Source organism: Mesorhizobium sp. M1B.F.Ca.ET.045.04.1.1 (genome assembly GCF_003952465.1).
Lineage (GTDB): Bacteria > Pseudomonadota > Alphaproteobacteria > Rhizobiales > Rhizobiaceae > Mesorhizobium > Mesorhizobium shonense.
This window is the reverse complement of sequence record NZ_CP034448.1, coordinates 170,807-227,048: the sequence shown is the minus strand read 5'-3', so window position 1 is coordinate 227,048 and position 56,242 is coordinate 170,807. Positions and strand designations below refer to the sequence as shown.

Here is a 56,242-nt window from a genome sequence, read left to right as displayed (position 1 = left end):
CTTTTGATCGCGCTCATAGTCATGGCCGTGAACCTCATCGTCGACGTGCTCTATGCCGTCATCAACCCGCGCATCAGGGCGGCATGATGAGCCAGTCGACCGAAATCGCTCCCATGGCCGCCGGCAGCCCGGATCGGCTGACCGGCTTCAAGACCTTCTGGCACTATTTCTCGGTCAATCACGGCGCCGTCATCGGCCTCGTCGTCTTCATCCTTTTGGTGCTGGCGGCACTCTTTGCCCCGCTGCTCGCGCCCTATGCGCCCGACATCCAGGACAAGACCGCGTTCCTCAGGCCGCCGGCCTGGCAGACGGGTGGCAGCACCCAATATCTGCTTGGCACCGATGCGGTCGGCCGCGATATCCTTTCGCGCCTGCTCTACGGCGCGCGCTTCTCGCTGCTGATCGGCGCGGTCGTGGTCACGCTGGCTCTCACCGGCGGCATCACGCTCGGCCTGCTTGCCGGCTATTTCCGCGGCTGGGTCGACGTCGCGATCATGCGCATCATGGATCTGATCCTCGCTTTCCCGTCGCTGCTTTTGGCGCTGGTTCTGGTCACCATCCTTGGCCCCGGCCTGTTCAATGCGATGCTGGCGATTTCGCTGGTGCTGCAGCCGCATTTCGCCCGCCTCGTGCGCGCCGCGGTCATGGCCGAGAAGAGCCGCGAATATGTCGTGGCGGCGAAAGTTGCGGGTGCCGGGCATCTGCGTCTGATGCTTCGCACCATCCTGCCGAACTGCCTGGCGCCGCTGATCGTCCAGGGCACGCTGTCCTTCTCGAACGCCATCCTCGAGGCGGCAGCACTTGGCTTCCTCGGCCTTGGCGCGCAGCCGCCGACGCCGGAATGGGGCACCATGCTCGCCTCGGCGCGCGAGTTCATCCTGCGCGCCTGGTGGGTGGTGACCTTCCCCGGCCTCGCCATCCTGATCACCGTGCTCGCCATCAACCTTATCGGCGACGGCCTGCGCGACGCGCTCGATCCGAAGCTCAGGAGGTCGTGATGGCATTGCTCGACATCCACAATCTCGTCGTCGAGTTCCAGACCGCGTCCGGTCCGTTCCGCGCCGTCGACGGCGTATCGCTCCATGTCGACGAGCGCGAGGTGCTGGCCATCGTCGGCGAGTCCGGTTCCGGCAAGTCGGTGTCGATGCTGGCGGTGATGGGCCTCTTGCCCTGGACAGCGACCGTCAGCGCCGACCGCATGACCTTCAACGGCCGCGATCTCCTCAAGATGAGTCCTGCCGAGCGCCGCAAGATCATCGGCAAGGACATGTCGATGATCTTCCAGGAGCCGATGGCCAGCCTCAATCCCTGCTTCACCATCGGCTTCCAGATCGAGGAGGTGCTGCGCTTTCATATGGGCATGGACAAAGCCCAGCGCCGGGCGCGCGCCATCGAGCTTTTGAAGCAGGTCGGCATTCCCGAGCCCGAAGAGCGGCTCAACTCCTTCCCGCACCAGATGTCGGGCGGCCAGTGCCAGCGCGTCATGATCGCGATCGCCATTGCCTGCAATCCAAAGCTTCTGATCGCCGACGAGCCGACCACCGCGCTGGACGTCACCATCCAGAAGCAGATCCTCGACCTCCTGGTCTCGCTGCAGGCCAAATACGGCATGGGCCTGATCATGATCACCCACAATATGGGCGTGGTGGCGGAGACCGCCGACCGCGTCATCGTCCAGTACAAGGGCCGCAAGATGGAAGAGGCCGACGTGCTGTCGCTCTTTGAATCACCGAAGAGCAACTACACGCGCGCGCTGCTGTCGGCGCTGCCGGAGAACGCCGTCGGCGACCGGCTGCCGACCGTCTCCGACATGCTGTTCGAGCCGGCGCCGTCAGGAGCCGCTGCATGACCAAGGTCGTCGAAGGCAAGAACATCAAACGCGACTACCATGTCGGCGGCGGCTTGTTCCGCCCTGCGCGCACCGTGCATGCGGTGAAGGGCGTCTCCTTCAGCGTCGACAAGGGCAAGACGCTGGCGATCGTCGGCGAATCCGGCTGCGGCAAGTCCACGCTCGCCCGCATCATCACGCTGATCGATCCGGCGACGGCCGGCGAGCTGTTCATCGACGGCAACAAGGTCGACATCGCCAAGGACGGGCTGACCAAGGAGATGCGCCGCAAGGTGCAGATCGTTTTCCAGAACCCGTACGGCTCGCTCAACCCGCGCCAGAAGATCGGCGACGTGCTCGGCGAGCCGCTCTTGATCAACACCGACAAGCCGGCCGAGGAACGCCGCGACCTGGCGATGAAGATGCTGAAGAAGGTCGGCCTCGGCCCGGAGCACTACAATCGCTATCCGCACATGTTCTCGGGCGGCCAGCGGCAGCGCATCGCCATTGCCCGCGCGCTGATGCTGAACCCGAGCCTGCTGGTGCTGGACGAGCCGGTCTCCGCGCTCGACCTTTCGGTGCAGGCGCAGGTGCTCAACCTGCTTGCCGACCTTCAGGACGAGTTCAAGCTGACCTACGTCTTCATCAGCCACGACCTTTCGGTGGTGCGCTACATCGCCGACGACGTGATGGTGATGTATTTCGGCGAGGCGGTGGAATACGGTCCGCGCGACGAGGTCTTTTCCGACCCCAAGCACAGCTACACCAAGACGCTGTTCGCCGCGACGCCGCGCGCCGACATTGCCTCGATCAAGGCGAGGCTGGCGAAGAGGGCGGCCTGACGCCTGCTTCGCAAGGAGCGAAGCGACATCGGGGAGACCGCCACGCCGTGATCTCAGCCGTCACCGGCCAGACCGGGAAGCCTTGGCGTTCCTTCACACCCCCCTCTGGCCTGCCGGCCATCTCCCCCGCAAGGGGGGAGATTGGCAGCTTCGTCGTCGTCGCTTTTCCTCCGACGTAGGCGATTGGCGAAAAGCGTGGTGACATCCGATCTCCCCCCTTGCGGGGGAGATGTCCGGCAGGACAGAGGGGGTGCTGTCCCGCCAGCATCTCGAAGGCTATCCAGAGCCGCGGCACTCGGAAGTTATGGCAGTATGCCCGGGCTCTGTCTCACCGACACCTCGCGAAGAACTCACGCCAGCTTGGCGATAATCACGCGCAGCGCTTCGCCGAAGCGGCGCACCTCTTCCACCGTGTTGTAGTGCACCAGCGAGGCGCGGATGGCGCCACTGTCCATCGACAGGTTGAGCCGCTTCATCAGCCGCGGCGCGTACATGTGGCCGTCGCGGATACCGATCTGCATGGCGGACATCTCCTCGACGATTCTTTGCGGCGAGAGCTTGCCGATGTTGAAGCAGAAGGTCGGCACGCGCTCATGGATGCGTGCCTCGTCGGCAACGCCATAGATCGTCGCGCCACAATCTTTCAGCACCTTGAGCATCTCTCGCGCGAGCATCAGTTCGTAGTCGCGGATCGCGTTCATGCCGGCAACGATGTTGTCGCGGCGCGAGCGGTTGTTCTCGGGGAGCAGATTGCGGCCGACCGATTCCAGGTAGCGCACCGCGGCGTCCATGCCGGAGACGTTCTCGTAGATGAAGGTGCCGGCCTCGACCTTGTAAGGCGGTTCGTCGGGAATGAAATCCTCGCGGAAGGTCGGCAGCCGCTTCAGCGTTTCGAAGCGGCCCCACAGGAACCCCATATGCGGCGAGAAATTCTTGTAGCCGGAACAGACGAGGTAGTCGCTGTCCCAGGCCTGTACGTCGATCAGCCCGTGCGGCCCGTAGTGCACGCAGTCGAGGAACACTTCCGCGCCGGCCGCATGCGCGATCTTTGCAACCGAAGCGACATCGACGATCGAGCCGATCGAATGCGCCGTCACGGTGCAGGCGACGAGCCGGGTGCGGTCCGAGAGAAGCGGCTCGAGGTCGTCGACATGGAGGTTGCCGTCCTCGCGCATGCGCCACCATTTGAACCTGGCGCCGGCTTGCTCCAGCGCCAGCCAGGTAGCGATGTTGGCGTCATGGTCCATGTCGGTGACGACGATCTCGTCGCGTCCCCCATCTATGCCTTTGGCAAGCATCTGGCCGATGCCGAGGCTGACCAGGCGGATGAACGAGGTGGCGTTCATGCCGAAGCAGATTTCGGACGGGCTGTAGGCGTTGATCAAAAGCGCCACGCTTGTCCGCGCCTCGGCGACCGATTGGTCGACGGTGACGCTGCGGCCATAGCGGCCGCCGCGCTGGACGTTGTGTCCCACCAGATGATTGGTCACGGCGTCGAGCACGCTTTGCGGGATCTGCGCCCCTGCGGCATTGTCCATGAAGATGAAGTCGCCCGCCTGTTGCAGCGCCGGGAACATGGCGCGGATTTTTTCGACCGGGAACGAAGCGGCGCTCTCCGGCGCTTTCGAAACATGGTGCTGGTTCACGGGAGTCTCCTTCAGGTCATCACTGTCGTTCGAGGGGGGATCAGTGCGCGCCGGACTTGGCCTTGCCGCGCTCTTCGAGGTAGCCGACCAGCCGCACCAGCGGCCACAGGAAGGCGAGATAGATGATTGCGGCGCCGATCAGCGGCGTGGGATTGGCCATCAGCGCCTGCGCGTCGGTCGCCTGCTTCAGAAGGTCGGGCATCGCCACGACCGAGGCGAGCGCGGTGTCCTTGAATACCGAGACGCAGTTGCTGGTGAGCGGCGGGATGACGACGCGGATCGCCTGCGGCAGGACCACCTTGCGCATGGCGACCCAGAAGGGCAGGCCGAGCGCGGCAGCAGCCTCGAACTGGCCCTTCGGGATATTCTCGATGCCGGCGCGGCAGACTTCCGCCGTGAAGGCGGCGAGCACCAGCGACAGTGCCAGTGCGGCCGACACGAAGGACGACAGGCGGATGCCGATGAAGGGCAGGGCGTAATAGATCAGGATCAGGACCACCAGGATCGGCAGCGCGCGGAACATGTCGATGTAGAGCGTCGCCAGCCGCCTCAGCGGCTTCGGCGCGTAGAGCCGCACCAGGCAGATCGCCAGTCCGGCGAAGGTGCCGAAGACGATCGCGGCGCAGCCGAGCAGGATGGTGTTGCCGAGCCCGCGGATCAGGATCGGAAACGATCGGACCAGGATGCCCCAGTTGAAGAAGGTGTCGATCAGTTCCATCGCCGCTCACCGTGAGACAAGGCCCGCCTGTTTGGCGAAAACCGGAATGGTCGAAGGGAGAGCGCCGGCTTTTGCCGCCGCCCTCGTCAAATTTTTGATTAGCCGGCTTATTGCGGGATCGGTCCCGGCGTCACCGTGCTGGTGCCCGATTCCGGATCGACGCCGAACCACTTCTTGTGGATCGCGGCCATCGTGCCGTCCTTCTTCATCTCGCTGATGGCGTCGTTGACCTTCTCCAGCAGCGGATGACCCTTCTTGGTCATCATCGCGAAGCGCTCGCCGGTCGGAATGCGCACCAGGATCTTCAGCGCCGGCATCTGCTTGATGGCGAACAGGAAGCCGGCAAGCTCGCCTGCGCCGCCGTCGATGCGGCCGTTCTGCACGTCGAGCAAAAGGTCCTGCTGGGCGTTGTAGCTCTTGGTCTCGGCGACGCCGAGCTTGGCGGCGTTTTCCTTCATGTAGGCTTCGCCGGTGGAGCCGGCGATGACGCCGATGGTCTTGCCCTTCAGATCGTCGAGCGACTTTATGGCGGAATCCGCCTTGCCGACGATGGTGCCGTCGCTGTCGTAATAGGCTTGCGTGAACCCCTGGTTCTGCAGTCGCTCCTGGGTTACCGAGATCGACGACACGGCGAAGTCGATGCGGCCCGAAGCTGTGGCCGCGAACAGCGCCTGGAAGCCGAGATCCTGGAACTCGACCTCGGCGCCGATGCGCTTGGCGACATCGTTGGCGACGTCGATCTCAAAGCCCTCGAAGCCGCCGGAATCGGTCTTGTATTCCCATGGCGGGTTGGCCGGATAGGCGCCCACCATGATCTTGTCGGCGAAGGCCGGCGCCGCGAAGGCGACGCCGGCGGCGACGATCACCCCAATCAGTCCTAGACGTTTCAACATCTTGCTTCCCTCTGGTTCGGTTCCTCATCCGCCCCTTCCGGCGCCCAGCTCCAGGCGCCGCAGGCGAGGCGGTGCCTGCAATCAGGAGGCGCGGCGCTGCCGCGAACCGATATGCTCCCTGAGCTGCGCGATCAGCGCATCGACCGCAGCTTCCGTGGTGACCATGCCGGGCGACAGCCGCAGCGTGGTGCCGCGCGCATCGCAATAAAGCCGCTCCTTGCGCAGCGAAGCGATGATCTTCGCCGGCTCGGCGCCTTGCGGCAGGCCGAGCATCACGCTGCCGCCGCGCTCTTTCGCGTCGAGGGGCGAACGGACCGCCCAGCCATTATCCTGTGCGGCGCCGATGATGCGTTCGACCAGCGTGGCATTCTGCGCGCGGATCGTGTCGATGCCGCTCTGTTCCACCCACTCCAGCCCGGGCAGCGAGGCGACGCTGGCCAGGATCGCCGGCGTGCCGTGGTCGAAGCGCCGCGCATCGTCAGCGTAGGTGAAGGCATCTAGATCCCAGGAGAACGGGTTCGGCTGGCTGAACCAGCCGCGCAACTCCGGCTGGCATGTCGCCAGCAGATCCGGTGCGACCTGCAGGATGCCTGCGCCGGACGACCCGCACAGCCATTTGAGCGAGGTCGAGACGACGAAATCGACCGGCGTCGCGGCAACCGAAAACGGCGCTACGCCGATACCCTGGGTGATGTCGACGCCGACGATGCTGCCCATGGCGCCGCCATGTGCGGCGAGCCGCTCGACATTGCAGCGGTGCGAGGCCGTCGAGGTGACGAAGGTGATGAGCGCCAGCCCGACATCCGATTGCCAGCGGGCGATGAAATCGTCGTCGCGCAACCAGCTCTCGCCGGGCCTGAGCGGCACGGTGTCGAGTGTGAAGCCGAAACGCGCGGCGAGCCCCGCGAGCAGGAAATGCAGGCTCGGAAAACAGTCGCCGGCAACCAGCAGCCGCTTTCCCACCAAGCGCTCGGCCGGCAGCCCGCCAATCAGGCTGTAGAGCGCGGTGGTGACATTCTCGGCGGTGGTGAGCGTGCCCTGCGGCGCCTCGATCAGGCGTGTCCAGCCATCGATGAAGCGCTGCCGCGCCGCAAGCGCGGCGGGCCACTGACCGTCGTCCTCCGCCGACCAGATGTTGGAGAAATTCGTCAGCGCGGCGGCCATCCGCTCGGCTTTGCCGGGGAAAGTGCCGATCGAATGATAGAGAAAATAGCCGGACATTTTTGCAGTCTCGCTCCCTGTGATCATGTGATCACAAAACCGGATAGGGATCAATCGGCAGCAGGGAAGAAATGCGGATGGCGACCAAGAAGTGCGCGATATCTTTGGTCCACGAGCCGCCGCTCAGAGCGCTGTGGAGATGGCCGAAGCGCCTGTCGGTTCGTCATCCACGGGCGAAGCAAGGAGCGAAGCGACGCGGCGCAGACCCGAGGATCCATTCCGTGACCTTGAGGCGCCGCCGCGCAGCAGAATTCCGCACCGCTGCAACGCTCATATGTAACGGAATGGATCCTTGGGTCTACGCGGTACGCTTCGCCCAAGGATTGTTTGAGAAGGATCGGGTAGTTTGGCGGCCGGGACTGCAGGCCCATCACAGCCAGCAGTCCCGGCGGCAGGCGACCGTCCTAAGGACCGGGTAACACCCGACGTCATCATGGTCCCTGCCGTCTTTGTCCGCCATCGCTTGGAGAGTTGATTGGCCGCTGGCCTGAGCCACGCCCGCAAACAATCCGAAGCCTTTTAAGGATACCACCAGCATGGCCTTCTTGCACCACCAGCCGCAGCTGTGCCTCGGCTTCGACATCGCCAAGGACACCATCACCGTCGCCGACGGCACCACCACCCGCACCATAGCCAATCAGCGGCGTGCAATCCGTGCCCTCCTCAAGCGCTACAAACACATCGACCTTGTCGTGTGCGAGCCGACCGGAGGTCATGAAAGCCTGCTGCTCGAGGAGTGCCTGCGCGCCGGCATCGCCTGCCACCGCGCCGACACGCTCAAGGTCAAAAGCTTCATCCGCTCCTTCGGCACCCACGGCAAGAGCGACGCCATCGATGCCGGCATGCTTTCTGCCTACGGCCGTGAGCGCTGGGAGAAGCTGTGCCTGTGGCAGGCTCCGGATGCCGATGCGACACGCCTACGCGCCTTGGTTCGCCGCCGCCAGGAGCTCATGGCCTTCAGGGGTGCTGAGAAGAACCGCCTCAAGGCCCCCGGCGGCCGCGGGCTCGCTGCCTCCTTCAAGGCGATGATCAAAGCCGTCGACAATCAGATCAAGACCATCGAGGCCGACATCCGCGAACTGATCGCCAACAGCCGCACCCTCAAGCACCGGGCAGCCATATGCACGGCCATGGACAATCTCGGCCCGATCATGGCGGCCAAGCTGCTGGCCAGCTTGCCCGAGCTCGGCTCCCTGACCCGCCGCAAGGCTGCAGCCCTTGCAGGGCTCGCGCCTCATCCAAACGACAGCGGCCAAAAACACGGCTACCGCAAAATCCGTGGCGGACGCCCTGACGTCAGAACCATGCTCTACATGCCGGCCCTGTGCGCCGCAGCCGGAAAGGGCGAGTTCGCAGCCTTCTACAAACGCCTGCGCGCCAACGGCAAAAAGCCTATGGTGGCCATCGCCGCCGTCATGCGAAAGATCGTCGTCACCCTAAATGCCAGGCTCCGGGACGCCATGATTCCTCAGAGTTGATGACGAAGCAATGGGCGTTCCGGCCAATCGCCAAAGCATGGGACCTGCCAACGCAAACGTAGAGAATTAGGTGTCAGGGCGCCCTGCCGAAGGCGGCGAAATCGACCGGCCGGGGTTCCGGCACGTCGGGGCAGATCGTGCGCAGGGTTTGTTGCGTCGCCGTGATGTCTGCCACCACCTCGTCGCGGGCGCGCACGAAATCCTTGTCCTTCAGCGCTGCGATGATCTCGGCATGGCGCCCCGAGGGCTCCATCGTCCCGGCGCGCATCAGCGGCGCGACATGGTTGGACAAGAGCCGCATGTAAGGGCCGAAGCGCAGCCACAGCGTCTCGATGAGCTGGAACAGCACGTCGGAGCCGGAGGCGCGATAGATGGTAAAGTGGAACTGCTGGTTCTTGGCGATCAGCTCGTAGATGCTGCCGTCGCGGCCGATCGCCTGCTGGTCGTCAGTGACCCTCTGCAGCGAGGCGATCTCGGCCGCGGTCAGGCGCGGCGCGCCGAGCTCGGCCGCCAGCCCTTCGACCGCGAGGCGGGCTCGGCAGAGGTCGTCGAGCCGCGCCCGAGTCACCACCGGGACGCAGGCGGAACCGTTCGGCGAGATTTCCAGCGCATTCTCCGCCGCCAGCCGTCGCAGCGCCTCGCGCACCGGCATGTTCGACGTGCCGAAAGCCTCGGCCAGCGAGGCGATGGTCAGCACTTGCCCGGGATCGAAGCTGCCGACCATCAAGGCATGGCGAAGCTGCTGGTAGACGCCATCCTGGACGGTGATGCGTCCCGATACCCGGTCGAAGCCCAGAGCCACGCTTTTGCTTTCCTCCGACAAAGCCTATGTGCGAAGACACACACAAGCGGCCTGCCGAAGCAGGCGTGATCATCTGATCACAAATTGTGGCGGGAGCCAAGCGGTTGCGAGAGTCGACGGTCTGACCAGCGTCGGCGCCGCCCCTCATCCGCCTGCCGGCCCTTTAGGGGCTGGCCGCAACGCTGGCTCCCTTCTTGCGACGCTTGAGATTGGCGAAACCGGTGATGACAGCGCCCCTCTCCCCGTCACTATACGGGGAGAGGATGCCGGCAGGCAGGTGAGGGGCAGCGCCGGCATCGAAAATTTGCCGCCTAAGCCTGAGCGCATTCGAATCCCTTTCGATGGGACCAAAGCTCCGTAGCTCATCTCACTCCGGAATGACCGCCATAGCCTGGATCTCGACCTTGGCGCGGTCCTCGACCAGTGCCACCACCTGCATGGCGGCCATCGCCGGAAAGTGCCGGCCTATCACCGCGCGATAAGCCTCGCCGATCCCCTTGAGGTTGGCGAGATACTCGGCCTTGTCGGTGAAATACCAGGTCATCGAGGTGATGTGCCGCGGTTCGCCGCCGGCTTCGGCGAGCACCGTGACGACATTGGCGAGCGTCTGGCGCACCTGGCCGACGAAGTCGTCGGTCTCGAACTTGCATTCGGCGTTCCAGCCGACCTGGCCGCCGATGAAAACCAGCCGCCCGCCGGCCGCGACGCCATTGGCGTAGCCGATCGGTTTGGCCCAGCCTTTCGGCTGCAGGATGGTGTGCACGTCTAGCTCCCCCTAGTTCAAATACGGTTCGCAAGGCATGATCTCATGCCGCCCCAATGACCTGCCTGGCGATCACCACCTTCTGCACATCCGAGGCTCCCTCGTAGATTCGCAGCGCCCGGATCTCGCGGTAGAGGCTCTCGACGATGTGGCCCTTGCGCACGCCATCGCCGCCATGCAGCTGCACGGCCTTGTCGATCACTTCCTGTGCACGGTCGGTGGCGAAGAGCTTCGCCATCGCCGCCTCGCGCGTCACCCGCGCGGCCCCCATGTCCTTGGTCCAGGCGGCGCGATAGATGAGGAGCGCCGCGGCATCGACATCGAGCGCCATGTCGGCGACGTGGCCCTGCACCATCTGCAGCTCCGCCATCGGCGCGCCGAACAGTTTTCGCTCGGCCACCCGCTTGACGCTTTCATCCAGCGCGCGCCGCGCGAAACCGAGTGCCGCGGCGCCCACCGTCGAGCGGAAGACGTCGAGCACCGACATGGCGATGCGAAAACCGTCGCCGGGCTTGCCGATCAAGGCGGAAGCCGGAACGCGGACATTGTCGAAGGAAAGCCGCGCCAGCGGATGCGGAGCGATCACGTCCAGCCGCTCGGCAACGCCAAGGCCCTTGGCGTCGGCGGGCACGATGAAAGCCGAAATACCCTTGGCGCCAGGCGCCTCGCCGGTGCGGGCGAACACACCATAGAGGTCGGCGATGCCGCCATTGGAGATCCAGGTTTTTTCGCCGGAAAGGACATAGTCGTCGCCGTCGCGGACAGCCGTCATCTCCATATTGGCGACGTCCGATCCCGAGCGTGGTTCCGAGAGCGCAAATGCGGAAATCGCCTGACCGGTCCGCGTCTTTTCCAGCCAGCGCTGCTGGTCCGGCGTGCCGAACAGCGAGATCGCGCCGGTGCCCAGTCCCTGCATGGCGAAGGCGAAGTCGGCGAGCCCGTCATGGCGGGCGAGCGTCTCGCGGATGATGCAGAGCGTGCGCACGTCGAGCGGTCCGGGATTGTCGGGGTCGAGCGCCGTCGGCTTCAGCCAGCCGTCGCGGCCAAGCATCGCCACCAGCGAACGGCAGGCACTGTCCACGTCGTGGTGATCGACCGGCAGGTTCTTTGCGCACCAGGCTTCGAGCTGTTCGGCCAGTTGGCGATGGCGATCTTCGAAGAACGGCCAGTCGAGGAAGGAGCGGTCAGGCATGGAGAAAGCCTCCTGCGCCTCGTTCCTTCACACCCCCTCTGTCCTGCCGGACATCTCCCCCGCAAGGGGGGAGATTAGCAGTTCCGTCGGCGGCCCACTTCCCGCGACGTTGATGATTGGCGAAAGCAGTGGCGACGTCCAATCTCCCCCCTTGCTGGGGAGATGTCCGGCAGGCCAGAGGGGGGTGCCTGGGCGAAAACCGATCATCGCTAGTTCCCCTCGAACACCGGCTTTTCTTTCGCCACGAACGCCTTGTACGCCCGCTCGAAATCGCCGGTTTGCATGCAGATCGCCTGCGCCTGCGCTTCGGCCTCGATCGCCTGGTCGAGGCCCATCGACCATTCCTGATTGAGCTGCGTCTTGGTGATGCCGTGCGCGAAGGTCGGGCCGGAGACGATGCGCGCCGCCATGTCGAGCGCGTCGGCCTCGAGCGCCGCCGCATCGACCAGGCGGTTGTAAAAACCCCAGCGCTCGCCCTCGGCGGCGCTCATCGTGCGGCCGGTATAAAGCAGCTCCGCCGCTCGGCCCTGGCCGATGATGCGCGGCAGGATCGCGCAAGCGCCCATGTCGCAGCCGGCAAGCCCGACGCGGGTGAACAGGAACGCCGTCTTTGCCTGCGGCGTCGCGATGCGGATGTCGGAGGCCATGGCGATGATGGCGCCGGCGCCGACCGCAACCCCGTCGACCGCCGAAATGATCGGCTTGCCGCAATTGAGCATCGCCTTGACGAAGTCGCCGGTCATGCGCGTGAAGGCAAGCAGCGCCTTCATGTCCATCTTGACCAGCGGCCCGATGATGTCGTGGACATCGCCGCCCGAGCAGAAATTGCCGCCATTGGGCAGGAACACCACGGCGTCGACATCCTCGGCATAGACGAGATCGCGAAACGTGTCGCGCAGCTCGCCATAGCTGTCGAAGGTCAGCGGGTTCTTGCGTTCGGGACGGTCGAGCCGGACCCTGGCGATCCTGCCTTCCACTTGCCAGAGGAAGTGCTTCGGCTTGAGGTTGGCTATCTTGCTCATTCGCGTCCTTCCCAATTGCTGCGGAACGATTTCAGCATGCCGGTCAGCCGGCGCGCCTCGTCCTCGCTGACAGTGCCGAGCAGCTCGCCGACCCAGCTCTCATGCGCGGCGGCGATTGCCGCGAAGGACTTCGAGCCTTCCTGGGTCAGCCGCACCATCGAGGTGCGGCGGTCGCCGTTGCGGCGCGCCCGCGTCACAAGGCCTTCCGAAACCAGCCGGTCGACGATGCCCGTCACATTGCCGTTCGACACCAAAAGGAAGCGCGACAGGTCGCTCATCAGCATGCCTTCCGGCGACCGGTAGAGCGCCGCCATCACGTCGAAGCGCGGCAGTGTCGTGTCGAACTCCTTCTTCAGCCGCTCGCGTAGCTCGGCCTCGATGGTGCGCGAGGCGCGCAGCAAGCGTATCCACAGGCGCAGCCTGTCCTTGCCCGGTCCGGCGGATGTCGGTCCCGCTACCATGTCTCGCCTCCCGAGACTGAGATCGCCTGTCCGGTGATCGATCGCGCGGCATCGCTGCACAGCCAGAGCACCGCCGCCGCAATTTCCTCCGGTTGGATGAAACGCCCTTGCGGGTTGATCGCTGAAAGGCTCGCGCGGGCGTCATCGGCGGAACGCCCGGTCTTCTCGACGATGCGCCGGACGGATTCTTCCAGCATGTCGGTCTCCACGAAACCCGGGCAGACTGCGTTCACCGTCACGCCTGACTTGGCGGTCTCGGCGGCTAAAGCCCGCATCAGCCCGACGACGCCGTGCTTGGCCGCGACGTAAGGCGCGACATAGGCGTAGCCTTTCAGGCCGGCGGTCGAGGCGACGAAGACGATGCGCCCCTGCTTGCGCGCCAGCATGCCTGCCAGCGCCGGCTTCACCGTCAGGAACGCGCCGGTCAGGTTGACGTCGAGTGTCCGCCGCCAGTCGACCAGCGCGGTCTTGTGCGCCGGCGCGCTGCCGGCCATGCCGGCATTGGCGACGACGATATCGAACGGTCCGCGCGCCGCCTCGGCCTTCTCGTAGAGGGTCGCCATCTCTGCCTCATCGGTGACATCGGCGGCGATGGCGAAGATGCGGTCGTTTTCCTTCGCGACCTCGGCAAGGGCAGCCTCGCGCCGCCCGCAGATGGTGACGGTAACGCCGGCTTCCGCCAGCACCAGCGCAATGGCTTTGCCGACACCGGAACCGCCGCCGGTGACGAGGGCATGTCGACCGGCGATCATGAGTCCATCCTCGAACGCAGACGCTGCCCCTCACCCTTACCCTCTCCCCGTGAAGAACGGGGAGAGGGGGTCACCAGCGCTGGAGCGCGTCCCTTCTCCCCGTCCTTCACGGGGAGAAGGTGCCGGTCCACCCTCCGCAGCTGCAGCGCAGCTGCTGCGGAGGACGGGCAGGCGGATGAGGGGCAGCGCCGACGTGAAAACATAAAAGCGCTCATACCTTCAGCCCCGCCGCCGCTTCGCGTTCGGCCAGACGATAGATCTGGTCGCGCCCGCGCAGATAGGGATCCGGCCATTTGACGCCGCGGTCGCCGAGGGTCACCGCCGCGTGCAGCGTCCAGTAGGGATCGGTGAGATGCGGCCTGGCCAGCGCCACCAGATCGGCGCGCCCGGCCATCAGGATCGAGTTGGCATGGTCTGGCTCATAGATGTTGCCGACCGCCATCGTCGCCATGCCGACCTCATTGCGGATGCGGTCGGAGAACGGCGTCTGGAACATGCGGCCATAGACCGGCTTGGCGGCGATGGTGGTCTGGCCGGCCGAGACGTCGCAGAGGTCGACGCCGGCCTCATGCAGCAGCCTGGCGATCTCGACCGCGTCGGCGGGCGTCACGCCTTCGATGCCCACCCAGTCATTGGCCGAGATGCGCACCGAGATCGGCTTCTCGGCCGGCCACACCGCGCGCACGGCATGGAATATCTCCAGCGGATAGCGCATGCGGTGCTCCAGCGAGCCGCCATAGTCGTCGGTGCGCCTGTTGGTCAGCGGCGTGATGAAGGCGGAAAGCAGATAGCCGTGCGCGGCATGGATCTCCAGCATGTCGAAGCCGCAGCGCTCGGCCATCTCTGCCGACGCGACGAACTGGTCGCGAACAACGTCCATGTCGGCGCGGTCCATCGCCTTCGGCACCTGGTTCTGCGGCGACCATGGCACGGCCGACGGCGCCATCACCGGCCAGTTGCCGGAGGGCAGCGGCTCGTCCGTTCCTTCCCAGCCGAGGCGGGTCGACCCCTTGGCGCCGGAATGGCCGATCTGGGCGCAGATTTTCGCTTCGGTCTCGGCATGGACGAAATCGACCAGGCGCTTCCAGGCTACCTCATGTTCGGGCTTGTAGAAGCCGGGGCATCCGGGCGTGATGCGGCCTTCGGGGCTGACGCAGGTCATCTCGATATAGAGGAGCCCCGCGCCGCCCTTGGCGCGTTCTGCATAGTGGGCAAAATGCCAGTCGGTCGGGCAGCCGTCGACCGCCTTGTACTGCGCCATCGGCGAGACGACGATGCGGTTGTTGAGCGTCATGTCGCGCAACTTGAAGGGCGCGAACATCGGCGCGCGGCGCAGCATATTGCCGCCCGCGCCGGCCTTGCGCTGGAACCATTCCTCGGCGCCCGTCAGCCATTCGGCGTCGCGCAGCCGAAGGTTCTCGTGGCTGATGCGTTGCGAGCGGGTAAGCAGCGAATAGTTGAACTGCACCGGATCGAGTCCGAGATATCGTTCGACTTCCTCGAACCATTCGAGCGAATTGCGTGCCGCCGACTGCAGCTTGAGCACCTCGGTGCGCCGCGCATCCTCGTATTTGCGGAAGGCGGCTTCGAGGTCGGGCTCGGACTCGACATAGTCGGCGAGCGCCACCGCGCTTTCCAGCGCGAGCTTGGTGCCGGAGCCGATCGAGAAATGCGCCGAAGCCGCGGCATCGCCCATCAGCGCCAGGTTATTGTACGACCAGCGCTCGCACAGCACGCGCGGGAAGTTGATCCAGGCCGAACCTCGAATGTGGTTGGCGTTGGTCATCAGCGGATGGCCGCCGAGATGCTTTTTGAAGATGCGCTCGCAGACCGCGATCGATTCCTGCTGCGTCATTTGCCCGAAGCCGAAGGCAGCCCAAGTCTGCTCGCTGCATTCGACGATGAACGTCGCGGTCTCGCTGTCGAACTGGTAGGCATGCGCCCACACCCAGCCATGCTCCGTCTTCTCGAAGATGAAGGTGAAGGCGTCGTCGAATTTCTGCGTGGTGCCGAGCCAGACGAACTTGCATTTGCGGGTGTCGATGTCGGGCTTGAAGACATCGGCGAAGGCCGCGCGCGACTTCGAGTTCAACCCGTCCGCCGCGACCACCAAATCATGCGTTTCCATGAAGGGCTTGGGGTCCGAGATATCGGTCTCGAACATCATCTTGATGCCGAGCTCGCGCGCCCGCCGCTGTAAAAGGATCAGGAGCCGCTTGCGGCCGATGCCGCAGAAGCCATGGCCGGAGGACACCGTGCGCACGCCGTCATGGATGACGGCGATGTCGTCCCAATAGGCAAAATGCTTCTTGATCCAGACGGCGCTGACCGGGTCGTTCCTGGTCAGGTTCTCCAGCGTTTCGGCCGACAGCACCACGCCCCAGCCGAACGTGTCGTCCGGGCGGTTGCGCTCGTAGACCGTCACCTCATGCGCGGCATCGCGCAGCTTCAGCGAGATGGCAAAGTAGAGTCCGGCCGGTCCGCCGCCGAGAACCGCAACCTTCATGTCTTGCGATCTCCTCTTCGCATCCGGAACCGCCGGCAAGGCCGATGGTTCCGGACGTCAGTATCGCGCCAGCGGGCAATTATTTCAAGCTTGAAGTTTTATAATTGAACAATCGCCAGCGCGCACCGCGGCTCAGCTCACTTGGCAGGATCCTTCGGGCTCCACAGCACCGTCTCGGCGCCCTTCTCATAGGCCATGCCGTCGGGATAGCTGATTGCTTCGAGCTGCAGGCCCCAAGGCGCCTGGAAATAGAGGATGGTCTGGCCGGCGGCCGGGCCTTCCTTGACCGGCAGCGGGCCCAGTCTGGTCTTGACGCCCTTGGCCTCGAGATAGGCCTTGGCCGCAGCGACATCGTCGACATAGAAGGCGATGTGATAGCCGCCGATGTCGCTGTTCTTGGGTGTCGCGTCCTTCTGGTCGGGCGCGGTGTATTTGAACAGTTCGATGTTCGATCCATAGCCGCAGCGGATTTGGGTGATCTCCTCGATGACCGCCTTGGGATCGACGCCGAGCAGGTCCTGCATGAAGGTGCCCTTATCGTCGGCGAACGGGCCGAACGACATCGCCTTCTTGCAGCCGACGACATTGGTGAAGAAATCGACGGCCTGCTTCATGTCGGGCACGGTAACGCCGGTATGGTCGTGCCCGCGCATGCCGGGGATCGAGTCGGCCGAGGCCGCTCCCATTGAGCCGAACAAAGTGGCTGCGAAGATCGCCGCCTGGATTGCGTATTTCATGTCACCCTCCATTGGCGGGCTGACTTGTCATCGCGCATGTCCGGGCCCGCTGGTCGGCATGCGGATATCGAAACTCACTTCATGCCGGCGCCTTGGGCCGCAACCAGTCCGCGTCGATCTCGGGCAGCGGAATGGCGGCGAGCAGGTCGCGCGTGTAGGCCTCCTTCGGGTTGTCGAACAGCGCGTCGGTGGCGCTCGCCTCGACGATCCTGCCCTCGCGCATGACGATGACCTGCCGGCAGAGCCGCCGGATCACCGACAGGTCGTGGCTGATGAAGGCGACTGTCAGCCCCATCTCGGCCGCGAGCTTTTCCAGCAGCGTCAGGATCTGCGCCTGCGTCGAGACGTCGAGGCCGGAGACGATCTCGTCGGCCAGCACGAATTTCGGCGACAGCGCCAGTGCCCGTGCGATGCCGACACGCTGGCGTTGCCCGCCGGACAGCTCGTGTCGGTAGCGGCTGGCGAAATTCTGCGGCAGGCCGACGCGCTGCAAGGCTTCCGTCACGCGTTCCTTGAGCCTGTCGCCAAGTCCGTTCTGCCTGAGCGGCGCGGCGATGATGTTGAAGATCGTATGGCGCGGATTGAGCGACGACATCGGATCCTGGAAGATCATCTGCAGGTCGCGGCGCAGCGGTCTGAGCTCGGCTTCCGAAAGATGGCTGATGTCGCGACCCTCGAAGTTGATCGAGCCGGCGCTCGGCTCGATCAGCCTGACCAGCGCGCGGCCGAGCGTCGACTTGCCCGAGCCGGATTCGCCGACGATGCCGGTCACCGATCCCTTAGGCAGGTCGAAATCCAATCCCTTGAGGATTTCGGCCAGCGGCGCGCGGCCGACCAGCGGCTTGCGCGTCATGTCGGGCAGCGCCACTTTCAGCCCGCGCACGGAAAACAACGGCTCAGCCATGGGCCGGCCTCCATGCCTTGTCGGCGGCGGCGATCTCAGCCGTGAGCCCGGCGAGCACGGTCTCGTCCACCGGCCTCAGCGATGCGTATGGATCGGTGTAGCGCGGCGTGGCTAGCATCAGCGCCCGCGTGTAGGGATGCTGCGGTAATGCGAAGAGCGCCGCGGTCTCGGCTTCCTCGACCACCTTGCCGGCATAAAGCACCGACACTTTTTGGCTGATCTTGGCGACGACGCCGAGATCGTGGGTGACGAACAGGATCGCCGTGCCGTGGTCGCGCTGCAATTGCGCGATCAGCCGCAGGATCTGCTTCTGCACGGTCACGTCCAGCGCCGTCGTCGGCTCATCCGCAATGATCAGCCGTGGCTCCGCCGCGAACGCCGCCGCGATCAGCACGCGCTGCCGCATGCCTCCGGAAAGCTCGTGCGGATAGCTTTTCAGCACACGCTCGGGATCGCGGATCTGCACCTCGTCGAGCAGTTGGCGGATGCGTTGACCGGCCCTCTCGCCGCTCCAGCCGAGAATGCGCACCAAGCGGTCGGTCGTCTGCGGGCCGATGCGGCGCGATGGGTTGAGCGCGGTGAGCGGGTCCTGCGGGATCAGCGCCGTGCGCGCGCCGATCAATGTTCGCCGCGCCTTTGCGTCGAGGCGGCCGAGATCCTCGCCCTCGATCAGCATCTCGCCTTCGACGATGCGCACGCTTTTCGGCAAAACGCCGAGCACCGCCTTGCCGATCATCGTCTTGCCGGCGCCGCTCTCGCCGACCAGCGCGCGGACCTCGCCCGGCTGTACGGCAAGCGAGACCGAGCGCAGCACACGCTGGCCGTTGGGCAGCACGGCGCTCAAGCAGCGGATTTCGAGGCACGCGCTCATCGCAGCACCGGATCGAAGCGCGTCTTCAACCCTTCGCCGAACTGGCTGAAGGAGAGCACGGTGAGGATCAGCGTGACCAGCGGAAACACCAGCACCCACCAGGCCTGGTGGATCGACAGCCGGCCCTCGGCGATGATGCCGCCCCAGGTCGGGTCGTCGGTCGAGATCGACAGATTGACGAAGGAGAGGATCGCCTCGACGATGACGGCAATGCCCATCTCGAGCGACAGCAGCGCCACGACGGAAGGCAGCACGTTGGGCAGCACTTCGCGCAGCATGATGCCGGTGCGGCCATAGCCGGCGATGCGCGCGCTTTCGACATAATCCATGCGCGCCTGGCTCATTGCCTCGGCGCGGATCACCCGGCAGAAGCGCGTCCAGTCTATGACGGCGATCGCGATGATGACCGAACTCAGGCCCGTTCCCAGCACGGCGACCAAAAGGATCGCGAACAGCACCGGCGGGAACGCCATCCAGACATCGACGATGCGCGAGACGATGCGATCGGCCCAGCCGCCGAAATAGCCGGCGATCAACCCGAGGGTAGTGCCGATGAGGCACGCGGATATCGCTGCAGCGAAGGCGACGATGAAGGCGATGCGGCCGCCGAAGATCAGCCGCGACAACAGATCCCGGCCGAGGCTGTCGGTGCCCAGCCAGTAGCCGGGCTCGGCGCCGTCCAGCCAGAAGGGCGGCAGGCGCTCCAGCATCAGGTCCTGCGCCAGCGGGTCCTGCGGCGCGATCAGCGGTGCGAAGATCGCCGCGGCGAGCGCGGCGAGCAGCCAGCCGCCGGCCAGCCACAGCCGCGGGCTCAGGCCACGTCGTGAGCTGCGGGCCTCATCCATGGCGCAGCCTCGGATTGAGCAGCGCATACATCATGTCGACGGCAAGGTTGATCAGCACGAAAAGCAGCGCGAAGACCAGAACGATGCCCTGGATCAGCGGCAGGTCGCGATTGATGACGGCGTCGATCGCCATGTTGCCGAGCCCTTCATAGGAGAACAGCCGCTCGACGATGACGGTGCCGCCGATCAGGAAGGTGAACTGCACGCCGACCAGCGTCAGTGTCGGCAGCGCCGCGTTCTTCAACGCCTCGCGCAGGATCACTTGCGTCTCGGAAAAGCCCTTCACTCGTGCCAGCACGACATAGTCGAGGTCGAGCACTTCCTTCAGCGACTGTTTCAGGAGCTGCGCGATGATCGCCGCCAACGGCAGCGCCAAGGCCACGGCCGGCATCAGCATGTGCTTGAGCAAGTCCCAGGTGAGGTCGAAGCGCAGCCGAAGCAAGCTCTCGACGAGGTAGAACTGGGTGGCGAAGGGCAGGTCGAGCTGCGGCGACACACGACCGGAAATGTCGAACACGGGGACAAGCACGCCGAACAGCAGGATCAGCACCAGACCCCAGAGGAAATCGGGAATGGAGAGCGTCGCGCCGCTGGCGATGTCGATGCCGGCCTCGATCGCCGTGCCGCGCGAGCGCGCGCCGAAGATCGCTGCGGTGACACCGATCGTGAGCGCCATCAAGAGCGCCACCGTTGCGAGCTCCAGCGTCGCCGGCAGCCGGTTGAAGACCAAACCAAGCACATCCTGGCGCAGCGAGATCGAGGTGCCGAAATCGCCATGCAGCACGCCGCCGAGCCAGATGAAGAATTGCTGCACGATTGTCTTGTCCAGCCCGTAGAGCGCGCGCAGCCGCGCGATGTCGTCATTGCTGGCGCCGGGCGGCAGCATCATGGCGATCGGATCTCCGGGCGCCACGCGGATGACGACGAAGACGACGACGGCCACACCGAACAGCGTGACCAGCATCGTCACCAGACGAACGAGGAATCTCTGCAGCAGCATGCGTGGCTGGCCTAGCGTATTTCAATCACCCGTTAAGCGAGGCGCCCCCTCATCCGGCCCTTCGGGCCACCTTCTCCCCGAGGGGAGAAGAGGTCGCAGACGGCTGAGCCTGTCTCTTCTCCCCACCGGGGAGAAGGTGGCCGCGAAGCGGCCGGATGAGGGGCCTGCGACGTTAGAGAAGGTGCGCGCTTTGTGTAGGCGCACCCCTCAGCAATCATCAGGCCGGGGTCATCAGCGCCGGCAGCAATGCGCCCGACACATGCTGCACGACATTGACCTTCTTCGAGTGCACGATCGGCTGTGCATATTGCATCAGCGGCAGCACATAGGCCTGCTCGGCGATGTATTTGTCGACAGCCTTCCAGCCGGCGATGCGCTTGGCCTCGTCCTTCTCGCCCCAAAGCGGGTTGATCTTGTCGACCAGGTCCTTGCTGTCCCACACCGAATGCGGGCTCGGGCCGTACATGGCAAAGCCGGTCGAGGTGGTCGGATCGCCGATGGCGTTGCCCCAATTGTAGAAGGCGGCCGGCGCCAGCTTGTCGGCGGCGCGCAATTCGTAATGCTTGGCGATCTCGTAGACCTCGATATTGGCCTCGATGCCGACCTTGCGCCACATGCCGACGATCGCCTGGATCATCTCATAGTCCTTGGGCTTGAAGCCCTTGGTCGTCTGTATCGTGAACTTGACCGGTTTCTTGGGCGAATAGCCGGAAGCGGCGAGCAGTTCCTTGGCCTTCTCGGGATTGTGCTCGACCTTGATCGAGGCATCGAAGGCCGCGTATTCCGGCGTCTCCAGCGTCGAGATCGGCTGGCCATAGCCGCGCAGCAGCCGCTTGACCAAGAGCTCCTTGTCCACCGCCATGACGGCCGCCTGACGGACATTCTTGTCCAGCATCGCCTCGATGTCGTTGAAGAAGATCATGCCGATGTCGGAAACATTCTTGATCGAGCCGGCGAGCCCGTCCTTGGCGATCAGCCGGTCATATTCCTCATAGGGGATTTCGAGCGTCACCTGCGAGGAGCCGGATTCGATCTCGGCGACACGGCTCGCCGCGTCGGTGACGAATTTGATCGTCACATTCTCGAAGGCCGGCTTGGTGCCCCAGTAATTCGGGTTGGCCTTGAGCCGCAGGAAAGCGTTGCGCTCGAACTTGTCGACCATATAGGGGCCTGTGCCGATCGGCGCCTTCTCGAAGCCGTCAGGCCCGACCTTCTCGTAATAGGCCTTCGGCATGATGTAGCCGGTCAGGAACGACATCCACTTGAAGTAGACCGGGTCGAACTGCACGACGTCGCCGGTGATCTTGTTGCCGTCGATCTTGAAGTTGGCGACGTTCTTCCAGACGAACTGGATCGGATTGCCGGTCTTCTCGTCGCCGGCCCGCTGCAGCGACCAGACCACGTCCTCGGCGGTGAAGGGCGAGCCGTCATGCCATTTCACGCCGTCGCGCACGGTCATCGTCACCTTGGTGCGGTCATCGTTCCAGCCCCATTCGGTGAGCAGGCCGGGCGTGAAGGAGAGGTCCGGCTTCTGCGGGATGAACTGGTCGAACACCGACTGGTAGAGGCCCTGGATGGTCGGATTGACAGCCGATGGCCCGGTCGTCGGATCCCAGGAGGGCAGGTTGACGTTGTAGGCGATGGTGAGGTCGTCCGCAGCCTTTGCTGCCCTCGGCAGGCCGAGCGTTGCCGCGCCAAGCGCTGCGGCGCCATATCCGAGCAAATCGCGTCTGTTGATGGTCATGGTCGTTCCCCTTGTTGGTTGTCCCATTTTTGGCTGTCATTGTCCGCGCGGCGTATTTCAGTCGGTAGTTCAGGTTTGGTGGGCAACCGCGCCGTGTCCATCCTGGAATTCTTCGGCTCAACGTCCTCCCAGTTGCTGCGCGAGCATGAAGCCCGATCCGGCACCCGTGCCGGCGCCGGGCCATGTCGCGGCGCCGGTGAGGTAGAGGTTAGAGACCGGCGTGTTCCAGCGCGCGAAGGAACGCGCCGGGCGGAAGAGGAAATTCTGCGCCAGGTGGTGGCTGCCGCAGATCTGGTCGCCGCCGACGAGGTTCGGATTCTCGCGCTCGAGATCGATCGGCGAGAAGATCGCGCGGCCCAGAATCTTGCTGCGCAGGCCCGGCGCGTGGCTTTCGATGATGTCGAGCACGCGCTCGGCATAGGCGTCCTTGATCGCGTCCCAAGAGCCGGGCGCGATCTTGCCGGCGGCGTCGCCAAGGATCTCTGCCGGCAGCATGCGCACCTGCACCCACAGCACATGCTTGCCTTCGGGCGCTCGCGACGGGTCGACGGCCGTCGGCTGGCCGACGACCAGCACTGGCTGGTCGGGCAGCAGCCCGGCGATCGCCTGCTGATAGGTGCGCGACATGGCGTCGAGCGAGGGCGCGAGATGCACATAGGCGAACCGGCGAAGCTCGGCGCCGGCGCTCCAGTCCGGCAGGACGTCCAGCGCCAGGTGGATCATCATCGTGCCCGGCGCATGGCGGAATTTCTTCATCGCGGCGTCGAAACCGGCGTCGCCGGAGCCATCAGGCAGCAGCTTGCCCGCAAGCGCCTTCGGCGCGACGCCGGCAATGACGGCCTTGCTCGCGACATGAGTTTCGCCGGATGCCAGACGCACGCCGGTCGCCCGGCCACCGGTAACCATTATCTCCGACACTTCCGCGCCGGTCGTGATCTTGCCGCCGGCCGCTTTGACCATACCGGCAAGCGCACGGATGACGGTGTCGGCGCCGCCTTTGCCGAGCACCATGCCGAAGCTCTGGTTGGCCATCGATTCCAGATAAGGGAAGACGGCGCCGCCGGCGATGTCGGGCGCGAAGTCGAGATGCATGCCCCAGGCGGCGAGCGTGGTCCTGACATGCGGCGCCTCGAAATTTTCCTCCAGCCACGCGCGAGGTGACGAGAGCAACAGCCGCCCGGTATCGAGCGCTCCGGCAATGCCCTTCTTGCGCCACAGGTTCCAGGCCGTGCCGGCAAGCGCGCGGCCGCTCATTGGCGAGCCCAGCAGGCGGAACAGGTGTTCGGCCTCACCTGGGAAGGCGCCGACCAGCCGGCGCCATGTGGCGGCATCGGCGGTGGAGAAGGCGGCCAGCCGAGACGCGGTCCTTTCGAGATCATTGCTGACGCCGAACCATTTGCCATCCGGGAAGGCGCTGGCGAAACAGTCGGCGACCGGCGCGAATTCCAGCCCGTGGCTTTTCAATTCATTTGCATATTTCCGGTGGAAGGCCGAGCCGGCGAACAGGCTCAGATTCATCGCGCCGAAATCGTGCCGGAAGCCGGGAAGCGTGTATTCGGCGGTCCGGACCGCGCCGCCGATCGTCTGGGCGCGTTCGAAAATCGCTATTTTCCAGCCTTTGAGCGCCAGATGCGCGGCGCAGGCCAGACTGTTGTGGCCCGCTCCGACAAAGATGGCGTCGAACTCGCTCACGCCCTGCCCCAAAATGCTTTATGCTTAAAGATAATTGCAGATGCATATGTTTTCGTCTAGTAGGATATTAAGGGCCGCAACGAGCCTTGATCGTCACGAACAAGAGGGAACGAAGACAATGGATACGCAAAAACTCCTAGGCGAGGTCGCCGGCCAGCTGCTTTCGGGCGCCATCAAGGTGGTCGACCTGACGGCGCCGCTTGGGCCCAACACGCCGCTGATCAAGCTGCCGCCGGAACTCGCCGTCGACACGCCGAAGATCGAGATCCACGCCATTTCCAAATTTGACAAGAACGGTCCGTGGTGGGCCTGGAACTGGCTGAAGCTCGGCGAGCATTCGGGCACGCACTTCGACGCGCCGCAGCACTGGATCACCGGCAAGGACTATCCGGACGGCGCCACCGACACCATTCCGGCGCAGAATTTCGTCGGCCCGGTCAATGTCATCGATTGCTCCAAGGAAGCCGCCGCCGATCACGATTTTCTGCTCACCGTCGACCACATCAAGGCCTGGGAAGCCAAGCACGGCGCGATCAATCCCGGCGAGTGGGTGGTGATGCGCACCGACTGGTACAAGCGCAACGGCTCGGAAGCCGAGTTCCTCAACGCCAACGAGACCGGTCCGCATACACCGGGACCGACGGCCGAGGCCATCCAGTTCCTGATCAGCAAGGACATCAAGGGCTGGGGCTCAGAGACGATCGGCACCGACGCCGGCAAGGCCGGCGGCATGGAGCCGCCATTCCCGGCGCATACGCTGATGCACAAGGCCAACCGCTATGGGCTTGCCAGCCTCTGCAACCTCGACCAGCTGCCGCCGAAAGGCGCGATCCTGATCGCTGCCCCGCTTAAGATCGAGCACGGCACCGGCAGCCCGATCCGGGCGCTGGCGCTGGTGCCGGGCAAATAGGCGAGGCGGCGGTCTTCGGGAGAAGATCATGCTCGTGGGCGAAGGAGTAGCGATGGAATTGAGGTGGCAGCCTTGTAGCGCTGGCGCTTACCCCCCTCTGTCCTGCCGGACATCTCCCCCTCAAGGGGGAGATTAGCTGTTCCGGCGCCCCGCTTACTCTTGCTACGTTGGCGATTGGCGAAAGCCGGCGCCACTTCCAATCTCCCCCTAGAGGGGGAGATGTCCGGCAGGACAGAGGGGGGCGCGAAGGAACGCTGTCCAGCGTAATTGAATTTCACTTCACGACTGCGAGCGCACAATGACCGCCCCCGATCACATCATCGTCGGCAGCGGCATCAACGCCCTGGTCTGCGCGGCCATCCTCGGGGCTAAGGGCGCCAAGGTGCTCGTGCTCGAGCGCAACGACTGCATCGGCGGCTGCATGCGCACCGAGGAAATCACGGCGCCGGGCTTCGTCCACGACGTGATGGCGACGACCTTCGTGCTGTTCATCACCTCGCCGGCCTTTGCAGCACTTGGCAAGGACCTTGCGCGGCACGGGCTGGAGTTCTGCCACACCACGACGCCCACCGGCGTGCTCAGGCCCGACGGCAGCCATGCCGTGCTCACCACCGACCGCGCCGCCAACATCGCGGCGCTGAACCGGATCGCCTCCGGCGACGGCGATCGCCACGGCGGCGATGTCGGCGGCATCGAACGCAATGCCGGGCTGCTGTTCGGCCTGCTGGGCGGCGCGCTCTGGTCCTATCCGACGACGAAGCTCATGGCGGGCGAGGCCTGGCGGCGCGGCCCGCGCAACCTTGCCGCCTTCCTCGGCGAGGCACTGGTGCCCGCGCGCGGCTGGCTGGAGACCGCTTATAAGTCGGAAACTGTCCGCGCGCTGTGGGCCCCTTGGGTGCTGCATGCCGGGCTCGGGCCGGAAGACGCCTTTTCCGGCCAGATCGCCAAGGTCATCGCCTTTGCGCTGGAGGCGGCCGGCGCGCCGATCGTCAAGGGTGGCGCGAAGAACCTGCTCGCCGCCTTCGAGGCGCTGATCAAGGAGCGCGGCGGCGAAATCCGCGTCAACGCCGATGTCGCCTCGATCATTCAGAAGAGTGATCGCGCCACTGGCGTCCGGCTCGCTTCCGGCGAGACGCTGACGGCGGCAAAGAGCGTCATCTGCTCGGTCACCCCGACGCAGCTTTACGGTCGCCTGCTCGGCGACGCGGCCCCGAAGCGCGACGTCGACGCGACGCGCGACTACCGCTATGGCAAGGGCAACTTCCAGATCCATTACGCGCTCAACAGGCCGCCGGCCTGGCGCGGCGAGGGGCTCGACAAGGTGGCGCTGCTGCATCTGACGCCAGGGCTCGACGGCGTATCGAAGGCCTGCAACGAGGCGGTGCGCGGCCTGCTGCCGGCGGTGCCGACCATCTGCGTCGGCCAGCCGCACGCGCTCGACCCGTCGCGCTGTCCGCAGGGCAAGGCGATCCTGTGGCTGCAACTGCCCGAGGCGCCGCGCGTTGTCAAAGGCGATGCGGCGGGCCAATTGGAAACACCGGCTGACGGACAATGGAGCGACGCATTGCGCGAAGCCTATGCCGACAGGATCGAGGCGATCCTTGCCAACCATATCGACGGCTTCCGGGACACGGTGATCGCGCGCCGCGCCTACTCGCCGGCCGATCTCGAAGCCATGAACATCAACCTTGTCGGCGGTGATCCCTATGGCGGCTCGTCGACCATCGACCAGTCCTTCCTGTGGCGGCCGTTCAAGGCAAGCCGCAACAACGAGACCGGCATCCAAGGCCTCTACCATATCGGCGCCTCGACCCATCCGGGCGCCGGTCTCGGCGGCGGCTCCGGCTTCCTTTTGGCAGGGAGGCTCTGATGGAACAGAAGCTTCCCGAAAAGCGCCAGCGCATCTCGACCCTCGGCCAGATCGGCCTGCAGCAATTCGCGCCTTATCTGATGAACCGCATCATGGGCCGCTACAACGCCACCTTGCGCGAGGATTTCCGCAAGCAGGGGCTGACCATTCCGCAGGTGCGCACGCTGGCCGTGCTCTCGGTCACCGATGGCGTCACCGTCAACGACCTGTCAGTCTACACGGTGATCGAGCAATCGACGCTGAGCCGCACGCTCGACACGCTGGAAGGCCAGGGGCTGGTGCGGCGCGAGCAGGGCGTCACCGACAGCCGCATCCGCCATGTGTTCCTGACCGACGACGGACGGGCGCTGTTCACCCGCGCGTGGCCGGCCATGCACGACGCCTTCGAGGCCATGTTCGACGGCGTCGATGATGCCGAATATGCGGCGCTGATCGCTATACTGCAGAAGATGCTGAAGAACATCCGCAAGCACGACATTTGAGTTTGACGTACGCGCCGCCGGGTCACAGCGGCAACGGAAGGAGGCAGAGATGGCCGAACGGTCTTTTGCCAAGGAAGTCGAGAAGCTGAGGTTAGGGGCCGGCGAGGAGTTCGCCGGCGAGGGCATCCTCGCCATCACCAAGGCGCTGCTGCAATGCGGCGTCGGCTATGTCGGCGGCTACCAGGGCGCGCCGATCAGCCACCTGATGGACGTGCTGGCCGACGCGCAGGATATTCTGGGCGAGCTCGGCGTGCATTTCGAGGCGAGCGCCTCGGAGGCGACCGCCACCGCCATGCTCGCGGCATCCGTGCATTATCCGATCCGTGGCGCCGCCACCTTCAAGTCGACGGTCGGCACCAATGTCGCCTCGGATGCGCTTGCCAACCTGGCCTCCGGCGGCGTCACCGGCGGGGCGCTGATCATCGTCGGCGAGGACTATGGCGAGGGCTCCTCGATCATGCAGGAGCGCAGCCATGCCTTCGCCATGAAGAGCCAGGTCTGGCTGCTCGATCCGCGCCCCAACCTGCCCTCGATCGTCAAGGCGGTCGAGGATGGCTTCGAGCTGTCGGAGGCCTCCAACACGCCGGTCATGCTGCAGGTGCGCATCCGCTGCTGCCACGTCCACGGCCATTTCATCGCCAAGGACAACAAGCGCCCGCCGATGTCGGTGGCCGACGCCCTGTCGGCGCCGCGTCGCGACACCGGCCGCATCGTGCTGCCGCCGGCCTCCTTCCTGCACGAGAAGGAGAAGGTCGCCAAGCGTTGGCCGGCCGCCGTCGACTTTATTCGCGAGCGCAAGATCAACGAGATCTTCGGCTCCGATCACGGCTCGGTCGGCATCGTCATGCAGGGCGGCATGTACAACTCGGTCATCCGCGCGCTGCAGCGGCTTGGCCTCGCCGACACCTATGGCGACACCGACGTGTCGCTTTATGTGCTGAACGCCGTCTACCCGCTGGTCGACGACGAGTTCCTCGCCTTCTGCGAAGGCAAGCAGGCGGTGCTGGTGGTTGAGGAAGGTCAGCCCAACTATATCGAGCAGGCTTTTGCCGCCATGCTGCACAAGGCCGGGCGCGGCACCAAGCTGGTCGGCAAGGAGCATCTGCCGATGGCCGGCGAATATACCGGTCAGGTGATGCTCGACGGCATCGGCTCCTTCCTGCATGCCTATGCCCCCCATCTGTTGCCAGGCGAGGTTCGCGCGCCGAACAAGCTGGGCGAGGGCGTCGACACCGCCGACCTCGTCAATGTCGTTCCCGGCCGCCCGCCCGGCTTCTGCGTCGGCTGCCCCGAGCGGCCCATCTTCGCCGCGACAAAACTGGTCGAGCAGGAGCTCGGCAAGCACCACATCGCTTCCGACATCGGCTGCCATCTGTTCTCGATCATGCCGCCCTTCGAGCTTGGCGCCACGACCATGGGCTATGGGCTGGGTCCAGCCTCGGCATCGGCGTTCAATTCGCCGGAAGCGAAGCGCCGCTCGATCTCCTTCGTCGGCGATGGCGGCTTCTGGCACAACGGCCTGACTTCCTCGATCGGCAACGCGGTGTTCAACAAGAATGACGGCGTCATCGTCATCGTCGACAATTTTTACTCCGCCGCGACCGGCGGGCAGGACATCCTGTCGTCGCGCGCCAACAACAAAACGAAGTCGACCAAACATCCGATCGATGAAGCCGTGAAGGGCATGGGCGTCAAATGGCTGCGCCACATCGACCGCACCTACGATGTCGGCAAGATGCAAGCGACGCTGCGCGAGGCGCTGACGACCGAGGAGAAGGGCCCGAAAGTCATCGTCGCCTCTTCCGAATGCATGCTCAACCGCCAGCGCCGCGAGAGGCCGGGGATCGACAAGGCGATCAAGGCCGGCGAGCGGGTGGTGAAGCCGAAATTCGGCGTCGACGAGGATATCTGCACCGGCGACCATGCCTGCATGCGGCTTTCCGGCTGCCCGTCGCTGTCGGTGAAGACGCTCGACGATCCGCTGCGCGACGATCCTGTCGCCTCGATCGACCAGAACTGCGTCGGCTGCGGCAATTGCGGCGAGGTGGCGGATGCGGCCGTGCTCTGCCCATCCTTCTACCGCGCCGATGTCGTCCACAATCCTGGCCGCTGGGATCGTTTCCTGGAAAGTGCGCGCCGCGCCGCAATCGGCCTTTTGCAGCGCCGCCGCGAGAGTCGCCGTTTGATGTTCGCCGATGCTTGACCACAGCGCCGCGCTGCGCCCGAAGGCGGGTCCCTCTGATGACGAGCGGGTGATAAAACTCGCCGTGCTCGCCGTCGGCGGCCAGGGCGGCGGCGTGCTCGCCGACTGGATCACCGACGTTGCCGAGCGCAACGGCTACATCGCGCAATCGACTTCGGTCGCCGGCGTCGCCCAGCGCACCGGCGCGACGATCTACTATATCGAGATGGCTCGCGACACCGGCCGGCTGCCGGTCTTCGCGCTGTCGCCCTCGCAGGGCGATGTCGACATCCTGATCGCCGCGGAGCTGATGGAGGCCGGCCGCGCCATCATCCGCGGTTTCGTCACGCCCGAGCGCACGACGCTGATCGCGTCCTCGCACCGCATCGCCGCCGTCTCGGAAAAGATCGAGCCGGGCGACGGCCGTGCGTCGTCGGAGAAGGTGCACGCGACGGCGCAGGCGGCGGCAAAACGCTTCATTGCCTTCGACATGGAAAAGATCGCCGCCGAGAACGGCACGATGATCTCGGCGAGCCTGCTTGGCGCGCTGGCTGGTTCCGACACGCTGCCCTTCACTCGCGAAGGCTACGAGCAGGCGATCGGCGCCGGTGGTCGTGGCGTCAAGCCGAGCCTTGCCGCCTTCGGCGCCGCCTATGATCGGGCGCGCGGCATCGCGACCGCGCCGGTTGGCGAAAAAGCAGCCACGAAACCTGCCGCCTTCGAAACCAAGTCAACGGCGAACGTCAGCGGGCCGGAAACGCTGCTAAAGGGCTGGCAGGAGCTTGCCGCTCGCGTAGCGGCGCTGCCGGAACCGGTGCGCGATATGGCCGAACGCGGCCTGAAAAAGGTCGTCGACTTCCAGGACATCGCCTATGGCGGCGAATATCTCGACAGGCTGGACAGGGCAGTCGCATTGGACAATGCGGAACATGGCTATGCGCTGTCGATCGCGGCGGCAAAGCATCTCGCCAATGCCATGTGCTATGACGACATGATCCGCGTCGCCGATCTGAAGACGCGCTCGACCCGAGACAAGCGCGTGCGCAAGGAGGTCGGCGCCAAGGAAGGCTCGGTCCTGCAGGTCACCGAATATTTCCATCCGCGCATCGAGGAATTCTGCGGCACGCTGCCGGCGGGGCTTGGCAGCTATATCGAGAGCCGGCCGAAACTCGCCGCCTTCCTTGACCGCCGCATCAATCGCGGCCGCCACATACGCACCGACGGTTTTTCCGGCTTCGCCATGCTCTGGTTCATCGGCGGCCTGCGCCGCTGGCGCCGCCGCCTGCTGCGCCACAGGATAGAGGTCGAGCATCTGGAGCGCTGGTACGAACTGGCACTCGCCCACGCGCGCGAAAACTATGCGCTCGGGGTCGAGATCCTGAACTGTCGCCGGCTGATCAAGGGCTACAGCGATACCCACGCTCGCGCCCAGTCGAAATTCGACCGCGTGCTCTCGGCGCTTGCGATGCTCGAGGGCCGCGACGACGCCGCCGACTGGATTCGGCGCCTGCGCGAGGCGGCGCTGAAGGACGAGAAGGGCGACATGCTCGACGGCGCGCTGAAGACCGTGGCGACGTTTGGCGATAGCCCGGCCTGATAAACCTTCGAGCGGAGTCCTCTGCCGGGGCGTTCGGATAGCTTGCTGATGACACGTGCACGCATCGAACGGTGGAACGCAGCCTATTCGCTTGCTTCCCGACCCGAGACCTTTTCGACAAGGATCCGGAAAAAGACGTGCGGCAGGCTATCTGACGTCGGAGGCGTGACAGGCTTGAGCGCACCAGGCTCCCACCACTGCGCTTGCTTGCTCAACACCGCCCATGCGCGGTCGCGCTCAACCTTGTGGCCGACCCGGTCCGTCAGTTCCTCATAGCGGCCGTCGACGATCACGCTTCTCCACCCGCGCCCCTCGGTATGCTCTTCTACCTGGGTACTCACCAGGGGATTGGCCCGCATCCAGTCGATCTTCTTGCCGACCAGGGAGAACGCATAGAGGTGGCTGTCGGCGTAGGCGTAGTTGAAGGGCACGACATAGGGCTGTCCGTCCTTCGCGCATGCCAGATGGCCGGTTCGATTGGCCGCCAGCAATTTCGTGCATTCCAAAGTAGAGAGCGTGCGGATCATCATGGGCATGATCTCCCATCCGGCCTTCGGCCTGAACAATCTCCGTTCATCCAAACTTAGTGCGAGGCACATCATGGCTCATTGATATGGATCAATTTGTCATGGGCAAAGGCTTGCCATCTCACTGGCGCATCTTCGGCAGTCGCGGCGGATACGAACTGCGAAGCATTGCGTGCCGAGCCGCAGTCTGGCCGAAACGCTGAACCGACGTGACGAATATGTGATCCGCCTCGCTCCGACGGATTTCGCCCCTGTCCGCCGTTTCACGGAGGTAGGGATGAATCACGGAGACGAACCTTATGCTCACCAAGTATTTTCTGCCGCTCGCACTGGCGGTCGGCACCCTGCTGCTGGCCGGCGCCGGCGCGCAGGCCATGCCGATGGCCAAGCCGAGCGCCGCGCCGCTGCCGGTCGAGACTGTCGGCTGGCGCTGCGGTCCCGGCTGGCACGTGAACCGATGGGGCAGATGCGTGCCGAACGGTCGCGTGGTCATCCGGCCCGTGCGCCATTGGCATCCCGGCTTCTGGTATCACCACCGCTGGTACCCCGGCTATTGGAGCTGGTAGTTCGGAAAGCGAAGCGGACGCCCGCGCTGGAAATGGCGCGGGCGTTCTCTGTTGAGCTTCTCACACGAGGGTTCATTTCGTTGAGCTTCGCGGAAAGGTTCGTGATTGGCCGAAGCCCCTCAGCTTCGTCATCCACGGGCGGAGCGGGAGCGAAGCGGACGTGGAGACCCGAGGATCCATTCCGTTATCTTAATCGTAGAATCCAGCGGAGCAGAATTCTGCATCGTTGCAATGCCTCGACGTCACGGAATGGATCCTATGGTCTGCGCCGCGTCGCTTCGCTCCTTGCTTCGCCACAGGATGACGAATGACAGGCGCTGGCGCCTATCGCTGATGGGCAAACGCAGAACTCACACCACCAAATCCCGCATCGGCTTGACCGCCGCCGAGTCCGGAAACACCTTGTCGCCGAGCACGGCGGCCGACAGCCCGAACTGATCTGCCAGCAACCCCTTCAGCACCGCGCGCACATCGCTGGTCGGCGCGAGGTCTCGGCTTTCGTAAAGCTGAGCCGGCTTCAGCCCCGGCCAGTCGGCGATGACGCGGCCGCCCTTGATCGCGCCGCCGGCGAGCAGCACCACCGTACCGGTCCCGTGATCGGTGCCGACCGAGCCGTTGATGCGGGCGGTGCGGCCGAATTCGGTGATTGCCGCGATCGCCGTGTCTCGCCAGCGTTCGCCCAGCCCTTTCTCGAATTCCTCGAAGGCGCCGTCGAGGCCGCCGAGCAGATTGGCGAGCCGCCCGATGGCGCCGCCTTCGTTGATATGCGTGTCCCAGCCGTCGAAGGCGAGGGCTGCGATGCGTGGCCCGTCATCGGTCGCCATCAGCTTTGCCGCGCCTTGCGCCGACTGCCGCATGCCGGCGGCGTTGTCGAGGCCGCCTCTCGGCCTCATCGTCTTGCCGTCGAGCTCGTCGCTCATCGCCATCCGGTCGGCGTCGAGACCCTTCTGCAGCGCCGCGGCCAGCGCTGGGTCGCGATGGTTGTAGAGGTCGAGCACGCGCTCGGCCAGCGCGTCGCCCGGCGTCGGCAAGGCCTGCGGCGCCCAGCCGAGCACGGGTGCCGCGCCGCGGATCACCAACGGCGTCGAAGGCCCGACCGCCAGCCCGCCGGCCTTCGCCACATGGTCGCCGGTCGGCAAGCTGGTCAGCGCCCGGTTGAGCCAGCCGGTGGCGGAGTTGCCGGGACCGGGCAAGCCGCTTTCCAGCACGTCCTGGCCGTCGAAATGCGAGCGGTCGCGATAGCCGGTCGCGGCCGCGTGCACGACCGCCGCCTGGCCTGCCTTGAACAGGCGCGCAAACACCGGCATCGCTGGATTGACCGCGAAGAAACCGTCGAGCGGCAGCGCAGGATTGGCGCCTGAGAGCGAGAGCGCGATGTCGCCATGCAGGCCGGCATAGTCGGGATCGCCGACCGGACCGACAGTCGATAGCCCATCCAGCGCGCCGCGCAGCACGATGACGATCAGGCGCGGATCGCGATTGTCGGCCGCGCGCGCGAAGCGCGGCAGATAGGCCCAGGCAAACAGCGCGCCGCCGGTCATCAGCACGGCGCGGCGTGTCGGGTTGGGGGGTCGCAAAGAAGGCTCATGGCCGCTTCTCCATTGTTCACCGGCGCTGGAATTCCGGGGCCATCAAAAGCAGCGCCAGGCCCTGTTGCTTGGATTCGGCGCGCGTGATCGCTTCGCGCGTTTCGGCCGAGGCGGAGGCGCCGACCAGGGCGTCGAGCAATTGGTCAGGATTGCCGATGTCGCTCGCCTGCTTCGCGGCCTGCCAGGCGATATCGAGGCGCGTCTTCATGCCTTCGGCCGAAATCCAGCTGTCGCTCCGGTCCGGAAATCCGTTCGGCCCGGGCGGCTGCCAAAGCGGCTCGCCCAATGCCCTTAGCCAGCCAAGCGTCCGCTGCGGTTCTTGGCCGGCGGAGGGGCCGACCGCCCGCCGCAAGGCCATGACATAGTCGAAGGGCGAGCGCAGCTTGGCCAGCGGCATCGACCAGGCTTCGGGCATATCCACCAGCGCGAGCGCCAGTGCGCGCAGGTCGCCATCGGTCTTCGTAAAAACCGCGGCCAGATGTGCGACGCACTGTGGCGGCGGATCGTCGGCGATGAAATGGCGGGCGAGCTTGCCGGCGATGTGCCGCGCCGTAGCCGGGTACTGGGCGATGTCGTTCAGCGCGGCCTCGGCCTGCCCCATGCCGCCGGCCGGGTAGGTCTTGCCAAGCAGGATGGCCTCGCCCGGCTGATGCGCATTGGCGTTGAAGACGAAGCTGCCCGGCTCGCCGAGCCGCCCTTTCCGTCCCGCCATCGTCCAGCCGGTCAGCATGCCGGCAAAGCTGGTGACGTCGGCCTGGCTATAGCCGCTGCCGACACCCAGCGTGTGAAGCTCCAGGATCTCGCGGGCAAGGTTCTCGTTGAGGCCGCGACCGCGTCTTTTGCCGGCGCGAGAATCGGGGCCGATCGACTGCCGGTTGTCGAGAAAAAACAGCATCGCCGGATGATGCTCGACCGCCAGCAGCATGTCGGCGAAGCGGCCGAGCACGAAAGGTCGGATTGCCTCGCGTTCGAAGGCGCCGGCGCTGGCCCGCACGATCTGACCCTTGGCGACCGAGACGCAGAAATGATTCGACCAGAAGCCGACCAGCCGCTCGACAAAGCCGGGACCGGCGTTGAGCGCCTTGTCGAAACGGGCCTGGGCTTCATCCCGATAGATATCGGCCTCGACCGGCGTCACGGCCGGCTTGGCTTTTGCGTCAGTTGAGCTGTCCGCGGTGTCTGCGGCGGGCTGCATGGCGGACGCCGCCTCCCGCGCTGCCTTGCGTTCCGCGGAGGCGGCCATGCTGGCCTGGATCGCGGCGGTGCTGTCCAGCAGCCCGGCATTCCGTGAATCGCCGGCCGAGACAAGCGCGATGTCCTGCTGCTTGATCTCCGCCTTGAGATAGGCGCGGGCGTCGGCCGCGATCTTGACGAGGTCGTCACCGCGCCTCGCGCCGAGCCCGAAACGGTTGAGCGCGATCAGGGCCGGATCGGTCTGAGCGGCATTTGAAACGGATTGAGCCAATGCAGCCTCCGTCGCGAAGCCGACGCAGATCGCGTCGGCGGCATGTCCTGACGGTCGAAAGACCTCACGATGCCGGCCTCGGCATCATGAGGCTGGCCAGCGCCTCACCAGCGGCGCCAGTGGTGCCAGCGGTGGTACGGATGCCAGGCCGGGCCGATATAGACTCTCGGTCCGCCCCAATAGTAATAGCCCGGATAGATCACGCGGCGGTTGGGAACGCAGCGCCCCCAGCGGTTGGGGTGCCAGCCGGGACCGCAGCCCCAGGCCACATGCTCGACGAGCGCCGGTGCCGTGACCGGCGCGATCGGCATTGCCGAGGCAGCGCTTGCCGCGACTACCCCGCCGACCGCGAGGGCGGCAGCGAGCGAATATTTCGTCAGACCGTTCATGGGATACTCCCGAAGTTTATCGAGATTGAAGAGAGCCCGTCCGCATTCGCGTGGCAGGCCTGTCCCTCTTTCCCTTGAACGGAGGTTGCCGGCGGTTTCCGTCGCTTGTCAGGGCGTATTTTTTGCAGGCGGCGGCCGCTGCCGGCCCACATGGCGCAGCAAGGCGTCGGCCAGCAGCTTACGGTCTTCTGGCGAGCTCGACGCCGCGAATTCGACGATGCGCTGCTCGAGCCGCGTGCGGATCGTGGCGTCGGCATTGCGCGCCCGCTCCAGGGCGGCGGCCAGAGCATTGGCGTCGAGCGTCGGCTGTTGCAAAAGGTTTGCCGCGTCGCGCCGTGCCTGCTGCCCGTCGAGGATGACCGCGCGGGATTCGCGACGAACCTCGCGCAGAGCCTGGCGAAATGCCTTGCGGTCGTTGGCGGGAAGCTGCCCGCCTGCCGATTCCAGCGAATAACCCACGCCGGAACGGCCGATTAGCCAGCCCGCGCCGCCGGCCACGGCGCCGATCAGAAAGACGTTCAGCACCAGCGATGCCACGAAAAGACGGGTGTTCATAGGTCCTCCGTGTCGGCATCGGGACCGGCATCGCCGAACGACGTTGCGTTGGCATCCATCGCATAATGGTCGGACGGGGCGTCCGGAGCGACGACGGTGACCAGCGCCAGCCCGGCGACGGCGCCGGCGAGGCCGACACCGGCGAGCCCGAAGCCCAGCCACCAGAACCGGCGATGCCGGCCCTGCCTGACTTGCGTCATGGCACGTGCGACGATCTCGCCATGCAGCACCCGGCTTGGGGCTTCGACGTGATGACGGTCGAGGACGGCGTCGAGGCTGCCGGCGGTCGCTAAGATCGCGCGGCCCTCTTCGCTATTGGCAAATAGCGTGGCGGCAGCCTGCTCGGCCTGCGGCCAACGATGCAGCGCGCTGCCATAGGCATCCGCCAGCGCGGCGAAGCGCCGGGCATCCATCCGCCCGTCGGCGGTCTTTTTCTCGTCAGCCATCTCGTTCGCCCTTCCACTCTTTCGGCATGGCCCCCCACGCTGCTTCCCGCGGAACCGGCAAGTCCTTCGCTGTCTCAGTCATCGCCATCGTCTCCGACGAGCATGGCCTGCAGCGCGCGACGACCCCGCGCGAGCAGGCTTTCCAGCGCATCGACGCTGACCTGCATGGCGCCGGCGGCCTCGATATTGGACATCTCCTGATAATAGACGAGCACGATCGCCTCGCGCTGGCGCGGCGCGATGCGCAGCAAGGCCTGCTGGACGCGCCGGCCTTCGTCTCCCGGAAGGGCGTCGGGAAGCGGTGCCTCATCGGCCACCTCCGGCAGTTCGTCCGTCGTCCATTCGCGGCGCCGCCGCAGCCGGTCGTAGCAGAGGTTGAGCGCCACCCGGTGGATCCAGGTGTCGAAACGCGCATGGCCCTTGCGCCAGCCGGAGGCATGGCGCCAGATGCGCACGAAGGTCTCCTGGGCGACGTCCTCGGCCTCGGCCGCGTCGCCCAGCATCCGTGTGGCGAGCGACAGCACGCGCGGCAGCTTGCGTGCCACCATTGCCTGCACGGCGGCTTGGTCGCCGGCACTGATGCGCCGTACCAGTCCCTCGTCCGGATCGGCGCCCATCAGCCTGGGCGCTCCCAATGATCATCGTGCCGCATAACCTCTCGGTCATTGCTCCTGATTGGGAGCGGTTTTGTGGCCCGGCCTTTCGTCGGCGCCGAGCATGCCGTCGCCGTTCTTGTCGAGCCTGGCGAAGCGCTTGGCGAGGAAGGCGTCGAGCTCCGACTTGTCGACGAACCCGTCCCTGTTGGTATCCATGCGCGCGAAGGCTTTGGCCGGGTCGCCCTTGGCCTTGCGCTTTTCCTGGAATGCCGTCCATTCGGCGAGGCTGACCTTGCCGTCGCCGTCCGTGTCGGCGGCCATGAAGGCCTTCTCCCGGCGCGCCTCGAACTTTGCCAGCGTAACGCCGGGCTTGGCGGTCGCGGTCGTGCTTGGCGCCGGTTGGGCCGGTGCGGTGGCAGGGGTAGGCGTCGTTGTCTGAGCGGCCGCCGCGGCGGCCTGCAGACCAAGGGCAACGACCAGGATAGTACGGCGGATCATGCTCTCATCTCCGGTTCGGCATGGCCGTTGGCGACCATGCTTCAGCCGTTAAACGCGGTTACGAGAGAAATCCGTCGGTCGCTTCCGACGAGACGATGAGAGGTCCGGCAAAAAGCCGGACCGGAGCCGACCCGAACGAGGGTGGGCCAAACTATTTCCGTTCTTCGACCACCACCAGCTGGTCCGGTTTGAAGCCGGCATGTTGCGGGGTCCAGACGTCGCCCTCGCGGTTGAACCAGTGGCACAGATAGGTGCCCGACGCCGCGCCGTCGCTGATGGTCATTTCGGGGCCTCCGGATTTCAGCCTGACGACGTCTCCGGTCTTGAAACTATTGGGCATTTCGACCTCCCATGCTGGGGCCATGAGTTTTCCACCAAACCTCAATCGCGACAATGGTCGATGTGCCTCGGACCGCTTGGCGCAGAAGCCCCGAATGATCATATCGACCCGCTTCGTGCTGTACGCAAAAAAGAGGTCGCCCACAGGCGACCTCAAAAAACCGTGCTGTAACAGGTAGGCAAAACTTACTTGGTAGCGCAGCCGCTCGCAGTTGGGTTGCTGACGCAACCTGCGATCGTCTCGAACTTGCTGTTGAGTGCCTTGCCGAGCGAATTTGCACCGACCATGATCGCCAGAGCGATCAGCGCCGCGATCAGGCCGTACTCGATTGCCGTTGCACCGGATTCGTTATTCTTGAAACGCTTGATGAGCTTGAACATTGGAAGGTTTCCCTTGTTGCCCGTTGGTGACCTGCTCTAGCTATCAAGAAACGATTTTGAAGACCTTAATCGAATAAGTTAAGAATAGGTTACTTCAGAAAAGGATAGCGTATAGATAAAATGGTGCATGAGTTGAACATCGAGAGCGAACTAGATAATTACATAAATTACTAATATATAATGTAAGATGGTGCTAAAGAAGGAATCGTGAAGGGGCTCTCGATTCGACCTATATTCGCAGAGCCTGTCACCGAAAATGCTCGCGGAGTACGACAGGCGTTTCCACGGTTGTTTCTTAAAATGTATCCGAAATATCGAAAGCGGTGGGCGATATACCCGTTAGAAAACAGGGAAACATCGCAACCTCGAGATCACTCCGGCACGCCGGCGATGCCCAGCGCCTCGACGTAACGCTCGGCGAACGCCTTGTCGAGCCACGGGTTGATCTGTCTCTGCAGGGTGAGCGTGAAGGTCGGGAACGCCTCCATCAGCCGCCGCGCCGCCGCCTGCGCCTCGTCCAGCCGGTTGAGTTTGACCAGCGCCATGATCACCACGCGGTGCGAGGAGCCGTAGTTCGGCATCTCGTGCAGCGCGCGTTCTCCCCATGCCAGCGCTTCCTCGTAGCGCTCGAGCATCAGGTAGCTCATCCCGATGCCGGAGAGCGCGATGCCCTTCTCGGGGTCGACCGGGCTCAGCCGCATTGCCCTGTGAAAATGCTCGATCGCGACGAGCGGGCGGCTGGCATGCGCGTTCACCCAGCCGCAGCCGGTATGGCCCTGCGCCGAATTGGGGTTGAGCAGCAGCGATCGTTCGATCGTGCCCAGCGCCATCTCGTACTCCTTCGCGCTGTAGGCGATCACCTGCGCGGCGAAGCGCAGGCTCGTGGGGTCGTCGCGCGCTTCCGCCAGGACCTCGCGCGCCATGCGCGCGGCGACCCTGGTATCGTCGGGCTCGTGCCAGCACTGGCTCACGGATAGGCTGCGGATATAGGCGCCGAGTGCCTTCGCCAGGTTGAAGCCGGGGTCGATGCTGAGCGCCTCGTTGGTGAGCCGCCGCACGTCGGCAAAGCCTTCGCGCGTCATGCTGTAGAAGCGCGGCAGCGCGCGAAGGTAGAGGTCGTAGGCGCTGATGTAGTCGGTCGGCTTCATGCGCGCCTGCTTGATCTCCTCCAGCCGGATGCTCGGCTCGACAGCGCCGACGACGCTCTCGGTCACCTTGTCCTGCAGGTCGAAGATGTCGCTCACGTCGCCCTCGAAGCGGTCGGTCCAGACATGGTGTCCGCTGATCGCGTCCACCAACTGCCCACTGATGCGCACCCGCGATCCGGCTCTGCGGATGCTGCCTTCGAGCACGTAGCGGACGCCCAACTCGCGCCCGACCTGGCGCAGGTCCACCGCCCGGCCCTTGTAGGTGAAGGACGAGTTGCGGGCGATCACGAAGAAGGAGTTCACCCGGCTCAATCCCGTGATGATGTCCTCCACCAGCCCGTCGGCGAAGTATTCCTGGTCGGGGTCGCCGCTCATGTTGGTGAAAGGAAGAACCGCGATCGAGGGTTTCTCGGGCAAGGGAGGCGGTGCAGCCGCCGAGGCGTCGGGCTCGACGCGGTAGGCGCGCACAGGCCGCTCGATGTTCTTGAGGCGCAGGTTGCCGAGCGGCGTGAAGCCGCAGTCGAGCTTGCCTTGCAGGTGGTCGTAGGCGGTGCCCGAGACGACCACGGTGCCGGGATCGGCGATGCCTTCGAGGCGGGCGGCGATGTTGACCCCGTCGCCGTAGAGGTCGCCGTCCTCCTCGCAGACGACGTCGCCGAGATTGACGCCGATGCGCAAGCGAATCCGTTCTTCCTCTGGCGTCTCCGCCTCGTGTTCTGCCAGGGCCTGCTGGATCGCCATCGCCGAGGTCACCGCGTTGACGACGCTCGCGAATTCGCAGAGCATGCCGTCGCCGGTAAGTTTGACGATCCGACCCTGGTTCTCGGAGACCAGCGGTTCGAGGAGGTCCTTGCGGTAGGTCTTCAGCCGCTCGAGCGTGCCGCGCTCGTCGCGCTCCGTCAGGCGCGAATAGCCGACCACGTCGCAAGCCAGGATCGCTGCGAGGTGGCGCTGCGTGGTCATTGCACCGCTCAGCCAAGCGCCTGCGCGCGGGCCGCCCCGTGTCCACGTCCTGCCCGCTTCCATACGCCCCACCTGCATGGTGTCCATCTTTCCCAGTCTCCGCTCGTCGCTGGAACGGAGAACGCGGCTTGACCTTGCCTTCACGAGCTTTCGCTATCCCGCTTGCCAGGCGTGGAGCGTTCCAGTCGCGCGCTGACAACCAGCCGACGACACGCCCACGCAGCCTCTGGGGACGCTGACACGCCACTTCCAGCAGGCCGGGGATATTCCCTGCCCTGTGTAACCGGCTGACGCCACCGTGGCGGTGCTTTTGTTTCGGGCATCACACCAGATGTTGGCGCTTGGCATACATCCACGTCACGCCTGAGTGGGAAGGCGAGGCCCGGCATGGCGCACCCATCGATACCGACTGCAACGATTGCCCGCGCCCTTTGTTTCAGGACGCGCCTATAACGCAACCATGAAAATGACAGCGACTTACGACGTCGGCGGCGAGTATTCTCACGCTCGTCAAAACGATGGCGAGCGACGTTCCCATCGCCGATCTGCCGCCCGCCAACAAATGCCGACGGGCTTCAACGACTTCAAGCGATTAATCAAAAGCGGTAGTTCAGGCTCAGAGAAACCGTATGGGTGCTGGGCTTCACGAATGTCGGGCCGACGCCTTGTTCTCCCTCGAAATTGTGATCCGAGAAATGCGCATATGCGTAATCGGCGCCGATGACCCACTTATCATTGAGCGCGTAATCGGCGCCGACGCCGATCGTCCAGCCGGTATAAGTCCGGTCAAACTTGGCATCTCCAAAACCGAGAACGCTGTATCCGGTATCGTGCAGGTGCAGGAAGGCCATGCCACCCTTAACATAGGGGAGGATATTGCCCATCGCATATCCAGCCTTTGCAACGATGTCGCCTTGCCAATCGGCAGCGGTCTCGAACGTTTCAGTGTCGATCGTCGGCACCGTCTTCTTGTTGAACACCGCGACCAGCCGGGCTTCCGCTCCGAGCACGAAATTGTTGTCGAACTGGTACTGATAGCCCACTTGGCCACCAATCGAAGCCGACGTGCTATCGCCATCATATCCGGGGGGATCATAATTGGGGATCGTCACATCGCCCTTGAGAAAATTGACGCCGGCCACAGCGCCGATATAGGCGCCTGTCCAATTGTAGGACGCGGGCTCGACTGACAATGCATCCGCAGCAAAGGCTGACGAACAAAGCCCAAATAGAATTGCCGATGTGAGTAGAACCTTCCTCATAACTCGCTATCGCCCCCGATCCGCCATTGCATCTAAGGGTTGATAGCATGGCTTTCAGGGGTTGCGCTGTAACACAGCGGCAACAGTGGCGGTGGAGGATGCGTGGCGAGAGATTGCATTCCGACACCGTGAGCAAGGCAGCATGGTGCTGGCCATCCTGCTCACCGTCCGCGGTAGGTAGTTTCTGTGCGGTTTCTGTACAAAACCGTCGAGCGGATCAGCTTAGTCGTTGAATTTTTGGTGCCGCTTGCGTGACTCGAACACGCGACCCCATCATTACGAATGATGTGCTCTACCAACTGAGCTAAAGCGGCCCGGGAAGCAGCTCAGCTTCCAAGATGCGCTGCGTGATAGACTCAACCGCCAGCTAATTCAAGATGGCTGGCGGCGAAATCCTGTGTCGATGCGCGGCAATTCCGGTCGGCTGCCGCCGCACGACGGCCTCCGTCGTCCGCCGCGGCGGCTCGCCAGTTCACCGGCGGCTGGCGTCCGGTCCGCTGAAGCCGATCCGGTGACGGTGACAAAAAATGTTGATTCTTCAACAAAAAACGCCGAAATGGGCTTTGGATGCGTCGGCAAGGCTGCCGCTCGCCCGTTGATTGATTGGTCGCCTGCGGCTAACGATCGATGAACTGTGAGCGAACGCGCAGAGGGAGCTCGCTTGGACGCCATCGAGAAAGCGATCCGCAACGCCTTCGAGAAAGGCAATGCCGAGGACCGGGCGTTTCGCGAGAAGGTCTATCGCTCGGCCTTTGCCGCGCTGGATCGCGTCCTGCAGGCCAATCCGAATGTGACGGTGGAGGCCGCCATCAACCGCCGCAAGGCGGTGCAGGCCAAGATCGCCGAGATCGAATCCGAATTCCTGCCGGCCGTCCAGGCAATCCCGGACGTCATGCTCCCGTCCGAGAGCGGTGCGCCCGCTGGCAATGCCGCGCCGGCCCCGTCGGTGGACACGCCGGCCCGGTCTCCGGCGCCGTCAGTGGACGAGCCGCGACAGGCGCCGAACCAGGCGTCGTCGTCGCCGTCGATCACCGTCGATGGTCCGGTGCAGCCCGAAGCTTCGGACGCGCCGCGCTCGCGCGTGCTGCCCCGCGTGCCCGACATCATGCCGGACGAGGCGCTTCCCGATGCGCCCACCCTCGACGATTCTCCTGGATCCTCCGTCGGCAACGGCGCCGAAGTGGCGCCGGACCGCGATGAACGGCGGATCAGGGGCCGGCGCCTGCCGCTGACGGCGATCTTCGTCGTCGCGACGCTTGCCGCCGCTGCCGGTATCGGTCTCTATTTCGCGAAGCAGACCGGCGTCTTCAAGACGGCGGCTGAGCTCAACACCGGTCCGCCGGAAGCGCCGCCGACGCTGGAAGGGGAGGATTCCTCGCAGCCCGCCGACGCCGGCTCGCCGGAAAAGCCGGGCGAGGCGGATCAATCGAAGAACTGGATCAACGTGTTCCTGCCCAGCGATCCGACCCATGTCAGCACGCCGTCCGACGCCAGCGCCGACGTGATGAAGGACGACACCGGCCAGTTCCTGCGCATCCGTTCCGGCGCGTCCGGCTCGGCGATCGCCTTCGACGTTGGACAGGGCGTCTTGGAAAAGCTCGCCGGCAAGCATGCCATGTTCGACATCATCGCCCGCTCGGAGGAGGGCAAGGAGACGCAGATCTCGGTCGACTGTAATTTCGGCGAGTTCGGCGATTGCGGCCGCAAGCGCTACGCTGTCGGCCACGAGCGCAACGAATACCTGTTCGACGTGCAGTTTCCGGACAAGCATCCGGGCGCCGCCGGTACCATTGCCGTCAATTCCGACTTCGACAAGCAGGGCAAGTCCGTCGACATCTACGAGATCCGCGTCTCGATCGCGGAATAGCCTCCGCACTGCCGTCGTTCCTGCTGTAGGAGCCGCGATGGAGGAGACAATGAATGCTTCTAGTCCCCAGACAGGAGACGCCGGACAGATTCGCGCGCTGATCGAGCAATGGGCCGAGGCGGTGCGCCGCAAGGACATGGATGGCATTCTGCGGCACCACGCCTCGGATTTCATCATGTTCGACGTGCCGCCTCCGCTGCAGTCAAAAGGTATCGAGGCTTATCGCGACACTTGGCCCTTGTTCTTCGGGGCTTCACCAAACCCGCCTGTGTTCGATATCGTCGATCTGAAGATCAGGGCAGGCGCCGAAGTGGCGTTCGCTGTCGCGCTGATGCGGTGCGTACTCGTCACGCAAACCGAGTCCAGTGATCTCGATTTCCGGCTGACCATCTGTTTCGAGAAAATCGCAGGACAGTGGACTTTCATGCACGAGCACCACTCCGTCCCGGCGATCGACTGACCCTAAAGCGCGTCGCGTCGAAACGGATTCAGGCGACGCGCTTTAGGTTTTGTTTTGATGCATGTCGTTCCCCCAAAACCGCTGCGCACTTTTGGGCGACATGCATTAATCGAGCAGCGCCTGCAGAGTCTCGATGCGGTCGGCCTCGGCTGCCGGCTTGTCCCAGCGCAGCCGGGAAATGCGGGGAAAACGCATCGCGACGCCCGATTTGTGCCGGGTGGAGCGGTTGAGGCCCTCGAACGCCACTTCCAGCACCAGCCCGTTCTGGCGGTCGGCGCGCACCGAGCGCACCGGCCCGAACCGCTCGATGGTGTTGTCGCGGACATATTTGTCGATCTGACGCAGCTCCTCGTCGGTGAAGCCGAAATAGGCCTTGCCGACCGGCACCAGCTCTTCCGATCCTTCCGGTCCTGCCCAGACGCCGAAAGTGTAGTCGGAATAAAAGCTCGAGCGCTTGCCGTGGCCGCGCTGCGCATACATCAGCACCGCGTCCACCGTGTGCGGATCGCGCTTCCACTTGAACCATGGGCCTTTCGGCCGGCCGGCGAGATAGGGCGAATCCCAGCGCTTCAGCATCACCCCTTCGATGATCGGATGCGGCGGCGCCTGGCGCAGCCGCTCCAGCGTTTCCCAGTCCGCAAATGCCACCAGCGGCGAGAGATCGAAGCGGCTGGGGTCGAGGGTGCCGACGAAGGTTTCGAGCCGCTTGCGGCGGTCAGCGAAGGGCAGCGCCCGCAAATCCTCGCCATCGATCTGCAAGGCGTCGTAGCAGCGCATGAAGGCCGGGTATTGCTGCTGGATTTTTGGCGACACGCTCTTGCGGTTCAGCCGCTGCTGCAGGTCGGAGAAGGTTCCGGTCGCCTCGCGCGGATCGCCGACCAGCAGCTCGCCGTCGAGCGCCGCCTCGAAATCCATGGCCGCGGCAAGGTCCGGGACATGGCGCTGAAGGAGAGCTGTGATCGCCCCGTCGAAATGTAAATCGGGTGCGTCCGGATCGTTCGTATGGCAGACATGTTTCATCACCCGCGGCCAGTTTAGCTGCCAGTCCGGCGTCGTCCTTGACCCACGGAGCGCCTGTGTAATTGAACGAAAGCGGGAACAGGCCCCGGCAGAGCCGTAGGCAGGGGCCCCGGGGGCGCGGACTACTGGCCTGTGGCGTCGAGTACGTCGCCAGATCTGCGCGGATCCCACCGCTTTCACATTATCCACCGTGCGGCGGAAAAAAACCGCGCTTGATCGGGAACCAGACCTTGATGTCCTTGCCGGTCATTACCCGCCTTGGCCCCGGCATCCGCCGCCGGCGGCTTGCCCTCGTCGGGGCCGGCCAACAGGTGTTTTGTGTAGGCATGCTGCGGGTTGGTGAAAATCTCCCTGGTCGGGCCGGTCTCGACTATTCTGCCCTTGGTCATGACGCAGACGCGGTCGGCGATCTTTCTGACGATGCCGAGGTCGTGGGTGATGAAGAGCATCGACATGCCCTTGCGGCTTTTCAGGCCCGCGAGCAGCTCGAGGATCTGCGCCTGCACGGTGACGTCGAGCGCCGTGGTCGGCTCGTCGGCGATCAACAGCTCGGGCTCATTGGCCAAGGCCATGGCGATCATGACGCGCTGGCGCTGGCCGCCGGAGAGCTGGTGCGGATAGGCATCGAGCCGCTTCTGCGGATCGCGGATGCCGACCTCGGTGAGCAGCTCCAGCGTACGGGCGTGGGCCTGCCGGTCGCCCAGCCCCTGATGCAGCTTCAGCACCTCGACGATCTGCTGCTCGATCGTGTGCAGCGGATTGAGCGAGGTCATCGGCTCCTGGAAGATCATGGTGATCTTGTTGCCGCGCACGCCGCGCAACGTCTTTTCGTTGGCGCTGAGCAGATCGGCGCCATGGAACAGGATCTTTCCCGAAGGATGGCTGGCCGCGGGGTATGGCAGAAGCTTCAGCACCGACAGCGCCGAGACCGATTTGCCGGACCCGGATTCGCCGACCAGCGCCACGGTCTCGCCCTTGGCGATGTCGAAGGAGATGTGGTCGACGGCGACCGACTGTGTGCCGCCTTGCGCGAAGGCAACGCTCAGATCGCGGACGGAAAGCAGGGGCTCGCTCATTTGAACGTCTTGCGCGGATCGAAGGCGTCGCGCGTCGCCTCGCCGATGAAGACCAGCAGCGACAGCATCAGCGAGATCACGATGAAGCCGGAGATGCCGAGCCAGGGCGCGTTGAGATTGCGTTGCGCCTGCTTCAGCAGCTCGCCGAGCGAGGCGGAACCGGGCGGCAGGCCGAAGCCGAGATAGTCGAGCGAGGTCAGCGTCGAGATCGAGCCTGAGAGCAGGAAAGGCAGGAAAGTCAGCGTCGCCACCATGGCGTTGGGCAGAAGGTGGCGGAACATGATCGTGAGGTTGGGCACGCCGAGCGCGCGCGCCGCGTTGACATATTCGAAGTTGCGCGCGCGCAGGAACTCGGCCCGCACCACGCCGACCAGCGCCACCCAGGAGAACAGCAGCATCAGGCCGAGCAGGATGAAGAAACCGGGTGGCAGGATGGCGGAGACGATGAGCAGCAGATAGAGCACCGGGATCGCCGACCAGATCTCGATGAAGCGCTGGAACAGAAGGTCGGTCCAGCCGCCGAAATAGCCCTGCACGGCGCCGGCCGCGACGCCGATCAGCGAGGAGCCGAGCGTCAGGATCAGCCCGAACAGCACCGAGATGCGGAAGCCGTAAAGCACCCGCGCCAGCACGTCGCGCGCCTGGTCGTCGGTGCCGAGCCAGTTCCAGTTGCCGACGACGCAGTTCTCATCGGCCTCTCCCTTTGGGTATTGGCTGCAACGCTTGTTCTTGTCGTAGAGCCAGGAGGGTTTGGCGGGCGCCGCCTCCGGAATGGCGTTGTTGACGGTCTGATACGAGTAGCGCACCGGCGGCCAGACCATCCAGCCGTTCGAATTGATCTCGTCCTGGATGACCGGGTCGCGATAGTCGGTGACGGCATAGAAGCCGCCGAACTTCTCTTCCGGATAGGCGACCAGCACCGGAAACAGGATCTCGCCCTTGTAGGAAACGATGATCGGCTTGTCGTTGGCGATCAGCTCGGAAAACAGCGACAGCACGAAGAGGAGAAGGAAGATCCACAGCGACCAGTAGCCGCGCCGGTTCGCCTTGAAGTTCTGCAGCCGCCGCTGGTTGAGCGGCGACAACCACGGCCGGGCGGCGCGGGCCGGCTTGGTTTCGGCCGAAGTTGCCGTCATCAGACGTCTCTCCGCTCGAAATCGATGCGCGGATCGACCCAGGTGTAGATCAGGTCCGACATCAGGCCGACGAACAGGCCGAGCAGCGAGAAGATGTAGAGATTGGCGAACACCACCGGATAGTCGCGGTCGATCACCGACTTGAAGCCGAGCAGGCCGAGGCCGTCGAGCGAGAAGATGTTCTCGATCAGCAGCGAGCCGGTGAAGAAGGCCGAGATGAAGGCTCCGGGAAAGCCGGCGATGACGATCAGCATGGCGTTGCGGAAGACATGGCCGTAGAGCACCTTGCGCTCCGACAGGCCCTTGGCCCGCGCCGTCACCACATACTGCTTGCGGATCTCTTCGAGGAAGGAGTTCTTGGTCAACAGCGTCGTCGTGGCGAAGGCCGACAACACAAGTGCGGTCAGCGGCAGCGTCATGTGCCAGAAATAGTCGACGATCTTGTCTGGCCAGGACAACTGGTCCCAATTGTCGGAAACGATGCCGCGCAGCGGGAACCAGTCCCAGAAAGAGCCGCCGGCGAACAGCACCATCAAAAGGATGCCGAACAGGAAGCCGGGGATGGCGTAGCCGACGATCACCACGCCGCTGGTCCAGACGTCGAAGGTCGAGCCGTCCTGCACCGCCTTACGGATGCCGAGAGGGATCGAGATCAGGTAGGACAACAGCGTGATCCACAGCCCGATCGAGATCGACACCGGCATCTTTTCCAGGATCAGGTCAAGCACCGAGATGTCGCGGAAATAGCTGTCGCCGAAATCGAAGCGGGCGTAGTTCCACAGCATCATGCCGAAGCGCTGGAGGGGCGGCTTGTCGAAGCCGAACTGCTTTTCGAGCTTCTTGATGAATTCGGGGTCAAGCCCCTGCGCGCCGCGATATTTCGAGCTGACGTTGCCTGCGACATCGAGATTGGTGGCGCCGGCATCGCCACCGCCACCGCCGCCGAGGCGATCGGTGCCGCCCTGGTTGGTGAGCCGGGCGATAACCTGCTCGACCGGACCGCCGGGAGCGAACTGGATGACGGCGAAGGATATCGCCATGATGCCGAACAGCGTCGGGATCATCAGAAGGATGCGGCGCAGGATATAAGCGCCCATCAGGCAGCCGGCCCTGCGCGAACAGTCATGTCAGGCTTTGCCAATCTTTGCCGCCTTGCCTTTGTCGAACCACCACGCCGTTTCGACCGGAAAGCCGAAATCGGGTTTCTGCTCGGGAACACCGAACATGTCCCAATAGGCGACGCGGTGATTCGCGAGATAGTATGTTGGAATCCAGTCTAGCCGCGCGCGCAAGACCCGGTCGAGCGCCCTGAGCGCCGTGACGAGTTCTGTTCGGCTTTTCGCCTTGCCTGCGGCCACGATCAGTGCGTCGATGGCCTTGCTTTCGGTACCCGGATAGTTGCGCTGCCCCGGGATCTTCGCCATCCGCGAGTCGTAGAGCATCTCCAGGCCGTCGGCAGTGGGCGTTGCCCCGATAGACCAATGGAGCAGGTTGAAATCGAAGTCGAAATCGCTCTGCCGCTCTTCATATTGTGTCGAATCGACCTGCCGGATCGACGCGTCGATCCCAATCGCCTTCATATTCTCGGACCATTTGGTGAAGAGACGGACGATGCCATCGTCTTCGGCGAGCATTTCCACCCGAAGCCGCTCCCCCTTTTCATTGACCACGAAATCGCCCGCCCGCTTCCAGCCGGCTTCGGCGAGCAGTTTTGAAGCCTTGCCGAGCAGTTTGCGGTCGCGGCCTGAACCGTCGGATACGGGCTGCATGACCGGCTCGCCGAAGGTTTCTGGCGGCAACTCGGCTCGAAACGGTTCCAGCAGGGCCAGTTCCTGGGCCGAGGGCAAGCCCTCAGCCTTATAGTCCGAGCGTTCGAAATTCGAATGCGAACGCTCGTAAGAACCAAAAAACAGGACGCGCCTGGTCCATTCGAAGTCGAAGCAATTGGCAATCGCCAGTCTCACGCGCACATCGCGGAATTGCGGACGACGCTGGTTCAGCGCGACCGCCTGCATGTCGGGCGATTTCTCGCCGGGAAATTCCCGTTTGACGACCTTGCCATCCTTAAGCGCCGGAAAGTCATAACCGGTTGCCCATACCCGCGAGGTGAATTCTTCGCGAAAATGCGTGTCGCCCTTCTTGAAGGCTTCAAATGCTGCCTGGCGATCGAGGTAGAAGTCGATACGAATGCGGTCGAAATTGTTAAGGCCACGGTTCACGGCGAGATCGCGGCCCCAATAGTCGGCGACGCGTTCATACTCGATAGTCTGTCCAGCCACGACGCGCCCCATCTTGTATGGTCCGGAGCCGAGCGGCGGCGTCATCGTCGAGGCATCGAAGTCATTGGCCGTATAAAAGGCTTTGGACACGATCGGCATTCCTACGACCGTAAGAATGTTCTGCGCGGATTGTTCGCCGTTGAAGGTCAGGTTGAGGGTGACGGCATCGATGGCAGCCGCCTCCGTCAAATAGCGCAACGCCTTGGACAGGTTTGGATGGCCCTGGTCCTTGTACAGCTTCAATGCGAAGGCGACGTCCTCGGCGGTAAGAGGTGTGCCATCGTGGAATCGCGCTTGCGGTCGCAGGGTGAAGCGGAAGCCGTTGCGGTCTTGCGACAAGGTAACGGACTCGGCAAGCACGCCATACATCGCGTCCGGTTCGTCGAGTGCGCTTGTCATTAGCGAATCGAAGCAGAGTTCCGTGCGCGGCGGCGAATCGCCTTTCAGCACCAGGGAATTCAACGTGTTGAATGTCAGGAAACTCTGATTCAAGGTGGCGTTCGGCGGCGCGAAATTCATCTGGCCGCCCTTCGGCGCGTCCGGATTGACGTAGTCGAAATGCGTGAAGTCGGGCTTGTATTTCAGGTCGCCGAAGGCCGACAGGCCATGCAACTTGACCCCGGTCGGCGTCTCGGCAAACGCCCGGCCCGGCAGCAGCGCAGCGGCGCCTGCCGCGGCGCCGAGCGCCAGGAAATCGCGACGAGGAAGCAGACGCCGCATCAATCGAGGCCTTTGTACTTGCCGGCCAGCGCCTTTTCCTTCTCCGGGTCGACCCACCAGGAATCGATGTCGGCGCCGCGGTAGCTGGGCTGCTTTTCCGGCATGCCGAACTTGTTCCAGTAGGCGAGCCAGACCACCGCGCGGTAGTATTGCGGCACGACATAGTAATTCCACAACAGCACCCGATCGAGCGCATGGGTGGCGGCGACGAGATCGTCGCGGTCGGTGGCGAAGATGATGCGGTCGACGAGCGCGTCGACCACCGGGTTCTTGATGCCGGAATAATTGCGCGATCCCGGCGTGTCCGCCGCCTTCGAACTCCAGAAGTCGCGCTGCTCGTTGCCGGGCGATTCCGATTGCTGGAGTATGCTGGTAATGACGTCGTAGTCGAAATTGTTGACGCGGTTGATGTACTGCGTCTGGTCGATGATCCGCAGCGTCGCATCGACGCCGATCTTGCGCAGATTGGCGATCCAGGGGCTGGCGATGACCTGGTCGGTGTCGTTCGAGCCGAGTATTTCGAACTTGAACGGCGCGCCGGTTTTGGCATTCACCATCTTGCCGCCCTTGATCACCCAGCCTGCCTTGGCGAACAGGTCGACCGCCTGTTTCAGATATTTGCGCTCGGCTTGCGGTGCGTCGTAGACCGGCAGCTTGAATTCCTGGGTGAACAGCTCCGGCGGCAGCTTGTCGCGATACTTCTCCAGGATTTCGAGCTCCTTGCCCTGCGGCAGCCCGCTCGACGCCAGTTCCGTGCCCTCGAAATAGCTGTGGGTGCGCGTGTTCGAGTTGTAGAACAGCGTGCGGTTCATCGTTTCGAAGTCGAACGGATAGGTCAGCGCGGCGCGCACGAGCCGATCCTGGAACAGCGGCCGCCGCTGGTTCAGCACGAAAGCCTGCATCGGCTCGGGTGACGTTGTCTTGAATTCCTTCTTGACCACGTCGCCAGCGCTCACCGCCGGAAAGTTGTAGGCCGTCGCCCAGCGTCGCGAGCTGTTTTCCGGCTTGATGTCGTCGAGCCCGCCCTTGGTGAAGGCCTGCCAGGCGGCATTGTCGTCCAGGATATAGGTAAAGCGCTGGGTGTCGAAATTCTCACGGCCGATCTTCACCGGCAGCTTGGCGCCCCAATAATCGGGCACGCGCTGCCAGACGATTTCAGAGCCCGGCTTGAAGCTGGCGATCTTGTAGGCGCCGGAACCCAGCGGCGGCTCCAGCGTCGGCCTGGTGACGTCGCGCTTCTTGCCGCCGGCGTCGGTGCCCTCCCACCAGTGCTTCGGCAGCACTACGAGGTCGCCGAGGATCTTGGGCAATTCCCGATTGCCCCTCTGGTTGAAATGGAACTCGACCTCGTGATCGGAGACGGCGACGGCGTCGGTTACGTTCTCGAAATAGCGGCTGTACATCGGACTGTTGGCCTTCAACACCTGGAACGACCAGATCACGTCGTCGACTGTGATCGGCTGGCCGTCATGCCACTTGGCGCGCGGGTCGAGGCGGTAGGTCGCCGACGAATAGTCCGGCGGGTATTTGTAGGCCTCGGCGATCAGCGGGTGGCTGACGCTGCCTTCATCGGTCGCCTGGTCCATCAGCGTGTCGTAGAGCAGCCCGCCGCCGAACTGCGCGAAGCCGGCGGCCGGCGATCCCTGCACTATATAGGGATTGAAGCTGTCGAAGGTGCCGACAACGACGGAGTTGAACATGCCTCCCTTGGGTGCATCCGGATTGACGTAGTCGTAACGCTGGAAATTCTCGCCGTATTTGGAAGGGCCGATCAGCGAGGAGGTGGTGTGCCATTCGTCGGCGGAGCTGGCCTGCACGCTTGCGGCGAAAGCAACCGCCAGCATCAATGCGAAAAACGTCCGGAAGCGGCCGACCGTCATGCGTTCTCCTCGTCGCGAACAGTACTCACGGCAATCTAGATCATTTGACGCCTGTGAAAACCGCAAGTGCCGGCTTTTGTAGCCGCATATGCGGTTTTCCTAACAGAAAAAGCCGGGACGAACCCGGCTTTTCTGAGGTTGCCTCTATGACAAATTGTTTATTGAGCAGGTGCCACGGGCTTCGCCGGGGCGGCGCCTTCTGCCGGCTTGGCGGGTGCGGCACCTTCCGCCGGCTTCGCGCCCTCGGCGGGCTTGGCTTCGGCCGAAGCGCCCGGCTGCGGCAGCGGCTTCGGATTGTCCGACAGCGTGCGCAGATAGGCGATCACATTGGCGCGGTCTTCATCCTTCGGCAGGCCGGCGAAACCCATCGCCGTGCCCTTCACGAACTTCTTTGGCGAGGTGATGAAGTGGTTGAGGTTGTCGTAGGTCCACTTCTCGGCGCCGCCCTTGGAAAAATCCTTCATGCCGGCCGAATAGGCGAAGCCCTCGTGCTCGGCGACGGGGCGGTCGACGATGTCCCACAGATCCGGACCGACCTTGTTCGGGCCGCCCTTCTCGCCGGAGTGGCAGGCCTGGCACTTCTTGAAGATGGCGGCGCCCGCCTCGGCATTGGCGGTGGCGAGCAGGTCGGCGATCGGCTTGGCTTCGGCAGCCGGCGCGGCGGCGCCGCCGCCTTCCGCCGGCTCGGCCGCCTCGATGGCGAAGCCAGGCTTCTCGGGCGCTGGCGAAGCGAACAGCGCGTTCGAGACGATGCCGACCGAAAAGACCACGAAGACGGTTCCGAGGAATCCGGCGAGCAGCTTGTTGACTTCGTTGGAATCCATACGCCCCTTGCTCCCTTTTCCGGCGGACCGTCCCGTCCACTCCGTCCGTCGGTATCGTCAAAGGCCCGGAGGGGCCAGTCAAATCGGGCGGAAACTAGGTCTTTTGCTTCGGCGTTGCAACACATATAAGGGCGCTTCCAGTGAGACGTTTTGCCACTTTTCCATAAGCTTTCCCGGCTGCCCCAAAAGTCCCATGTCGACATTGATCCTGATCCCCGCCCGCATGGCCTCGACGCGCCTGCCGGGCAAGCCGCTGGCCGACATCGCCGGCGCGCCGATGATCGTCCATGTCGCCCGCCGCGGCGCCGAGGCAGGGCTCGGCCGCGTGGTGGTGGCGACCGATACGGAGGCCGTGGCGCAAGCGGTTCGGGAGCACGGTTTCGAGGCGGTGATGACGCGCGCGGATCACGAATCGGGCTCCGACCGCATCTTCGAGGCGCTCACCGAGCTTGACCCGCAGAAAAAGGTCGAGACCATCGTCAATGTGCAGGGCGATCTGCCGACGATCGACCCTGAAAACATCGGCGCGTCGCTGCGGCCCTTCGCCGACCCGGCGGTCGACATCGCCACGCTCGGTGTCGAGATCGTCCGCGACGACGAGAAGACCAATCCGAACGTCGTCAAGATCGTCGGCTCGCCGCTCTCCGCGACAAGGCTGAAGGCGCTCTATTTCACTCGCGCCACGGCGCCGTGGGGGGAGGGCCCGCTCTATCACCACATCGGCCTCTACGCCTATCGTCGCGCCGCGCTCGAACGCTTCGTCGCGCTGAAGCCGTCGCCACTGGAGCGCCGTGAGCGGCTGGAGCAGCTTCGGGCGCTCGAAGCCGGCATGCGCATCGATGCCGAGATCGTCCGGTCGCTACCGCTCGGCGTCGACACGCCGGACGATCTCGAGCGCGCCAGGCAGATCCTTTCAAACTGAGATATCCAGAGAGACTTTGGCGCATGCCTGAAAAGACCAACAGAATTTCCTTCCAGGGCGAGCCCGGAGCCAATTCCGACACAGCCTGCCGCAACATGTTCCCGTCGATGGAGCCGTTGCCCTGTCCGACCTTCGAGGACGCCTTCAACGCGGTGGAGACCGGCAAGGCCGAGCTCGCCATGATCCCGATCGAGAACACGATCGCGGGCCGTGTCGCCGACATCCATCACCTGCTGCCGGAATCGCGGCTGCACATCGTCGGCGAGTATTTTTTGCCGATCCACTTCCAGCTGATGGTGCTGCCGGGCGTCAAGCGCGAGGAGATCAGAAGCGTGCACAGCCATATCCACGCGCTTGGCCAGTGCCGCAAATACATCCGCAAGAACGGTTGGAAGCCGGTTGTCGCCGGCGATACGGCGGGTTCGGCCAAGATGGTTTCCGAGGTCAGGGATCGCACCATGGCTTCGCTCGCGCCCGCGCTCGCAGCCGAGCTCTACGGCCTCGACATCATCGAGAAGAATGTCGAGGATACCGACTCCAATGTCACCCGCTTCGTCGTGCTGACCAAGAACAAGCAATGGGCCGAGCGGCCTTCGCCGGACGCCAAGATGATGACCACCTTCATCTTCCGCGTCCGCAACGTACCGGCCGCGCTCTACAAGGCCATGGGCGGCTTCGCCACCAACGGCATCAACATGACCAAGCTGGAGAGCTATCAGCTCGGTGCCTTCACCGCGACGCTGTTCTATGCCGATATAGAGGGCCACCCGGACGACCCGCTGGTCAAGCTGGCGCTCGACGAACTGCGCTTCTTCTCGCGCGAGATGCGCATCCTCGGCGTCTATCCGGCGAGTGCGTCGCGTGAGCAGTGGAAGGTGGCGGATTAGCTCTCTTGTTTGAACGGGGCGTTCCGAAAACCATTTTTGGCAACACAATAGGTCAAACACAATCAGCGGCCTGCCGGATTGCGGTGTCGAAGGCTCGATCCGAACCAATGAGTCGTGCGATCCTATCGATCGTCGCACGCACCTCTGGCAATTTGCGATCATCGCCATGCACCACCAACCATTGTTCGTGCGACAGTTCCTCGATCACGCCATCAGTGCGAACCAGATCGTTGTGGGCATCGCCAACAAAGCAGGGCAATACCACATGGCCAGCGCCAGCAAGCGCGAGGTCAAGGAGTGAGCGCGGTTGAGTGACTTCAAAGCGGATTTGATCTCGTTTGTGGGCGCGCACCCAGATTGCTGATGGTGTGTTCACCGTAGCCGCGATCCAATCAGCTTTTCGTACGGCATTTGGGTGTGAATAGGGGGCAAATGCTACGGTCTTTGTCCTCCGAGCCGCGAGTCCTGGCTCGGACGGCCTCCGGTTGCGGATCCCGATCAACGCCTCGCGCCTGCCTATGTTCTGCACCTCTTCAACAGCGCTGAAGACAATGCTGCGGTCGGTCACTCCCAGTTTTTCGATGTTGCGCGCCAGGTACCACGTCATCCAGGTGCCCGCGGACACACGGATGGGCGCCGACACGTTTCGTCGTGAGAATTCCCGGCGGATATCCAGGAACCGCTGCTCGATGGTCTCAGCCTGAGATGTCAGTGCTCGACCTGCTGCCGTCAACTCATAGCCGGATGGCAGCCGGGAGAACAACTCCGCACCCAACGCTCGTTCAAGATCGACGATATGTCGGCTCAGCGTTGCCGCACTCTGACCAACAGTCTTCGCCGCAGACGAAAGGCTTCCATCGCGTGCGACCGCCAGAAAGATTCTCAGGTCCGACCAGTCGATAGCCATTTCATTCATGCGCCACTCTCTTCATTTTTGTAGTCTCCCATCTGACGTCGATCTGGCGCCATATCAAGACCGTGCAGTCAGCGGAGAACACAGATATGGCGCCGAAAATTCACCTTGGATCGCGCATCGGCATGGGTTGCTGGGCGATCGGTGGCCACTTTTGGTCAGGCGAGATCCCGGTCGGATATTCCGGCGCTGACGGCAGCCAATCCGTAAAAACCATTCACGCGGCATGGGATGGTGGAATCCGGCTCTTCGATACGTCGGCGGTGTATGGAGCCGGGCACTCGGAGGAGCTTTTGGGCAAGGCGCTCTCAGGCCGTTCTGAAGCAGTTGTCGTGTCGAAGTTCGGCCATTCCTTCGATCCGGCTTCCCGCCAGATGACTGGCCCAAGGTTCGACCCCGAATATGTGCGCTGGTCGGTCGGTGAGAGCCTTCGCCGGCTAGGTCGCGATTGCATCGACGTGATGTTGCTTCACCTGAACGATCTCACCGTCGAACATGCGGAACCGGCGTTTGAGGTCTTGGAGCAGCTTGTCCGTGTCGGGGCCATTCGAAGCTATGGCTGGAGCACCGACTTTC

Annotated in this window: 52 protein-coding genes, 1 tRNA gene and 2 pseudogenes (2 of these 55 cut by a window edge); 16 read left to right on the top strand and 39 right to left on the bottom strand. The window is 64.2% G+C overall.

The genetic code is table 11. The features are described 5' to 3' along the window. The 4 genes in view from EJ071_RS01085 to EJ071_RS01070 are tightly spaced (at most 26 nt apart) and all read left to right on the top strand, a layout consistent with a single transcriptional unit that may run on beyond the window. A protein-coding gene (locus EJ071_RS01085; RefSeq protein ID WP_126102437.1) for an ABC transporter permease subunit crosses the window boundary here: on the top strand, positions 1–87 show its 3' portion. It extends 921 nt beyond the left edge of the window; 87 of the gene's 1,008 nt are visible here — the last part of the coding sequence; the start codon falls outside the window, past its left edge; it ends in the stop codon at positions 85–87. A gap of 26 nt (positions 88–113) precedes the next feature. Then, complete coding sequence (locus EJ071_RS01080) at positions 114–998, top strand: ABC transporter permease subunit (protein ID WP_245436186.1); 885 nt, start codon at positions 114–116, stop codon at positions 996–998. Beyond that, positions 998–1,849 (top strand): ABC transporter ATP-binding protein, encoded by an 852-nt coding sequence (locus tag EJ071_RS01075; RefSeq protein ID WP_126096416.1) that lies wholly within the window; start codon positions 998–1,000, stop codon positions 1,847–1,849. Before EJ071_RS01080 ends, EJ071_RS01075 begins: the two co-directional genes overlap by 1 nt. Beyond that, entirely contained in the window at positions 1,846–2,670 is an 825-nt protein-coding gene (locus EJ071_RS01070; RefSeq protein ID WP_126096415.1) for a dipeptide ABC transporter ATP-binding protein, read from the top strand. Before EJ071_RS01075 ends, EJ071_RS01070 begins: the two co-directional genes overlap by 4 nt. A gap of 350 nt (positions 2,671–3,020) precedes the next feature. Here the strand turns inward: EJ071_RS01070 and EJ071_RS01060 are convergent, their stop codons facing one another. The 4 genes from EJ071_RS01060 to EJ071_RS01045 form a co-directional block, all read right to left on the bottom strand. Further along, the gene (locus EJ071_RS01060) at positions 3,021–4,316 is read right to left on the bottom strand and encodes a cysteine desulfurase-like protein (protein ID WP_126096414.1); all 1,296 of its coding nucleotides are present in this window, start codon (positions 4,314–4,316) and stop codon (positions 3,021–3,023) included. Positions 4,317–4,356: 40 nt separating this feature from the next. Then, positions 4,357–5,034: an amino acid ABC transporter permease gene (locus EJ071_RS01055; RefSeq protein ID WP_126096413.1), complete on the bottom strand. Its 678-nt coding sequence runs from the start codon at positions 5,032–5,034 to the stop codon at positions 4,357–4,359. Positions 5,035–5,141: 107 nt separating this feature from the next. Next, positions 5,142–5,927 (bottom strand): ABC transporter substrate-binding protein, encoded by a 786-nt coding sequence (locus EJ071_RS01050; protein WP_126096412.1) that lies wholly within the window; start codon positions 5,925–5,927, stop codon positions 5,142–5,144. Between the two features lie 81 nt (positions 5,928–6,008). Next, positions 6,009–7,148, bottom strand: coding sequence for an aminotransferase class V-fold PLP-dependent enzyme (locus EJ071_RS01045; RefSeq protein WP_126096411.1), 1,140 nt, complete (start codon positions 7,146–7,148; stop codon positions 6,009–6,011). A gap of 536 nt (positions 7,149–7,684) precedes the next feature. Between EJ071_RS01045 and EJ071_RS01040 the strand changes: the two genes are divergently transcribed. Beyond that, a complete protein-coding gene (locus EJ071_RS01040) occupies positions 7,685–8,626 on the top strand; it encodes an IS110 family transposase (protein ID WP_126096410.1) in 942 nt (313 codons plus the stop codon). A 73-nt stretch (positions 8,627–8,699) separates the two neighbouring features. Here the strand turns inward: EJ071_RS01040 and EJ071_RS01035 are convergent, their stop codons facing one another. The 14 genes from EJ071_RS01035 to EJ071_RS00960 all read right to left on the bottom strand — a co-directional run bounded on the left by EJ071_RS01035 (position 8,700) and on the right by EJ071_RS00960 (position 23,917). Beyond that, positions 8,700–9,428, bottom strand: a complete 729-nt coding sequence (locus tag EJ071_RS01035) for a GntR family transcriptional regulator (protein ID WP_126096409.1) — start codon at positions 9,426–9,428, stop codon at positions 8,700–8,702. A gap of 367 nt (positions 9,429–9,795) precedes the next feature. After that, positions 9,796–10,191, bottom strand: a complete 396-nt coding sequence (locus EJ071_RS01030; RefSeq protein ID WP_126096408.1) for a RidA family protein — start codon at positions 10,189–10,191, stop codon at positions 9,796–9,798. Between the two features lie 43 nt (positions 10,192–10,234). Next, complete coding sequence (locus EJ071_RS01025; RefSeq protein ID WP_126096407.1) at positions 10,235–11,383, bottom strand: acyl-CoA dehydrogenase family protein; 1,149 nt, start codon at positions 11,381–11,383, stop codon at positions 10,235–10,237. Positions 11,384–11,592: 209 nt separating this feature from the next. Further along, positions 11,593–12,405 (bottom strand): enoyl-CoA hydratase family protein, encoded by an 813-nt coding sequence (locus EJ071_RS01015; RefSeq protein WP_126096405.1) that lies wholly within the window; start codon positions 12,403–12,405, stop codon positions 11,593–11,595. Further along, a complete protein-coding gene (locus EJ071_RS01010) occupies positions 12,402–12,866 on the bottom strand; it encodes a MarR family transcriptional regulator (protein WP_126096404.1) in 465 nt (154 codons plus the stop codon). Before EJ071_RS01010 ends, EJ071_RS01015 begins: the two co-directional genes overlap by 4 nt. Next, on the bottom strand, positions 12,860–13,618 hold the full coding sequence (locus tag EJ071_RS01005; protein WP_126096403.1) for an SDR family NAD(P)-dependent oxidoreductase: 759 nt from the start codon (positions 13,616–13,618) through the stop codon (positions 12,860–12,862). The genes EJ071_RS01010 and EJ071_RS01005 overlap by 7 nt, the downstream gene beginning before the upstream one ends. Positions 13,619–13,829: 211 nt before the next feature. Further along, positions 13,830–16,124: a bifunctional salicylyl-CoA 5-hydroxylase/oxidoreductase gene (locus tag EJ071_RS00995; RefSeq protein WP_126096402.1), complete on the bottom strand. Its 2,295-nt coding sequence runs from the start codon at positions 16,122–16,124 to the stop codon at positions 13,830–13,832. 137 nt (positions 16,125–16,261) lie between these two features. After that, on the bottom strand, positions 16,262–16,861 hold the full coding sequence (locus EJ071_RS00990) for a VOC family protein (protein WP_126096401.1): 600 nt from the start codon (positions 16,859–16,861) through the stop codon (positions 16,262–16,264). Positions 16,862–16,940: 79 nt separating this feature from the next. Then, positions 16,941–17,765, bottom strand: coding sequence for an ATP-binding cassette domain-containing protein (locus tag EJ071_RS00985; protein ID WP_126096400.1), 825 nt, complete (start codon positions 17,763–17,765; stop codon positions 16,941–16,943). After that, the gene (locus tag EJ071_RS00980) at positions 17,758–18,636 is read right to left on the bottom strand and encodes an ABC transporter ATP-binding protein (protein WP_126096399.1); all 879 of its coding nucleotides are present in this window, start codon (positions 18,634–18,636) and stop codon (positions 17,758–17,760) included. Before EJ071_RS00980 ends, EJ071_RS00985 begins: the two co-directional genes overlap by 8 nt. Beyond that, positions 18,633–19,481, bottom strand: a complete 849-nt coding sequence (locus EJ071_RS00975) for an ABC transporter permease (protein ID WP_126096398.1) — start codon at positions 19,479–19,481, stop codon at positions 18,633–18,635. The genes EJ071_RS00980 and EJ071_RS00975 overlap by 4 nt, the downstream gene beginning before the upstream one ends. After that, positions 19,474–20,481: an ABC transporter permease gene (locus tag EJ071_RS00970; RefSeq protein WP_126096397.1), complete on the bottom strand. Its 1,008-nt coding sequence runs from the start codon at positions 20,479–20,481 to the stop codon at positions 19,474–19,476. Before EJ071_RS00970 ends, EJ071_RS00975 begins: the two co-directional genes overlap by 8 nt. Positions 20,482–20,698: 217 nt before the next feature. Next, positions 20,699–22,225: an ABC transporter substrate-binding protein gene (locus tag EJ071_RS00965; protein WP_126096396.1), complete on the bottom strand. Its 1,527-nt coding sequence runs from the start codon at positions 22,223–22,225 to the stop codon at positions 20,699–20,701. Positions 22,226–22,342: 117 nt separating this feature from the next. Beyond that, on the bottom strand, positions 22,343–23,917 hold the full coding sequence (locus EJ071_RS00960; protein WP_126096395.1) for an NAD(P)/FAD-dependent oxidoreductase: 1,575 nt from the start codon (positions 23,915–23,917) through the stop codon (positions 22,343–22,345). 118 nt (positions 23,918–24,035) lie between these two features. Here EJ071_RS00960 and EJ071_RS00955 point away from each other — a divergent pair, with 118 nt between their 5' ends. The 5 genes from EJ071_RS00955 to EJ071_RS00930 all read left to right on the top strand — a co-directional run bounded on the left by EJ071_RS00955 (position 24,036) and on the right by EJ071_RS00930 (position 30,958). Next, positions 24,036–24,827: a cyclase family protein gene (locus tag EJ071_RS00955; RefSeq protein ID WP_126096394.1), complete on the top strand. Its 792-nt coding sequence runs from the start codon at positions 24,036–24,038 to the stop codon at positions 24,825–24,827. A gap of 298 nt (positions 24,828–25,125) precedes the next feature. Continuing rightward, entirely contained in the window at positions 25,126–26,697 is a 1,572-nt protein-coding gene (locus tag EJ071_RS00945; protein WP_126096392.1) for an NAD(P)/FAD-dependent oxidoreductase, read from the top strand. Continuing rightward, complete coding sequence (locus EJ071_RS00940) at positions 26,697–27,179, top strand: MarR family transcriptional regulator (RefSeq protein WP_126096391.1); 483 nt, start codon at positions 26,697–26,699, stop codon at positions 27,177–27,179. Before EJ071_RS00945 ends, EJ071_RS00940 begins: the two co-directional genes overlap by 1 nt. Positions 27,180–27,228: 49 nt before the next feature. Next, positions 27,229–29,382, top strand: coding sequence for an indolepyruvate ferredoxin oxidoreductase subunit alpha (locus EJ071_RS00935; protein ID WP_126096390.1), 2,154 nt, complete (start codon positions 27,229–27,231; stop codon positions 29,380–29,382). Further along, on the top strand, positions 29,375–30,958 hold the full coding sequence (locus EJ071_RS00930) for an indolepyruvate oxidoreductase subunit beta family protein (RefSeq protein WP_126096389.1): 1,584 nt from the start codon (positions 29,375–29,377) through the stop codon (positions 30,956–30,958). Before EJ071_RS00935 ends, EJ071_RS00930 begins: the two co-directional genes overlap by 8 nt. A gap of 83 nt (positions 30,959–31,041) precedes the next feature. Here the strand turns inward: EJ071_RS00930 and EJ071_RS00925 are convergent, their stop codons facing one another. Beyond that, entirely contained in the window at positions 31,042–31,488 is a 447-nt protein-coding gene (locus EJ071_RS00925; RefSeq protein ID WP_126096388.1) for a pyridoxamine 5'-phosphate oxidase family protein, read from the bottom strand. Positions 31,489–31,784: 296 nt separating this feature from the next. Between EJ071_RS00925 and EJ071_RS00920 the strand changes: the two genes are divergently transcribed. Next, entirely contained in the window at positions 31,785–32,051 is a 267-nt protein-coding gene (locus tag EJ071_RS00920; RefSeq protein ID WP_126096387.1) for a hypothetical protein, read from the top strand. A gap of 350 nt (positions 32,052–32,401) precedes the next feature. Here EJ071_RS00920 and EJ071_RS00915 read toward each other — a convergent pair whose 3' ends face one another. From EJ071_RS00915 to EJ071_RS00860, 12 genes are all read right to left on the bottom strand, one after another. Further along, entirely contained in the window at positions 32,402–33,592 is a 1,191-nt protein-coding gene (locus EJ071_RS00915; protein WP_126102436.1) for a DUF1501 domain-containing protein, read from the bottom strand. Between the two features lie 64 nt (positions 33,593–33,656). After that, positions 33,657–35,105, bottom strand: coding sequence for a DUF1800 family protein (locus EJ071_RS00910; RefSeq protein WP_126096386.1), 1,449 nt, complete (start codon positions 35,103–35,105; stop codon positions 33,657–33,659). A gap of 104 nt (positions 35,106–35,209) precedes the next feature. Then, on the bottom strand, positions 35,210–35,494 hold the full coding sequence (locus tag EJ071_RS00905; RefSeq protein ID WP_126096385.1) for a hypothetical protein: 285 nt from the start codon (positions 35,492–35,494) through the stop codon (positions 35,210–35,212). A gap of 108 nt (positions 35,495–35,602) precedes the next feature. Then, complete coding sequence (locus tag EJ071_RS00900; RefSeq protein WP_126096384.1) at positions 35,603–36,049, bottom strand: periplasmic heavy metal sensor; 447 nt, start codon at positions 36,047–36,049, stop codon at positions 35,603–35,605. Further along, positions 36,046–36,495 carry a hypothetical protein gene (locus tag EJ071_RS00895; RefSeq protein WP_126096383.1) on the bottom strand — a complete coding sequence of 150 codons (450 nt, stop codon included), beginning with the start codon at positions 36,493–36,495 and terminating at the stop codon, positions 36,046–36,048. The genes EJ071_RS00900 and EJ071_RS00895 overlap by 4 nt, the downstream gene beginning before the upstream one ends. Before the next feature lie 74 nt (positions 36,496–36,569). Next, positions 36,570–37,112 (bottom strand): RNA polymerase sigma factor, encoded by a 543-nt coding sequence (locus EJ071_RS00890; protein WP_126096382.1) that lies wholly within the window; start codon positions 37,110–37,112, stop codon positions 36,570–36,572. Between the two features lie 45 nt (positions 37,113–37,157). Next, positions 37,158–37,589: an acid-shock protein gene (locus EJ071_RS00885; RefSeq protein ID WP_126096381.1), complete on the bottom strand. Its 432-nt coding sequence runs from the start codon at positions 37,587–37,589 to the stop codon at positions 37,158–37,160. A gap of 151 nt (positions 37,590–37,740) precedes the next feature. After that, complete coding sequence (locus tag EJ071_RS00880) at positions 37,741–37,929, bottom strand: DUF2158 domain-containing protein (protein WP_126096380.1); 189 nt, start codon at positions 37,927–37,929, stop codon at positions 37,741–37,743. Between the two features lie 185 nt (positions 37,930–38,114). Further along, complete coding sequence (locus EJ071_RS00875) at positions 38,115–38,309, bottom strand: Flp family type IVb pilin (RefSeq protein ID WP_126096379.1); 195 nt, start codon at positions 38,307–38,309, stop codon at positions 38,115–38,117. 371 nt (positions 38,310–38,680) lie between these two features. Continuing rightward, positions 38,681–40,420: an adenylate/guanylate cyclase domain-containing protein gene (locus EJ071_RS00870; protein ID WP_126096378.1), complete on the bottom strand. Its 1,740-nt coding sequence runs from the start codon at positions 40,418–40,420 to the stop codon at positions 38,681–38,683. A gap of 596 nt (positions 40,421–41,016) precedes the next feature. After that, entirely contained in the window at positions 41,017–41,682 is a 666-nt protein-coding gene (locus EJ071_RS00865) for an outer membrane protein (RefSeq protein WP_126096377.1), read from the bottom strand. 238 nt (positions 41,683–41,920) lie between these two features. Further along, positions 41,921–41,996 (bottom strand) — tRNA-Thr (locus EJ071_RS00860). A 347-nt stretch (positions 41,997–42,343) separates the two neighbouring features. On the opposite strand from EJ071_RS00860, the gene EJ071_RS00855 reads away from it, so the two are divergent. Together EJ071_RS00855 and EJ071_RS00850 are read left to right on the top strand one after the other, a co-directional pair. Beyond that, entirely contained in the window at positions 42,344–43,549 is a 1,206-nt protein-coding gene (locus EJ071_RS00855) for a hypothetical protein (RefSeq protein ID WP_126096376.1), read from the top strand. 37 nt (positions 43,550–43,586) lie between these two features. Beyond that, positions 43,587–44,009, top strand: a complete 423-nt coding sequence (locus EJ071_RS00850; protein WP_210211907.1) for a nuclear transport factor 2 family protein — start codon at positions 43,587–43,589, stop codon at positions 44,007–44,009. Positions 44,010–44,114: 105 nt separating this feature from the next. Here EJ071_RS00850 and EJ071_RS00845 read toward each other — a convergent pair. The 7 genes and pseudogenes from EJ071_RS00845 to EJ071_RS00815 all read right to left on the bottom strand — a co-directional run. Beyond that, positions 44,115–44,942 (bottom strand): annotated as a pseudogene (locus EJ071_RS00845) (cisplatin damage response ATP-dependent DNA ligase); the annotation flags it as partial. Between the two features lie 255 nt (positions 44,943–45,197). After that, positions 45,198–46,105 (bottom strand): annotated as a pseudogene (locus EJ071_RS00840) (ATP-binding cassette domain-containing protein); the annotation flags it as partial. Next, the gene (locus EJ071_RS00835; protein WP_126096375.1) at positions 46,102–47,241 is read right to left on the bottom strand and encodes an ABC transporter permease; all 1,140 of its coding nucleotides are present in this window, start codon (positions 47,239–47,241) and stop codon (positions 46,102–46,104) included. The pseudogene EJ071_RS00840 and the gene EJ071_RS00835, both read right to left, overlap by 4 nt. Continuing rightward, a complete protein-coding gene (locus EJ071_RS00830) occupies positions 47,241–48,338 on the bottom strand; it encodes a microcin C ABC transporter permease YejB (RefSeq protein ID WP_126096374.1) in 1,098 nt (365 codons plus the stop codon). The genes EJ071_RS00835 and EJ071_RS00830 overlap by 1 nt, the downstream gene beginning before the upstream one ends. Before the next feature lie 30 nt (positions 48,339–48,368). After that, positions 48,369–50,240 (bottom strand): extracellular solute-binding protein, encoded by a 1,872-nt coding sequence (locus EJ071_RS00825; RefSeq protein ID WP_126102434.1) that lies wholly within the window; start codon positions 50,238–50,240, stop codon positions 48,369–48,371. After that, the gene (locus EJ071_RS00820) at positions 50,240–52,120 is read right to left on the bottom strand and encodes an extracellular solute-binding protein (protein WP_126096373.1); all 1,881 of its coding nucleotides are present in this window, start codon (positions 52,118–52,120) and stop codon (positions 50,240–50,242) included. Before EJ071_RS00820 ends, EJ071_RS00825 begins: the two co-directional genes overlap by 1 nt. Positions 52,121–52,278: 158 nt before the next feature. Beyond that, complete coding sequence (locus EJ071_RS00815) at positions 52,279–52,944, bottom strand: cytochrome c family protein (RefSeq protein ID WP_126096372.1); 666 nt, start codon at positions 52,942–52,944, stop codon at positions 52,279–52,281. A gap of 193 nt (positions 52,945–53,137) precedes the next feature. On the opposite strand from EJ071_RS00815, the gene EJ071_RS00810 reads away from it, so the two are divergent. Beyond that, positions 53,138–53,866 (top strand): 3-deoxy-manno-octulosonate cytidylyltransferase, encoded by a 729-nt coding sequence (locus EJ071_RS00810; RefSeq protein WP_126096371.1) that lies wholly within the window; start codon positions 53,138–53,140, stop codon positions 53,864–53,866. Positions 53,867–53,889: 23 nt separating this feature from the next. Continuing rightward, entirely contained in the window at positions 53,890–54,753 is an 864-nt protein-coding gene (locus EJ071_RS00805; RefSeq protein WP_126096370.1) for a prephenate dehydratase, read from the top strand. A gap of 52 nt (positions 54,754–54,805) precedes the next feature. Here the strand turns inward: EJ071_RS00805 and EJ071_RS00800 are convergent, their stop codons facing one another. Further along, positions 54,806–55,669: a LysR family transcriptional regulator gene (locus tag EJ071_RS00800; protein ID WP_126096369.1), complete on the bottom strand. Its 864-nt coding sequence runs from the start codon at positions 55,667–55,669 to the stop codon at positions 54,806–54,808. An 86-nt stretch (positions 55,670–55,755) separates the two neighbouring features. Here EJ071_RS00800 and EJ071_RS00795 point away from each other — a divergent pair, with 86 nt between their 5' ends. Next, positions 55,756–56,242 carry the beginning of an aldo/keto reductase gene (locus EJ071_RS00795; RefSeq protein ID WP_245460146.1) on the top strand. 500 nt of this gene lie beyond the right edge of the window, so only the first 487 of its 987 coding nucleotides appear in the window; the start codon lies at positions 55,756–55,758; its stop codon lies off the right edge, out of view.

Excerpts from the sequence above, each read along its gene's own strand:
- EJ071_RS00890 (WP_126096382.1), bottom strand. The coding sequence starts at position 37,112 with ATGGGCGCCGATCCGGACGAGGGACTGGTACGGCGCATCAGTGCCGGC.
- EJ071_RS00935 (WP_126096390.1), top strand. The coding sequence starts at position 27,229 with ATGGCCGAACGGTCTTTTGCCAAGGAAGTCGAGAAGCTGAGGTTAGGG.
- EJ071_RS00945 (WP_126096392.1), top strand. The coding sequence starts at position 25,126 with ATGACCGCCCCCGATCACATCATCGTCGGCAGCGGCATCAACGCCCTG.
- EJ071_RS00875 (WP_126096379.1), bottom strand. The coding sequence starts at position 38,309 with ATGTTCAAGCTCATCAAGCGTTTCAAGAATAACGAATCCGGTGCAACG.
- EJ071_RS01040 (WP_126096410.1), top strand. The coding sequence starts at position 7,685 with ATGGCCTTCTTGCACCACCAGCCGCAGCTGTGCCTCGGCTTCGACATC.
- EJ071_RS01005 (WP_126096403.1), bottom strand. The coding sequence starts at position 13,618 with ATGATCGCCGGTCGACATGCCCTCGTCACCGGCGGCGGTTCCGGTGTC.
- EJ071_RS00830 (WP_126096374.1), bottom strand. The coding sequence starts at position 48,338 with ATGGGCGCTTATATCCTGCGCCGCATCCTTCTGATGATCCCGACGCTG.
- EJ071_RS00835 (WP_126096375.1), bottom strand. The coding sequence starts at position 47,241 with ATGACGGCAACTTCGGCCGAAACCAAGCCGGCCCGCGCCGCCCGGCCG.
- EJ071_RS00915 (WP_126102436.1), bottom strand. The coding sequence starts at position 33,592 with ATGACCGGCGGCGCGCTGTTTGCCTGGGCCTATCTGCCGCGCTTCGCG.
- EJ071_RS01010 (WP_126096404.1), bottom strand. The coding sequence starts at position 12,866 with ATGGTAGCGGGACCGACATCCGCCGGACCGGGCAAGGACAGGCTGCGC.
- EJ071_RS00870 (WP_126096378.1), bottom strand. The coding sequence starts at position 40,420 with ATGACCACGCAGCGCCACCTCGCAGCGATCCTGGCTTGCGACGTGGTC.
- EJ071_RS01015 (WP_126096405.1), bottom strand. The coding sequence starts at position 12,405 with ATGAGCAAGATAGCCAACCTCAAGCCGAAGCACTTCCTCTGGCAAGTG.
- EJ071_RS00905 (WP_126096385.1), bottom strand. The coding sequence starts at position 35,494 with ATGAACGGTCTGACGAAATATTCGCTCGCTGCCGCCCTCGCGGTCGGC.
- EJ071_RS00975 (WP_126096398.1), bottom strand. The coding sequence starts at position 19,481 with ATGGATGAGGCCCGCAGCTCACGACGTGGCCTGAGCCCGCGGCTGTGG.
- EJ071_RS00825 (WP_126102434.1), bottom strand. The coding sequence starts at position 50,240 with ATGCGGCGTCTGCTTCCTCGTCGCGATTTCCTGGCGCTCGGCGCCGCG.
- EJ071_RS00865 (WP_126096377.1), bottom strand. The coding sequence starts at position 41,682 with ATGAGGAAGGTTCTACTCACATCGGCAATTCTATTTGGGCTTTGTTCG.
- EJ071_RS00900 (WP_126096384.1), bottom strand. The coding sequence starts at position 36,049 with ATGAACACCCGTCTTTTCGTGGCATCGCTGGTGCTGAACGTCTTTCTG.
- EJ071_RS00885 (WP_126096381.1), bottom strand. The coding sequence starts at position 37,589 with ATGATCCGCCGTACTATCCTGGTCGTTGCCCTTGGTCTGCAGGCCGCC.
- EJ071_RS00970 (WP_126096397.1), bottom strand. The coding sequence starts at position 20,481 with ATGCTGCTGCAGAGATTCCTCGTTCGTCTGGTGACGATGCTGGTCACG.
- EJ071_RS01025 (WP_126096407.1), bottom strand. The coding sequence starts at position 11,383 with ATGCCTGACCGCTCCTTCCTCGACTGGCCGTTCTTCGAAGATCGCCAT.
- EJ071_RS00805 (WP_126096370.1), top strand. The coding sequence starts at position 53,890 with ATGCCTGAAAAGACCAACAGAATTTCCTTCCAGGGCGAGCCCGGAGCC.
- EJ071_RS01080 (WP_245436186.1), top strand. The coding sequence starts at position 114 with ATGGCCGCCGGCAGCCCGGATCGGCTGACCGGCTTCAAGACCTTCTGG.
- EJ071_RS01070 (WP_126096415.1), top strand. The coding sequence starts at position 1,846 with ATGACCAAGGTCGTCGAAGGCAAGAACATCAAACGCGACTACCATGTC.
- EJ071_RS00895 (WP_126096383.1), bottom strand. The coding sequence starts at position 36,495 with ATGGCTGACGAGAAAAAGACCGCCGACGGGCGGATGGATGCCCGGCGC.
- EJ071_RS00880 (WP_126096380.1), bottom strand. The coding sequence starts at position 37,929 with ATGCCCAATAGTTTCAAGACCGGAGACGTCGTCAGGCTGAAATCCGGA.
- EJ071_RS00965 (WP_126096396.1), bottom strand. The coding sequence starts at position 22,225 with ATGACCATCAACAGACGCGATTTGCTCGGATATGGCGCCGCAGCGCTT.
- EJ071_RS00990 (WP_126096401.1), bottom strand. The coding sequence starts at position 16,861 with ATGAAATACGCAATCCAGGCGGCGATCTTCGCAGCCACTTTGTTCGGC.
- EJ071_RS00850 (WP_210211907.1), top strand. The coding sequence starts at position 43,587 with ATGGAGGAGACAATGAATGCTTCTAGTCCCCAGACAGGAGACGCCGGA.
- EJ071_RS00925 (WP_126096388.1), bottom strand. The coding sequence starts at position 31,488 with ATGATGATCCGCACGCTCTCTACTTTGGAATGCACGAAATTGCTGGCG.
- EJ071_RS00820 (WP_126096373.1), bottom strand. The coding sequence starts at position 52,120 with ATGACGGTCGGCCGCTTCCGGACGTTTTTCGCATTGATGCTGGCGGTT.
- EJ071_RS00815 (WP_126096372.1), bottom strand. The coding sequence starts at position 52,944 with ATGGATTCCAACGAAGTCAACAAGCTGCTCGCCGGATTCCTCGGAACC.
- EJ071_RS01045 (WP_126096411.1), bottom strand. The coding sequence starts at position 7,148 with ATGTCCGGCTATTTTCTCTATCATTCGATCGGCACTTTCCCCGGCAAA.
- EJ071_RS00930 (WP_126096389.1), top strand. The coding sequence starts at position 29,375 with ATGCTTGACCACAGCGCCGCGCTGCGCCCGAAGGCGGGTCCCTCTGAT.
- EJ071_RS01055 (WP_126096413.1), bottom strand. The coding sequence starts at position 5,034 with ATGGAACTGATCGACACCTTCTTCAACTGGGGCATCCTGGTCCGATCG.
- EJ071_RS00995 (WP_126096402.1), bottom strand. The coding sequence starts at position 16,124 with ATGAAGGTTGCGGTTCTCGGCGGCGGACCGGCCGGACTCTACTTTGCC.
- EJ071_RS00940 (WP_126096391.1), top strand. The coding sequence starts at position 26,697 with ATGGAACAGAAGCTTCCCGAAAAGCGCCAGCGCATCTCGACCCTCGGC.
- EJ071_RS01050 (WP_126096412.1), bottom strand. The coding sequence starts at position 5,927 with ATGTTGAAACGTCTAGGACTGATTGGGGTGATCGTCGCCGCCGGCGTC.
- EJ071_RS01075 (WP_126096416.1), top strand. The coding sequence starts at position 998 with ATGGCATTGCTCGACATCCACAATCTCGTCGTCGAGTTCCAGACCGCG.
- EJ071_RS00980 (WP_126096399.1), bottom strand. The coding sequence starts at position 18,636 with ATGAGCGCGTGCCTCGAAATCCGCTGCTTGAGCGCCGTGCTGCCCAAC.
- EJ071_RS00800 (WP_126096369.1), bottom strand. The coding sequence starts at position 55,669 with ATGAATGAAATGGCTATCGACTGGTCGGACCTGAGAATCTTTCTGGCG.
- EJ071_RS00920 (WP_126096387.1), top strand. The coding sequence starts at position 31,785 with ATGCTCACCAAGTATTTTCTGCCGCTCGCACTGGCGGTCGGCACCCTG.
- EJ071_RS00810 (WP_126096371.1), top strand. The coding sequence starts at position 53,138 with ATGTCGACATTGATCCTGATCCCCGCCCGCATGGCCTCGACGCGCCTG.
- EJ071_RS00985 (WP_126096400.1), bottom strand. The coding sequence starts at position 17,765 with ATGGCTGAGCCGTTGTTTTCCGTGCGCGGGCTGAAAGTGGCGCTGCCC.
- EJ071_RS00955 (WP_126096394.1), top strand. The coding sequence starts at position 24,036 with ATGGATACGCAAAAACTCCTAGGCGAGGTCGCCGGCCAGCTGCTTTCG.